We start from the raw sequence: 56,482 nt of genomic DNA on the forward strand, positions 1-56,482 counted from the left end.
GGATCATCGAGGAGCTGGAGACCGCACCGCGCGGGCCCTACTGCGGAGGCATCGGCTGGGTCGACGCCGACCGCCGCACCGCCTCGCTGGCCGTCGGCATACGCACCTTCTGGATCGACCGGACCGGTCCCGCCCCGGTCCTCCGCTTCGGCACCGGGGCCGGCATCACCTGGGGCTCCGACCCGGAACGCGAGTGGGACGAGACCGAGCTCAAGGCGTCCCGGCTGCTCGCTGTAGCGTCGGGCGCCCACGACACAACCGGAAGGACCGCGTGATGAGGATTTGGGTCAACGGCGAACTGCGCGACGCCGAGGACGCCAGGGTGTCCGTGCTCGACCACGGGCTCACCGTGGGGGACGGCATATTCGAGACGGTCAAGACCGTCGACGGCAGGCCCTTCGCCCTCACCCGCCACCTCGACCGGCTGACCCGCTCGGCCCGTGGCCTCGGACTCCCCGACCCCGACCTCGACGAGGTACGGCGAGCCTGCGCCGAAGTCGTCGACGCCAACCCGATGGCCCTCGGCAGGCTCCGCATCACCTACACCGGCGGGCTCTCCCCGCTCGGCTCCGACCGAGGAGACGCCGGCCCCGGCCTCGTCGTCGCCCTCGGCGAGGCGGCCCGCCGGCCCGACACCACCGCCGTGATCACCGTTCCCTGGACCCGCAACGAGCGCGGTGCGCTCACCGGCCTCAAGACCACGTCGTACGCCGAGAACGTCGTCGCCCTCGCACGCGCCCACGAGCACGGCGCCACGGAGGCGCTCTTCGCCAACACCGCCGGTCAGCTCTGCGAAGGCACCGGGTCCAATGTCTTCGTCGTCCTCGACGGGCAGCTGCACACCCCGCCGGTCGCCTCCGGCTGCCTGGCCGGGATCACCCGCGCGCTGGCCGTGGAGTGGACGGGCGCGCAGGAGACCGAGCTGCCGTTCGACATCCTGGAGCAGGCCGAGGAGATCTTCCTCACCTCCACCCTGCGCGATGTGCAGGCCGTGCACCGGGTGGACGGCCGGGAGCTGCCGGGCGGCCCCGGACCGGTGACCGTCAAGGCCATGCGGATCTTCGACGAGCGGGCCGGGAACGACCTCGACCCGTAGAACCGGGCCACGTCCGAACCGGAAATCGGGTGACGGGCCGGGCCGAAGCGGATAGAACATCTCCGATGACCACCACCCTCCGGCCGACCGGGCCGATCCAGCAAGGCGCCGATGGTGCGCAGTTCCGCGCGTACGACGTGTGCGACAACGGGCGGCCTGTCGGCGCCGTCGAGATCGGCACCGATCCGGGATTCGGCGCGAAGGCGGGCGTGCTGCGCTCACTGCGCATCGACGAGTCCCGCCGCAGGCGAGGCCGCGGCACCATCGCGGCGCTGGCCGCCGAAGAGGTGCTGCGCGGCTGGGGCTGCACCCGGATGGAGCTGTCGGTCCCGGCGGACGACACGGCGGGGCAGGGGCTGGCCACCGCGCTGGGCTACACCGAGCGCAGCAGGAACATGGTCAAGGAACTGGCACCGACCCCGCCCGTCCTGCCCGGCGCCGTCACCGCCCGGCCGATGACGGACGAGGAGTTCGCGCAGTGGGAGCGCCACGCGATCACCGGCTACGCGCAGACCTGGATCGAACGCGGCGTCCCCGCGGACCAGGCCATGAGGAAGGCCGAGACCGGCCGCGCCCAGAACCTGCCGCACGGCCTCGCCACCGAGGGAACGCATCTGCACGTCCTCACGCACGAGGACGAAGTCGTGGGGCACGTCTGGGTGGCGCGGCACGAGATGCATCCGGGGATGCTGGTGGGCTACGTGTTCGACGTGGAGGTGCGCGCGGAGTTCCGGGGGCTGGGGTACGGCCGGGCGCTGATGCTCCAGGCGGAACGCATCGCGCTCGACGCGGGCGACGGCAGGCTGGGCCTGCATGTGTTCACATCCAATACGCCCGCCCTGCGGCTGTACGAGTCGCTCGGGTACCGGACGACTCAGTACAACCTGGGCAAGAACCTCTGAGGGCGGGCACGCTCAGCGCGCTCAGTCCCGCTCGGCGAGCAGCCGGTCGGCGATCTCCTCGATCCGTTCGCGCAGCCCGTCCTGGCTCTTGCCGCCGTCCAGCCGCTCGTCGCCGATCACATACGTCGGGGTGCCGGTGACCCCGATCGCCTTGCCCTCGGCCTGGTCGGCGTCGACGATCAGCATGTGGCGTCCGTCGATCAGAGCGGTGTCCATCTCCTCGGCGTCCAGGCCGAGTTCCCGTGCCACCTCGACGAGCAGCGGCTCGCCGGTGCGGGAGAGATCGGCGGTACGGGCGAGCACCGCCTCGATGTAGGGCCAGTCCTTGCCCTGCGCCGTCGCCTCCTCGGCGGCCTGCGCGGCGGCGTAGGCGTGCTTGTGCTTCTCCAGCGGGAAGTGCCGCAGCCGTACCTCCAGCCGGTCGCCGTACTTGGCCCGCAGGGCGTGCACATCGGTGAGGGCCTGGTGACAGTCGGGGCACTGGAGCTCGCACCAGACGTCGAGGACGACGGGGGCCGCAGGGGTGGAATCGCTCATGCGGCCAGTCTCCCAGGGCTCGCGCGAGCCTCCCAATCGGCACCCGGTCCCGCCGGGGCTCCGTACGCCCGGCGCGCCGCCGATCGGCACCTGGGGAGGATCCCGGCCCTGAAATGTCCCTGATGCGGTCCCGGATCGTGGCCGCCGGGCCGGTCACCGGTGCAGGATGGAAGGGACGTTTCCCCGTGCGCCTGGAGGCCCCGATGCTTGCCGAGACCATCTGCTCCGCGGTGTCCGCTGCGGGCCTGGGCATCGCCGCCGTCACCGCCTGGCGGAAGCGCTTCCTCGCCGCGACCCGGATCGCCGCCTACTCCCTGGTCCCGATCGCCCTGGTCCTGACCGGGATCGTGGACTGGGTCGCCGGGATCGCCTTCAAGCCGAGCGTCTGGCTCGGTTTCGGGCTGCTCGCGGTGGCCTGGCTGCTGTTCACGACGACCCGGGCGGTCGAGCGCCGCGGCGGCGGCACCCGCAAGGAGCGCCGGGCCGCCGCGCGGGCGGCGCAGGGCGAAGCGGTCGCCCCCGCGGCCTCGGCCCCGTCCCTGGGGGCGGGGCTCCCGGGGACCCTGGCGCAGCAGCCGAAGACAAAGTCCCGGCAGCAGTCAGCCTCGCCGGGCGAGGACTTCAGCGACATCGAGGCCATCCTGAAGAAGCACGGCATCTGACCCCGGCCCCCCGCCCCCGGCCCGGAGGGCCGTGCCCGGGCGCCGTCCGTACGATGGGGACACGCCGCGGTCCGGCGCGGCCGAAGGCATCAGTGGGGCAGGACAAGTGGCGCGTGTGGCAGGGATCAAGGATGTGGCCCGGCAGGCCGGCGTCTCCGTGGGCACCGTGTCCAACGTGATCAACCGGCCCGAGGCCGTGCTGCCGCAGACCCGTGCCCGGGTGCTCGCCGCCATCGAGGAACTCGGCTACGTACGCAGCGAGTCGGCGCGCCAGCTCCGGGCGGGCCGCAGCCGGATCATGGCCCTGCTCGTCCTCGACATGGGCAATCCGTTCTTCGTGGACGTGGCCCGCGGTGCCGAGCGCGCCGCCCGGGAGGCCGGTCTCGGCGTCATGGTGTGCAACAGCGACCAGAGCCCGGCGGAGGAGGCCGAGTACCTCGGGCTCTTCGCCGAACAGCGGGTCTGCGGCGTCCTGGTCACCCCGGCCGACGCGACCGGCCGGAACCTGGAGGCGTTCGGCCGGCACGGGATTCCCTACGTGCTGGTGGACCGGGTGGCGTCCTCCATGGACACCTGCGCGGTCTCCGTCGACGACGTCCGCGGCGGCGCCCTCGCCGTCGGCCATCTGGTCTCGGCCGGTCACCGCTCGGTGGCGTACGTCAGCGGCCCCGGAGACCTCCATCAGATCCGTGACCGGCGCGAAGGCGCCCTCGCGGCCCTCGCGGACGCCGGGCTGCCGCCCGAGGCGCTCGTCGAGATCCCTTCCGGCCGGCTGGACGTGGCGGCGGGCCGCGACGCCGGCGCCCGGCTGCTAGGCCTGGTGCCGCGGCCGACCGCGGTGTTCTGCGCCAACGACCTGCTCGCCCTGGGGGTGCTCCAGGCGCTGTACGCGGCGGGCGTCAGGGTGCCGCAGGACATCTCCATGGTCGGTTACGACGACATCGAGTTCGCCGCCGCCGCCGCCGTACCGCTCACCTCGGTCCGCCAGCCCGCGGTCGTGATGGGCCGGATGGCCGCGGAGCTCCTGCTGGAGGAGTCGGACGACGAGGACGGCACCCACGAACACCGCAGTGTGGTGCTCCAGCCGGAGCTCGTGGTGCGGGCCTCCAGCTCGATGCCGGGCTGATATCGCGGAACGCGGACCGCTGGGGAATGCGCGGTCGCACCACGAATTCGCCGCGTACGAGGCGGTGTTGACCGGACGGGCGGGCCGTCGGCCGGTGCTTTGGGGTTCCGTTCGGGGGAGTTGGGGGGCGGGGCGCTCGGGGCGCGGCACCGAATGTGTGGCGGGTGGTCGGACGCCAGAGCGAATCCAGGCCGCTCCGGGGGTGGGTGAACTCCCGGTACGAAAAGGCGTGTTGATCGCCAACGAGGGCCGGTCTGAGTCATGATCGTCTCGCGATGGTCGACACCTCCCGGGGCGATGTCCCCGCAAGCCCTGCCGAAGAGCCGCGCGGCTGCCTCTTCGCGCTTTCCCAGCCCCCTTTGATGATCTTCCTCGCGGTGGTCGGCAGTCTGTTGCTGATGGCCGCGGTGCACGATCTCTTCATGCTGTGAACGGTCAGCCGGCCGCTTCCTTGCGGCGTGCCCGGTACGCGGCCACATGCAGACGGTTGCCGCAGGTGCGGCTGGAGCAGTAGCGGCGGGAACGGTTGCGGGACAGGTCGACGAAGGCGTGCCGGCAGTCCGGCGCCTCGCACCGTCGCAGCCGTTCCTGCTCGCCCGCCACCACGATGAAGGCCAGTGCCATGCCGCAGTCGGCCGCGAGGTGGTCGGCGATCGACGCGTCCGGGGCGAAGTAGTGCACATGCCAGTCGTAGCCGTCGTGATTGCTGAGCTGCGGCGTGGTGCCGGCTGCGGCGACGAGCGCGTTGACGAGCGAGGCGGCGGTCTGTGCGTCGTCCGTCGCGAAGATCTCGGCGAAGCGCGCCCGTACGTCCCGTACGGCCCGCAGGTCCTTCTCGTGGAGCTCGCCCACGCCGCTGATGCGATGGCGCCGCGCGAAGTCGTAGAGCGCCGCGATGTCGGCGAGGCCGTCGCCCGGCTCGTCCTCGGGTTGCCCGCTCCCCGGCGGTTCGCTCTCCGGTGCGGTGTTCATCAATTCGATCACCGTGTCGAGGGCGATCCGGGTGTCGTGGGGGATCAGCACGCTTTCGCTCCCTGCCTCCGGCGGGCGGGTGTCCGCCGATGCGGGCTGACTCTACTGGCTCGGCCGCGGCGCACAGCGGCCCGAGAGCGCCCGTGGCAGGTCCGGAGAGCGGATACCGGCCATGGGCGGGTATTCCTGGCCGGTGAGTGTCCGTCCGGGGCTGAGGGGGGCGCCGCGAGTCCCTCGGGCGCGCACCGGCGCCGTCACCACGGTGGATTCCGTGATGACGGCGCAGGTGTCATCCCTATGAGGTTTTCCGCGCGGCGCCGTCTCCCCGAGTCGGACGGCGCCGCGCAGCTCTCGGCCTGGCTCAGCTCTCGGCCAGGATGTGTGAGAGCTCCGTATCGAGGTCGAAGTGACGATGCTCGGTGCCTGGCGGAACCGCGGCGTCGGTCCGCTTCAGGAACGACTCCAGGGCTCTCGCCGGGGCTTCGAGCAGGGCTTCGCCCTCTGGGGAGCTCAGCGCGATGCAGACGACGCCCTGGCCGTGACTACGGGATGGCCAGACGCGGACGTCTCCGGTGCCGGTGGGCCGGTGCAGCCCCTCGGCAAGGAGGTCGCGGGCGAATACCCATTCGACCGTCTCCTCCGCTCCGGTATGGAAGGTGGCGTGCACGGCATACGGATCGGCCGTGTCATACCGCAGGCCCGCGGGTACAGGCAGTGAGGACTCGCTCGACACAACGAGGCGCAGGTGCAGCTCGCAGCTGACCGTGGTGTTCATAAGCGCCAGGGCCTTTCGCTCAGTGTGCGCTCGGGGATTCGCACGTCGGCGAAATCGACATGCCACCTACGGTGGCGTTGTAAACCCCTCTGACCTTTTTGTGTTCCTTCAGGTAGCTCGTACGGCGGTGTGTAACTTTCGGTTATGCGGCCATTCCGGTGACGAAGGCCGTTCCGGTAGGTTGGCTGTCATGAATGCGGAGCGTGACGTGCGGAACGGGGACGCCGCACCGGCGACACCGGTGTCCGGCGCGGGGGACAGGACGGACGGCGTGACGGGTGAGGTCACCGAGGGTGTGACCAAGGAACGGGAGCTCGGTTCCCGGGCGCCCGGGTTCATCAAGGCGTCCAGGACGCTGCACCTGAGCTGGCAGGTCGGCGTCTTCGTCGTCGGCTTCGCCGTGGTCGTGGCGGGCATCATCATGCTTCCGCTGCCCGGACCCGGCTGGCTGGTGATCTTCGGCGGCATGGCGATCTGGGCGACCGAGTTCGTCTGGGCGCAGCTGGTGCTCCGCTGGACCAGGCGGAAGGTGACCGAGGCCGCCCAGCGGGCGCTCGACCCCAAGGTCCGGCGGCGCAACATCATCCTCACGTCGATCGGCCTGGTGATCATCGCGGTGCTGGTGGGGATCTACGTCTGGAAGTTCGGCATCACCATGCCGTGGAAGATTCACGAGTGACCCGGTGGTGGTCATGGGGCGCCGCTGACATGGGGTAATGTTTGGCCTGCGCCCGGGCGATTAGCTCAGTGGGAGAGCGCTTCGTTCACACCGAAGAGGTCACTGGTTCGAACCCAGTATCGCCCACCCCGGACAGAGGGCCCGTGAGACCGCAGAGTCTCACGGGCCCTCTGCGTTTTCCGTTCCCGGCCGGCCGCGGGTCGTCGCCGGGTCCTTCGCGGCGATTCACAAGCGCTTTCGTGAACGATTCAATCCATGCGGTGGCGGACGGTCCGGGTCCGCAAATCGAGGAGTGGTATCCGGATATCGCGGTCGGCACGATCGGGCGGCCACGGGAATTCCCGGAAAGAGTTCGGTCCCCGGCGTCCGTGAGCAATGCCACGGACGATTCGAGAACCACGCCGGGAATTCCCGCAGAGGCGACGCCGGGGCGCGAACTGCTCGATTTCACGGGCGAGTTCGCGCGAGCGCCTGCCATGCGACGTTGCGTCAGCGCATCCGGCCCACGGTCTCCTTCAGCCTCCGCGCATCGCGCAGCCGCTGCTCGTACGTCGCACCGACCACCAGCAACAGCAGCCCGGCCAGGGCGGGCGGCAGCCAGCGCGGCAGCGCGCCGACCACCTGGACCACGTACGGCGCCAGTTCGTGCACGGCGTCCAGGGCCAGCACCGCGCCACCGACCAGCAGCAGTGCCTGGAGCCCCAGCCGCGCGCCCGCCAGGGTGATCACCAGGGCCGCCACCCCGAGCAGCAGCGGCCGCAGCCAGTGCGGATCGACCCAGGCCGCGAAGAGGCTCGGGACCAGCGTCGCCGAGAGACCCGCCCCGTACGCCGTCCACGACGACGCCTCCGGGTCGCGACGCCGGCGCAGCACACCGACCGCCAGGGCGGGGACCGTCACCGGCAGCGTGTACGCCTCCGGGGCCGAAACCCCCGAGGCCGTCAGCCGCACCCAGGTCGCCAGGACGAACAGCGCCACCGCCAGGTACCCGGCCACCGGCCGACGCTCGGCCCGTACGGCAGTGCCCGCCGCCAGCACCCCGCACAGCGCCAGCACCAGCGCCAGGAAGGGCCCGTCGGGCACCGCCATGATCGTCGCCACCACGGCCGACAGGGCCCCGGTCAGCTCGACGGGAAGAGCCTGCGGGCGGTTCCGCAGCCGGGCACCGAGCAGTACCGTCACCACGGGGACGGCAAGCATCAGCGGCGCCGCCCGGTAACCGGCGAGTTCCAGTGACGCGCCGGCCGCACGGGCGAGCACCATCGCGCACAGCACGGCCCCGCACGCCGGCACCGCCTGCGCGATCCGCAGTGCCCCTGCAGCACGCGCCGCCCGGGCGTCCGGCAGCTCCCGTTCCAAAATCGCGGCACCGTCGAGCAGCACCGCGGCGGCCCCGAGCACCAGCAGCAGCACCGAGAACACCGCGTACGTCGCGGCCTGGGCCGCGAGCGAGAGGAGCCCCGCGCTCACCGCGCCGGCCAGGCCGCACACCAGCGCGGTCGTCCCCACGGGGCCCGTCCCGCGGCGCAGAGCCCGTACCGCCACCGCGAACACCGCGGCGACCAGCACCGACTGCACCGACACGGACGCCGCGTACGAGAGCCCCAGCACCGCGGGCAGCGCGGTGAGCCCCGCCCAGCAGAGGGCCGTCGCCGCGGCCCCCGCCGCACTCCGCCAGGCCGGACCCGGCGAGACCACCGCCCCGGCGACCCGCACCAGCCGGGGCCAGGCCCGGTGCGCCAGCCCGAACAGACCGGCCACCACCAGCAACACCACCGGGGACGCGGCCGACCGGGACCACGCCAGGCCCTCCGTGCCCAGCGCACCCCGCACACCGCCGTCGGGAGCGCCGGTCCACACGCGGGCCAGCTGCGACGCCGTACCCAGCAGCGACATGCCTACCGGCGGCACCGCGGCCAGCACCGCCGCCGCGGTCACCGCCGACGAGGCCCACACCAGACCCTGGCCGACCGGACGGGGCAGCGGTGCGCGCACGGCCGCCAACAGCGCCACACCGCACAGCAGATACACCGGCACCGACCAGTGCCAGTCCACTCCGGCACGCAGCACACCACCCACCGCCGCCACACCGGACAGCCCGGCCAGCACACCGCCGGCCACCGCGAGACCCTGGGGGCCTCTCGTTTGGATCACGCCGGGCTCGCGTGCCCCGGTGCCTGATCCGGCCTGATCCAAACGAAAGCCCCGGGGCGCGCGCCACGCTCCGAACAGCGCGAGCGCTGCGCCCGCGAGCAGGAGCGCGGCCGGCGCCACCGCACCCGACGCCGCCTCGGCGGACACCGACTGTCCCAGGGCCACCAGCAGTCCCAGCAGGCCCGTCGTCCAGCAGCCGACACAGGCCGTCACCCGGACCGCGACGCCCGGCCCCCGCAGCGCGATCGCGCAGTCCAGCGCCGCCGTCAGCAGCAGTGCCCAGCCGAACACCAAGGCACCCGCGCCGGCCGACCAGGCCCACAGCAGCAGCGGCAGCTGAGCACTCACCACCGCCAGGGGCAGCGGCAGCCGCAGCCGGCCGAGCAGCAGCCCGTACCCGCCCCACAGCACCGCCAGCACCGCCGAGGCGGCCGAGGCGTAACCGGGCCCGTCGGCCTCCGGCACCGCCACCCGGTGCAGCGCGTAGGCGTCGAGGATCATCAGCACGGAGGCCAGAGCACCCAGCGACTCGGCCGTCGCGGACAGCCCGCGACGCAGCAGCACGGCGGGAGCGGCGAGCGCCGCGAGCGTCACCACGGCGAGCACCGCCGAACGGCCGGCGATCCCCATGTGGCCCCAGCTGACCAGGGTGAACGCGGTCGCCGCGATCGTCAGCAGCAGACCGCCCAGGGTGAGCAGCACGTTCTGCGCACTGCGCGGTCCGGTCTGGGCGGCAGGAGGTCCGAACGGGGCCGCGAACGGCGCGGCGGGCCGGGCCGGCGACGGCGGACCGAACGGAGCGGCGAGCTGCGGGGCCGACGGCGCGCCGGGAGGCCCGGCGGGCGGCGTCAGCACGCTCAGCAGCCAGGCACGACGAATCAGCAACTGGGACCGGCGGGCGTCCAGCCGGGCCAGTTCGCGATCGAGGAGCGCCAATTCCTCGGCGGGTGGGGGCACATGTTCCATGGACGCGAGTGTGGCGCGAGCCACAGGTTCGGACATGCGCTCGGATACTCAGTTCCCCGGCTGAGTACGCGCAGACTGGATCCATGGACTGGAGCCACTACCGATTCGTGAGTATCTGGGACCTTCCCGCCCCGCCCGACGCCGTGTACGAGATCCTCGAACGCGCCGATGACTACCCGCGCTGGTGGCCGCAGATCCGCGAGGTCACCCCGGTCGACGGCATCACCGGCACCACCCGCATCCGCTCGCTCCTCCCGTACGACCTCGTCATGACCGTCCGCGAGCGCCGCCGCGACCCCCGGGCCGGGGTCATCGAGGCGACGCTCAGCGGCGATCTGGACGGCTGGGTCCGCTGGACGGTCACCCGGCACGGCGGTGGCAGCCGGGCCGTCTACGAGCAGGAGGTCGAGGTGCACCGGCGGCTGATGCGGCTGCTGGCGGTCCCCGGACGCCCGGTGTTCCGGGTCAATCACGCCCTGATGATGCGTGCCGGGCGGCGGGGTCTCACAGCCAGGCTGGAAGTGGTTTGAACCGGACCCCGGGAGCCCTGTATGGTTCAACCCGTTCCCGGGCGATTAGCTCAGTGGGAGAGCGCTTCGTTCACACCGAAGAGGTCACTGGTTCGAACCCAGTATCGCCCACCCGGAAGAAGCCGGTCCGTCAGCAGAATCGACGGACCGGCTTCTGCGTGTGCAAAAACAGGGGCCGGGCACCCTCTCATGCCGCTGCAGGCAGCTCCGGGCGCAGCGGCCAGGCCGGATCCACCGCCTCTGTCGTGCCGTTCTTCGCGAACCACGCCTGCAGTCCACGCGCTTGTGCCGCATGCCACGCGGCCTGCAGGGTGTGCAGCTCCGGCGGGGTCAGCCGCTCCAGCCGGGACGAGAACCGCCGCCCCACCGCACGCACCAGCTCCAGCGAGGCCGCCGCATCGGCTGCCGCATCATGGGCGCCGTCGAGCACCACTCCGTACAGCTCGCACAGATCGGTGAGGGTCCGCCGCCCCTTGCGGTAGCGGTCCAGATGCTTGTCGAGCACGCGCGGATCCAGCACGCACAGCGGGGAGTTCTGCAGATACTTCCCGAGCGACGAGGCACGGTGGCGCTTCAGCTCGCGGTCCAGCAGCGTCAGGTCGAACGGCGCGTTCATCACGACCAGCGGGCGTCCGGCCGCGCACTGCTCGGCCAGCGCGCGGGCTATCTCCTCCACCACCGGCGCCGGCCAGCGGCCGTTGCGCTGAAGGTGATCGTCGGTCAGACCATGGATCTCGGTCGCCCCCACGGGCACCGGTATCCCCGGATTCACCAGCCAGCGGGTGACGCGCATCCGCCCGCCCGCCGCGTCCTGGACGACCAGGGCGGCCGAGACGATCCGGTCCCCCTCGACGTCGACTCCTGTTGTCTCGGTGTCAAAAGCGGCCAGCGGCCCCTCGTACCAGTGAGTCATCCCCGAACTCCTCGTGCCCGAACGGCAGATGTGTGATTCCTCTGCCCGGTCCGGTGATACCCGCGCCCTTTGCCTCGTACGCCGTTTGCGGGCCGTCCCGTGCGGTGACAACACAGGTGAGGGGAACGGAAGTTGTCCGCTGCCCCCGACCGGAGAACCGATCGGCACAGCCCGGAAGGCACACGCAGCCATGGCGCTCGCGCAGCCCGAACCGAGCGGGCTGCTGTCACAGCGGTCCGAACCGCTGCGCGGCACACTCGCAACCACCGCCTGCATGGAGACGCTCCAGGTGGGCTATCTGCACGCGGTCGCGGCCGCGGCGGGGTGCTCCCTGTCGCAGCCCTTCCCCGACAACGGCATCGACTGGCACGTCAGCCACGGCGCGCCGGGCCATGCCGTGGACGACGAAGTGACCATAAAGGTCCAGCTCAAATGCACGTACCAGGTTGCGCCGAACCCGCCGGGGCCGACGTTCGCCTTCACGCTCGACAACGCCCACCTCGTCAAGCTCGCCCGGACACCGGTGTCGGTGCACAAGATCCTCGTGGTGATGATCGTGCCGCGCAGCCAGGACGACTGGCTGCGCGCCGGGCATGACCGGCTCGACCTGCGGCACTGCTGCTACTGGACCAACCTGGCCGGCCACGCGGTGACGGGCCGGCACCGGACCACCGTGCGGATCCCCACCTCGCGCATCTTCGACGACCGGGCGCTGTGCGAGATCATGACCCGCGTAGGGGCGGGAGGGAGACCTTGATGCACCGGCCGATGGGCACATACGACGACTACGGTGACTGCGCGGACGGAACGATCCCGTCAGCCACCCGCCCGCACCCCGCGGAGTCCGCGGGGCCCTGGTCCGATGCTCCCGGCCTCCAGGGAGGCGTCCCGGACCCGGCGCGGGTCGACCCCGCGGTCCTCGGCGCCCTGCTCGGCCGGCACGGCTGGCGGCGCCGGGGCGGGGCGGCCGGGCGCTACAGCCGGTGGACCCCGCCGGGCCCACCCGCCCCGCCCGGCGGCGGGACGAGCCTGTTGGTCCCCGACACCACCGCCTTCCCCGACAGCGAGGACCTCCTCGCCGAGGCGCTGACCGCGCTCGCCCGCAGCGCCGCACCCTCCGCCCGTGAGGTGCTGGTCTCGCTCGCCGTGCCCAGCGACGAGATCCGCTGGTGGCGAGAGGTCCCCGAGACGGTCGCGGGCGCGGCGGGCTGGACCGGGGCCGAGCGGCTGCACACGGCCGCCCGGCAGATACTGCTCGCCGGGGCCCTAGCCGTACGTGCGAACACCGGCTACCACGGCGCACGCCACCGCCGCAGGGCCAGGGCCGCGCTCGACGGCATCCTCGTCGGGCCCGCGCCCGGCGGCCGGGAGCTCGCCGCGTTCGTGCCGGTCGAACCGGGCCGGGCCGTCGCCGTACGGCTCCACCAGGCGCTGCACGCCGCCCGGGAGGCCGTGGACTACCAGCGGGCCACCGGCGGCTACGAAGCCTTCGACACCGCCGTCGAGGCGGGCGTCAGCCGGGAGCTGACCGAGGCCGTCGTCGCACTCGTCCAGGGCTCGGAAGGGGCCGGGATCGCCCTGGAGTGGGCGCCCGCCGCCGGTACCCCCGAGGGCTGCCCGGCCCGGCCCGAGCCGGTGGAGTTCTCCCCCGGCGATCTGCCGGCCCTGCGCCGGGCGGGCGCCCGCTACCTCCACGACGAGCCCGCCATGACGGTCCGGATCACCGGCGCCGTCGTCCGGATGCGCCGCTCGGCGCCGCGCGGCCCCGGGGTCGTGCGGCTGCGGGTGCTGGCGGGCGCCGAGGTGCCGCACGTACGGCTGGAGCTGGACGAGGAGGCGTACCGGATCGCCGGCCACGCCCATCTGGTGGGGCTGCCGATCCGGGTGGAGGGCAGGCTGGAGAGCCGCGGCGGCTTCCGGCGGCTGACGAGGACCTCGCACGTCGTGCCCGTGCAGGTCGACGAGGCGGAGCGGGACCGGCTGATGAAGTCGCTCCAGGAGAACGTCGACCTTTTCGAGGAGGCGTGCACCGGCGAATAGGGCGCTGGGGGAGGGCCCTGCGGGGGAGCGGTGGGGCCGGCTGCCCGAACCGTTTCGCAGAGGGGGCCCGCTCCTCGGTACGATTCGTATCGCACGCGCATTACGCATGCGTGCGTTCCCCCTGAGTCAGGAGAGACCGGTGTCAGACGTCCGTGTGATCATCCAACGCGATTCCGAGCGGGAAGAGCGCGTGGTGACGACGGGCACTACGGCAGCCGAGCTCTTCCCCGGCGAGCGCACCGTCGTCGCCGCCCGGGTCGCCGGTGAGCTGAAGGACCTCGCGTACGCAGTCGCCGACGGCGAGGTCGTCGAGCCCGTCGAGATCTCGTCCGAGGACGGCCTGAACATCCTGCGGCACTCCACCGCGCACGTCATGGCGCAGGCCGTGCAGCAGCTCTTCCCCGAGGCCAAGCTCGGCATCGGTCCGCCGGTCAAGGACGGCTTCTACTACGACTTCGATGTCGAGAAGCCCTTCACTCCCGAGGACCTCAAGGCCATCGAGAAGAAGATGCAGGAGATCCAGAAGCGGGGCCAGAAGTTCTCCCGCCGGGTCGTGACGGACGAGGCCGCCCGCGAGGAGCTGGCCGACGAGCCGTACAAGCTGGAGCTCATCGGAATCAAGGGCTCCGCGTCCTCGGACGACGGCGCGGACGTCGAGGTGGGTGGCGGCGAGCTGACCATCTACGACAACCTCGACCCGAAGACCGGCGACCTGTGCTGGAAGGACCTCTGCCGGGGCCCGCACCTGCCGACCACCCGGTTCATCCCGGCGTTCAAGCTGATGCGCAACGCCGCGGCGTACTGGCGGGGCAGCGAGAAGAACCCGATGCTCCAGCGCATCTACGGCACCGCCTGGCCCACCAAGGATGAGCTCAAGGCCCACCTGGAGTTCCTGGAGGAGGCCGCCAAGCGCGACCACCGCAAGCTCGGCAACGAGCTCGACCTCTTCTCCTTCCCGGACGAGATCGGCCCCGGTCTCGCGGTCTTCCACCCCAAGGGCGGCATCATCCGCCGCGCCATGGAGGACTACTCGCGCCGTCGGCACGAGGAGGAGGGCTACGAGTTCGTCTACTCCCCGCACGCCACCAAGGGCAAGCTCTTCGAGAAGTCCGGCCACCTGGACTGGTACGCCGACGGCATGTACCCGCCCATGCAGCTCGACGACGGGGTGGACTACTACCTCAAGCCGATGAACTGCCCGATGCACAACCTGATCTTCGACGCGCGCGGACGCTCCTACCGTGAACTGCCGCTGCGCCTCTTCGAGTTCGGCACGGTGTACCGGTACGAGAAGTCCGGCGTGGTGCACGGTCTGACCCGCTCCCGCGGCTTCACGCAGGACGACGCGCACATCTACTGCACCAAGGAGCAGATGGCCGAGGAGCTCGACCGGACGCTCACCTTCGTCCTGAACCTGCTCCGCGACTACGGTCTGACCGACTTCTACCTGGAGCTCTCCACCAAGGACCCGGAGAAGTTCGTCGGCTCCGACGAGATCTGGGAAGAGGCCACCGAGACGCTGCGCCAGGTCGCCGAGAAGCAGGGGCTGCCGCTGGTCCCGGACCCGGGCGGCGCCGCGTTCTACGGCCCGAAGATCTCGGTGCAGTGCAAGGACGCCATCGGCCGTACCTGGCAGATGTCGACCGTGCAGCTCGACTTCAACCTCCCGGAGCGCTTCGACCTGGAGTACACCGGCCCGGACGGCACCAAGCAGCGCCCGGTCATGATCCACCGTGCTCTGTTCGGTTCCATCGAACGCTTCTTCGCGGTGCTCCTGGAGCACTACGCGGGTGCGTTCCCGGTGTGGCTTGCCCCGGTCCAGGCGGTCGGCATCCCGATCGGCGACGCGCACATCCCGTACCTCCAGGAGTTCGCGGCCAAGGCACGGAAGAAGGGGCTGCGGGTCGACGTGGACGCCTCCTCCGACCGGATGCAGAAGAAGATCCGCAACCAGCAGAAGGCCAAGGTGCCCTTCATGATCATCGCGGGCGACGAGGACATGGCCAACGGCGCCGTCTCCTTCCGCTACCGCGACGGATCGCAGGAGAACGGCATCCCGGTCGAGGAAGCCATCGCCAAGATCCAGAAGGCCGTCGAGGACCGCGTCCAGGTCTGACCGACACATCGAAGGTGACAGGCCTCCGGAGAGCTACCCGCCCTCCGGGGGCCTCTTCTCGTCCTCCCGCCTGAAGACCTGGAGCAGCCACGACGAGAACGAACCCGTCACCGCCCCCAGCAGCGCCAGCCCGCACATCATCAGGCCCGCGGCGACGACCCGGCCGCCCGGAGTGATGGGCACCGCGTCCCCGTACCCCACCGTCGTGAGCGTCTCGCACGCCCACCACACCGCGTCGCCGAAGGTATGGATCGTGGAATCCGGGACCTTGTGCTCCTGGTGGTAGACCGCGAGCGACGCGGAGAAACCGAGCAGCAGGGAGGACGCGCCCGCGTAGCTGATCACACGGGCGTACAGGCTCAGCCGAGGCTGCTCCCGGCGCTGCTGGACCGCGGTGTAGACCCGGATCAGGCGCAGCGGCCGCAGCAGCGGAAGCAGCAGCACCAGCGTGTCCAGCCAGTGGATCCGGAAGAAGCGGTGGCGAAGGCCGCTGAGCCGGAACCGTACGACGTAGTCCGCCACGAAGACCAGCCAGGTGGCACCGACCAGGACCAGGGCGACGTCCCGCCAGGGCTCGGTGTCCTCGGGGACGAGGACGCGGACCGCGTAGCCGAGCAGGAAGAGCAGGGAGACGCCGAGGAGCGGCACCTCGGTGCGCTGCTCCCAGCGCCGGAGGCGTTCAGGGGTGGAGTCGGCGGCCCGGTCGCTCATCGCCTCAGCATCTCCGTACGCCGACGGGGGTGGCCCCGGCGACACGCACGCCGGGAGTGAAGCAATATGCTGATCGCCATGACGAGTGAGCCGGAGCAGCAGATCGGAGTGGGAACGCCCGACGCGTTCCAGCGCCTGTGGACGCCCCACCGGATGGCGTACATCCAGGGCGAGAACAAGCCGACCGGCCCGGAGGCCGGCGACGGCTGTCCGTTCTGCGGGATCCCGTCGAGTTCGGACGAGGACGGGCTCGTCGTCGCCCGGGGCAAGCACGTGTACGCCGTGCTGAACCTGTATCCGTACAACGGCGGCCATCTCATGGTGGTGCCGTACCGGCATGTCGCGGACTACACGGAGCTGGACGGTCCGGAGACCATGGAGCTGGCCGATTTCACCAAGCGGGCGATGGTGGCCCTGCGGACGGCCTCGGGGGCGCACGGATTCAACATCGGCATGAACCAGGGTTCGGTGGCGGGTGCCGGTATCGCGGCCCATCTGCACCAGCATCTGGTGCCGCGCTGGGGTGGTGACACCAACTTCATGCCGGTGGTCGGCCACACGAAGGTGCTGCCGCAGCTGCTCGCCGACACCCGCAAGATGCTGGCCGATGCCTGGCCGGAGGGCTGATCCCGTCAGTGGTTCGCGCGAGGGCCGCCCCGGCCGATCTCCGGCCGGGGCGGCCCTCGCGTCTGTCCGGCCCTGATCAGGGCAGGCCCCGTCGCGTCGGGGTGCCCGGTCCTGATCCGCCGGGCAGGCCCTCGCGTCGGGGTGACCGGCTACGCGTCGTACAGATCGGCCTTGCGCGGGGTCGGGTCCTGCACCGCGCCGCTCAGTATCATCGAGCGATTGTCGAAGCGCTCGGTGTCGACGCCGTTCTCGTCGAGGACGCGCAGGGCGGCGCTGTGGACGGCACGCAGTACCGGCGTCGCGGCCCGCATCGCGTCGTCCGCCATGAAGCGGTGGCGCCACGGCTTCTCGGCCCAGGCGTGGCGCAGGCCGAACGGCTCCGGCAGGGCGATCTTGCCGCCCAGGTAGTCCAGCAGCGGCGGGTACCAGGTGAACGGGGCGCGCAGGGCGAGCCGGACGACCTCGCTGGATTCGACCAGCGGAAGCGTGATGTCGCGGGTCTCCCAGAACCGGACGGTCTTGTTGACCGTCTTGGTCTTGGCCGCGGGCTTGCTGGTGAAGAGCGAGTGGACCGGGCCCAGCGCATGCCCGGTGACCTCGATGCGCAGGGTTTCGTAGAGCACCGTGACCGTGATCATCATCGTGATGACCAACTGGCCGTCCCAGAGGGTGAACTGGACCCCCAGATAGTGCCGGTCACCGCCGCCGAACTGCTGGTGATTGCAGATCCGCTGTATCTCGTGCGGCTTGACCTGGAAGGTGGCGACGTCCTCGCCGGCGGGGCGGGAGACCGAGTCGGCGTTCTCCCCGACGGGGGACACGATCCAGTGGGTGACCGACGGAGTGGGGAACCCGCCGGTGTTCAGCGGGCCGCGCTCCAGCACCTTGAGCTGGTCGTGGATGGCCCGGATCAGGTCCCAGCTGCGGAACTGGTGGAATTCCTTGCCGGGTTCCTTGGAGACGAGCTCCTCGGCCAGCTGCCAGCTGCCCCAGCGGGTGCCCATGCCGAGGATTCCCTTGGGGCCCGCGTAGAAGACCGAGTTGGACTGCTGCTCGGCGGTGAGCTTCTCCAGGCCCTGGCGGAGCGCCTCGCGGGAGGTCTCGTTGGGATTCTTCGGCACGGCTTCGGGGATCTTGGCGCTGACGCCGCCGCCGGAGAGCAGCCCTTCCCAACGGGCACGCATGTCCTTGGCGGAGGACTCGGCGATCCGTTTGGCGATGAACCAGCCGATGACGGGGGCCACGATCATCAGGCGGACGTAGAGCGCCAGGAATCCGGTGAGCGGCAGGCCCACCAGGAAGACCAGCGCCACGATGCCGATGATCGGGAGCAGCGCGCCGCCCAGGGCGGAGAGCGCCTTGTCCTTGGTGTTGCCGAGGTAGTCACGCAGCCGGAACGCGAGGACCCACAGGATCATGCCGGGCAGGAAGAGGAATCCGAACAGGGCGGTGACGGCGGTGAGTTTGGTGTCGCGGCTCTTGCGGAGGCGGGTCGCCGACAGGCAGTGCTCGACGACGGTCTGCGGGTCCGTACCGAAGGACTGGATGAGGGCCTTGCGGGCGCCGCCCAGCATGCGTTCCTGGACGGCGCGGGAGAACGCCTCGCCGAGATTGGGCTTGAAATAGTCGGACTTGAAGAGCTTGGAACGGCCCACCTTGACTTCGGACTTGTGCCACTCGCTGTTGGCGTCAAGGATCTTCTCCACCGGGCTGTCGCGGTACGCGGCGGAGGCGAGGGCGTTCGTCGCCACCGCCTGTCCGCCCGAACCCTGGAGCGGGATCTGCGCTCCGGGAGAGAAATCGAATCCGTCGCTGGCCACTGTCGCCCCCACTCGCCGCCGAGGAACTGCTCCTGCGGCTGTTTCCCAACTGCCGTGCCTGGCACACCTTCTGAGCTGGGACCAAAGCGTATCGTCCGGATCGCTGCGCCGCCCGCCCCTGTGGACAAAGACGGGCGGCATGGCCGGTCACGAGTCGATCGGGTTGTTCTCCTGCTGTCCCCGGAGGCGTTCGGCGAGCTGCGGGGGCATCGCTTCGTGCCGGGCGTACGCCCGGTCGAACCGGCCGGCGCCATGGGAGAGGGAGCGCAGGTCGACCGCGTACCTGCCGATCTCCAGCTCGGGCACCTCGGCCCGTACGAGGGTGCGGCCGGCGCCGGACTGCTCGGTTCCGATCACTCTGCCGCGCCGCCCGGACAGATCGCTCATCACCGGCCCGACATAGTCGTCGGGGACCAGGACCCGGATCTCGGCGACGGGTTCGAGCAGCTGGATGCGGGTGTCCGCGGCGGCCTCGCGCAGGGCCAGCGCGCCCGCGGTCTGGAACGCCGCGTCGGAGGAGTCGACCGAATGCGACTTGCCGTCCCGCAGCGTGATGCGCACGTCGACGAGCGGATGGCCGGCCGCGACGCCGCGGGCGGCCTGGGCGCGCACGCCCTTCTCGACGGACGGGATGAACTGACGGGGCACCGCTCCGCCGACCACCTTGTCGACGAATTGGATGCCCGACCCCGCGGGCAGCGGCTCCACGTCGATCTCGCAGATGGCGTACTGGCCGTGGCCGCCGGACTGCTTCACATGCCGGCCGCGCCCGGTCGACGGGGCGGCGAAGGTCTCGCGGAGCGACACCTTGTGCGGTACGGCGTCTACCTGGACGCCGTACCGGCTGCGCAACCGGTCCAGCGCCACGTCCTGGTGGACCTCGCCCAGGCACCACAGCACCACCTGGTGGGTGTCCTGGTTCTGTTCCAGACGCATGGTCGGATCCTCGGCGACCAGCCGGGCGAGCCCCTGGGAGAGCTTGTCCTCGTCCGCCTTGCTGTGCGCCTCGATCGCGAGCGGAAGCAGCGGGTCCGGCGTAGTCCAGGGCTCCAGCAGCAGCGGCAGCTCCGGGGCGGAGAGGGTGTCCCCGGTCTCGGCGCCGCCCAGCTTGGCGACGCTGACCAGATCCCCCGCGCCGCACGCGGTGACCGGGCGTTGCTGCTTGCCGAACAGGGAGGAGAGCGAGCCCACGCGGACCTCGGCCTCGTGGAAGGGGCGGGGCTCGTGGCCGGGGTCGGTGAGGCCGTGGCCGAAGATGTGGACGGTCTCGTCGGGACGCAGGGTGCCGGAGAAGACACGTACCAGCGAGACCCGGCCGACGTACGGGTCGGAGGCCGTCTTGACGACCTCGGCGAGGAGCGGGCCGTCGGGGTCGCAGGTCAGGTCCGGCCGTGACGCCCCGTGCAGGGGGGTGATGTCGGGGAGTGGGTGCTCCAGCGGGGTCGGGAAGCCGCCGGTGATCAGGTCCAGCAGCTCGACGGTGCCGATGCCCTGGCGGCCATCCGGGGCGGCGGGGGCCGCGGTGAGGACGGGATGGAAGGAGCCCCGGGCCACGGCGCGCTCCAGATCGTCGACGAGTGTCTTGATGTCGACCTCGGCCCCGTCGAGGTAGCGGTCCATCAGGGTCTCGTCCTCGCTCTCGGCGATGATCCCCTCGACCAGCCGGTTGCGGGCCTCCTGGAGCGCCGGCCGCTGGCCGTCGGCGGGCGGGTTCTCCCGGCGCTCGCCCGAGGAGTAGTCGAAGATCCGCTGGCTGAGGAGGCCGGTGAGCCCGGTGAGCGGGGCGTGCCCGTCGGCGCCCTCGGCGCCGTGGACGGGCAGATAGAGCGGGAGCACCGCGTCGGGGTCGTCGCCGCCGAACAGCTTGCCGCAGATCCTGGTCATCTCGTCGAACGGGGTGCGTGCCGTGTCCAAGTGGGTGACGACGATGGCGCGCGGCATGCCGACGGCCGCGCACTCCTCCCAGACGGCCCGGGTCGCGCCCGCCACCGCGTCGGCCTCCTGGGCGGCGGACACGATGAAAAGGGCCGCGTCCGCCGCCCGCAGACCGGCCCTGAGTTCCCCGACGAAATCGGCGTAGCCGGGGGTGTCCAGAAGATTGATCCGGTACCCGCCCCAGTCGACGGGGACCACGGAGAGCTGTACGGAGCGCTGCTGGCGGTGTTCGATCTCGTCGTAGTCGGAGACGGTGGCGCCGTCCTCGACCCGGCCGGCCCGGTTGACCGCGCCCGCGGTCTGCGCGAGGGCCTCGACGAGGGTGGTCTTTCCGGAGCCGCTGTGGCCGACCAGCACCACATTCCGTACGGATGAGGGCCGGCCGGCCGTCGCTGCCCTGCCGGCGGCCCCGGTGTGTGCGTGTGCCTTGTCGCCCATGATGCGTGCCTCCCAGGTATTGGTGCGAAGCGGAGGAAATACCGACGCGATGTGGGGAGTGGGAAGAGCTGTACGGGCACTGGGGAGCCGCCGCGGCGGCTGCGCGCGACGCCCGCGGTAATTCGAGCTTTCCACCAGGGCCGGGCCGCGTCCATACATGGCACTGCGCGGCGCGACGCCGGGTGCCCGGACGGTGGACTCCGGCGGGCGTGACTACGATGGGCCAGCCGGTGGCCGTAGGGGCCGCTCGGCCCACCGACCCTCGGGAAGGCCATGCTGAACAAGTACGCGCGTGCATTTTTTACGCGTGTCCTCACACCGTTCGCCGCACTGCTGCTCCGCCTCGGCGTGAGCCCTGACGCGGTCACTCTGATCGGTACGGCCGGGGTGATGGCAGGTGCGCTGGTCTTCTTCCCGATGGGGGAGTTCTTCTGGGGCACGATCGTCATCACGATCTTCGTCTTCTCCGACCTCGTCGACGGGAACATGGCCCGGCAGGCCGGTATCTCCAGCCGCTGGGGCGCGTTCCTGGATTCGACCCTGGACCGGGTCGCCGACGGGGCGATCTTCGGTGGATTCGCGCTCTGGTACGCGGGCAACGGCGACGACAACGCGCTCTGCGCGGTCGCGATCTTCTGTCTGGCCAGCGGCCAGGTGGTCTCGTACACGAAGGCGCGCGGCGAGTCGATCGGACTGCCGGTGGCGGTCAACGGTCTCGTGGAGCGCGCCGAGCGGCTGGTGATCTCGCTGGTCGCGGCCGGCGTCGCGGGCCTGCACAAGTTCGGCGTCCCCGGTATCCAGGTCGTGCTGCCGATCGCGCTGTGGATCGTCGCCGTGGGCAGCCTGGTGACGCTGGTGCAGCGGGTCGTGACCGTGCGCCGCGAGTCCGCCGAGGCCGATGCGGCCGAGGCCGCCGCCGCGGGGCCGGGGAGCGGGACCGACCGGTGAGCGACGACCCGGCACAGCCGCGCGAGGGCCTGCGGGACCGTCTGACCGACGGGCTGTACGGGCTCGGCTGGAGCGCCGTCAAGAAGCTCCCCGAGCCGGTCGCCCGGACACTCTTCCGCACCATCGCCGACCAGGTGTGGAAGCGGCGCGGCAAGAGTGTGCTGCGGCTGGAGTCGAATCTGGCACGGGTCGTGCCCGAGGCGTCACCGGCCCGGCTGGCCGAGCTCTCCAAGGCCGGGATGCGCTCGTACATGCGCTACTGGATGGAGTCGTTCCGGCTGCCCACCTGGAGTCCGGCACGGATCAAGGCGTCCATAGACGTGACAGACGCGCACCGGCTGACCGACGGCCTCGACGCCGGCAGCGGCGTCATCCTCGCCCTGCCGCACCTGGCGAACTGGGACCTGGCGGGAGCCTGGGTCACCACCGATCTCGAGGTGCCCTTCACCACGGTCGCCGAGCGCCTCAAGCCCGAGACCCTGTACGACCGGTTCGTGGCCTACCGCGAGGGGCTCGGCATGGAGGTCCTGCCGCACAGCGGCGGGGCGGCCTTCGGCACCCTGGCGAGGCGGCTGCGGGCAGGCGGTCTTGTCTGCCTGGTCGCCGACCGCGATCTGTCCGCCTCAGGCGTCGAGGTGACGTTCTTCGGCGACACCGCGCGGATGCCCGCCGGGCCCGCGCTGCTGGCCCAGCAGACCGGTGCGCTGCTGCTGCCGGTGACGCTGAGCTATGACGACACGCCCGTGATGAAGGCGCGGATCCATCCGCCGGTCGCGGAACCCGAGTCAGGTGACCGCACGGAGAAGACATCCTCGATGACACAGGCGCTGGCCGATGCCTTCGCCGTCGGAATCGCCGATCATCCGGAGGACTGGCACATGCTGCAACGGCTCTGGCTCGCCGATCTGGAGCCCCGGGAGGACCGGACGTGAAGATCGGCATCGTCTGCCCGTACTCCTGGGACGTACCGGGCGGTGTGCAGTTCCACATCCGGGACCTGGCCGAGCACCTGATCCGGCTGGGCCACCAGGTGTCCGTGCTGGCGCCCGCCGACGACGAGACGCCGCTGCCGCCGTATGTGGTGTCGGCGGGCCGGGCCGTGCCCGTCCCGTACAACGGCTCCGTCGCCAGGCTGAACTTCGGCTTCCTCTCGGCCGCCCGGGTGCGCCGCTGGCTCCACGACGGCACCTTCGACGTGATCCACATCCACGAGCCGACCTCGCCGTCGCTGGGGCTGCTCGCCTGCTGGGCAGCGCAGGGCCCGATCGTCGCCACGTTCCACACGTCCAACCCCCGCTCCCGGGCCATGATCGCGGCGTACCCGATCCTCCAGCCCGCACTGGAGAAGATCAGTGCGCGCATCGCGGTGAGCGAGTACGCGCGCCGCACCCTGGTCGAGCACCTGGGGGGCGACGCGGTCGTCATCCCGAACGGGGTCGATGTCGGCTTCTTCGCCGCCGCCGAGCCCAAGGCCGAGTGGCAGGGCGGGACGATCGGCTTCATCGGGCGCATCGACGAGCCCCGCAAGGGCCTGCCGGTCCTGATGCGGGCACTGCCCGCGATCCTCGACGCCCGCCCGGACACCCGGCTGCTGGTGGCCGGCCGGGGCGACGAGGAGGAGGCCGTCGCCTCGCTGCCCGGGGCGATGCGTGAGCGGGTCGAATTCCTCGGCATGGTGAGCGACGAGGACAAGGCGCGGCTGCTGCGCAGCGTCGATGTGTACGTGGCGCCCAACACCGGGGGCGAGAGTTTCGGGATCATCCTGGTCGAGGCCATGTCGGCCGGTGCGCCGGTCCTCGCCAGCGACCTGGACGCGTTCGCGCAGGTGCTGGACCTGGGCGCGGCGGGCGAACTCTTCGCCAACGAGGACGCGGACGCGCTGGCCGCGGCGGCGATCCGGCTGCTCGGGGACCCGGAGCGGCGCGCGGAGCTGCGCGAGCGGGGCACCGCGCATGTGCGCCGGTTCGACTGGTCGACGGTCGGGGCGGACATCCTCGCGGTGTACGAGACGGTGACGGACGGCGCGGCCTCGGTGGCGGCCGACGAACGCACTGGGCTGCGCGCACGGTTCGGTCTGGCGCGGGAGTAGCGGACCGGGGGCCGAGGTCCCGGCCCGTACCCGGACCGCCACGCCGTCCGCGCCCCGACGGTAGCCTTGCCGCCCGTGATCGAAACCCTCATCTGGATCGCCGTCGCGATCGTCGCGATCGGTATGTACCTCAGCTGGACCGCCGGACGGCTGGACCGGCTGCACACCCGCATCGACGCCGCACGGGCCGCCCTCGACGCCCAACTCCTGCGCCGTGCGTCGGTCACCCAGGAACTGGCCACCTCGGGTGTGCTCGATCCGGCCGCCTCCATCGTCCTGTACGAGGCGGCGCACGCCGCCCGCCAGGCGGAGGAGGAGCACCGCGAGGTCGCGGAGAGCGAACTGAGCGCCGCGCTGCGGGCGGTCTTCGGCGAGACGGCGCAGGTGGAGGCCGTGAAGGAGATCCCCGGCGGTGAGGAGGCGGCGCTCGAACTCGCCGCCGCCGTGCGCCGTGTCCCGATGGCCCGGCGGTTCCACAACGACGCGGTGCGCGCGGCGCGCGCGCTGCGCCGGCACCGCAAGGTGCGGTGGTTCCGGCTGGCCGGACACGCCCCCTTCCCGCTGGCCTTCGAGATGGACGACGAACCCCCGGTGGCCCTGGCGGACCGCCCCGTCAGCTGACCGGAACGCCGCATTCGCACGTGACGGGGGCCACATGTCATCCCGTACGGGTTCAAAACGATCCACCGGCCTGCCATTGGCCCTTGCAGTGGACTGTTCCCGGAGAGTTTGCTCAGCACTGCGCCAAGCAGCGCTTCTCAGCAACTTTTTCTCCGAGTGAGGTCGATCGATGTCCACGCTTCCCACCACCCCGCAGTCCGCAGACTCCCCGGCCACCGGCACCGCGCGCGTCAAGCGCGGCATGGCCGAGCAGCTCAAGGGCGGCGTGATCATGGACGTCGTCAACGCCGAGCAGGCGAAGATCGCCGAGGACGCGGGCGCCGTGGCCGTCATGGCCCTGGAGCGGGTTCCGGCCGACATCCGCAAGGACGGTGGCGTGGCCCGGATGTCGGACCCGAACATGATCGAGGAGATCATCGAGGCCGTCTCCATCCCGGTGATGGCGAAGTCGCGTATCGGCCACTTCGTCGAGGCCCAGGTCCTTCAGTCCCTCGGCGTCGACTACATCGACGAGTCCGAGGTCCTGACCCCGGCCGACGAGGTCAACCACAGCGACAAGTTCGCCTTCACCACCCCGTTCGTCTGCGGCGCCACCAACCTGGGCGAGGCGCTGCGCCGGATCGCCGAGGGGGCGGCCATGATCCGCTCGAAGGGCGAGGCCGGCACCGGCAACGTCGTCGAGGCCGTCCGCCACCTGCGCCAGATCAAGAACGAGATCGCCCGCCTGCGCGGCTACGACAACAACGAGCTGTACGCCGCCGCCAAGGAGCTCCGCGCCCCGTACGAGCTGGTCAAGGAGGTCTCGGAGCTCGGCAAGCTGCCCGTCGTGCTGTTCTCCGCGGGCGGTGTCGCCACCCCCGCCGACGCCGCGCTGATGCGCCAGCTCGGCGCCGAGGGCGTCTTCGTCGGCTCCGGCATCTTCAAGTCCGGCGACCCGGCCAAGCGCGCCGCCGCGATCGTGAAGGCCACCACCTTCTACGACGACCCGAAGATCATCGCGGACGCCTCCCGGAACCTGGGCGAGGCCATGGTCGGCATCAACTGCGACACCCTGCCCGAGGCCGAGCGCTACGCCAACCGCGGCTGGTAGTCACTGATGAGCGACACCCCTGTGATCGGAGTCCTGGCTCTCCAGGGCGACGTACGGGAACACCTGATCGCCCTGGCCTCGGCTGATGCCCTGGCCAGGCCGGTCCGGCGTCCCGAGGAACTCGCCGAGGTGGACGGCCTGGTCATCCCCGGTGGCGAGTCCACCACGATGTCCAAGCTCGCGTCCCTGTTCGGCATGCTGGAACCGCTGCGCGAGCGGGTACGGGCCGGAATGCCGGTCTACGGCACCTGCGCCGGAATGATTCTGCTCGCCGACAAGATCCTCGACCCGCGTTCGGACCAGGAGACGGTCGGCGGGATCGACATGATCGTGCGCCGTAACGCCTTCGGACGGCAGAACGAGTCCTTCGAGGCGGCTGTCGAGGTCGCCGGCATCGAGGGCGGACCCGTGGAGGGCGTGTTCATCCGCGCCCCCTGGGTGGAGTCGGTCGGCGCCCAGGCCAAGGTGGTGGCGGAGCACGATGGTCATATCGTCGCCGTACGTCAGGGAAACGCCCTGGCCACGTCGTTCCACCCGGAATTGACCGGAGACCATCGCGTTCACGCGTTGTTCGTGGAGATGGTGCGCGCAGTCGGCTGACTCGATCCCGGTAGGATCTCTCGGGTTCGAATCGTTTTTGGTGACGCGAAGGAGAAGGCAGATGTCCGGCCACTCTAAATGGGCTACGACGAAGCACAAGAAGGCCGTGATTGACGCCAAGCGCGGCAAGCTCTTCGCGAAGCTGATCAAGAACATCGAGGTCGCTGCCCGCACCGGCGGTGTGGACCCCGAGGGAAACCCCACCCTTGTGGACGCGATCCAGAAGGCGAAGAAGAGCTCTGTACCGAACAAGAACATCGACTCCGCGGTCAAGCGTGGTGGCGGTCTCGAAGCGGGCGGCGTCGATTACCAGACGATCATGTACGAGGGTTACGGCCCGAACGGTGTCGCGGTGCTCATCGAGTGCCTCACCGACAACCGCAACCGTGCCGCGTCCGACGTGCGTGTGGCGATGACCCGCAACGGCGGCTCGATGGCCGACCCGGGTTCGGTCTCGTACCTCTTCAACCGCAAGGGCGTCGTCATCGTCCCCAAGGGCGAACTGACCGAGGACGACGTCCTGGGGGCCGTGCTCGACGCGGGCGCCGAGGAGGTCAACGACCTCGGGGACACGTACGAGGTCGTCAGCGAGGCCACCGACATGGTCGCGGTCCGTACCGCGCTCCAGGAGGCCGGCATCGACTACGACTCCGCCGAGGCCAACTTCCTGCCCACCATGCAGGTCGAGCTGGACGAAGAGGGCGCGCGCAAGATCTTCAAGCTGATCGACGCGCTGGAGGACAGCGACGACGTGCAGAACGTCTTCGCCAACTTCGACGTCTCGGACGAGGTCATGGAGAAGGTCGACGCCTGAGCCGCGCTCTGCGCAGCCTTCAGAGACGGGCCGACGGGGACACACCCCGTCGGCCCGTCGCATTGTCAGTGCGAGCCGATAGCCTGCGGGAACAGTTGACCGATCGGTACGGAGGGGGCGTCCCATGCGGGTGCTGGGTGTGGACCCGGGGCTGACCCGATGCGGTGTCGGCGTCGTCGAAGGCGTCGTCGGCCGCCCCCTGACGATGCTCGGCGTCGGCGTCGTACGTACCCCGGCCGACGCGGAGCTGGGCCACCGGCTGGTCGCCATCGAGCGCGGCATCGAGGAATGGCTCGACGAGCACCGGCCCGAATTCGTCGCCGTGGAGCGGGTGTTCAGCCAGCACAACGTCCGTACGGTCATGGGCACCGCCCAGGCCAGCGCCGTCGCCATGCTCTGCGCGTCGCGCCGCGGCATACCCGTCGCCCTGCACACCCCCAGCGAGGTCAAGGCGGCCGTCACCGGCAGCGGCCGCGCCGACAAGGCACAGGTCGGCGCGATGGTGACCCGGCTGCTGCGGCTCGACGCCCCGCCGAAGCCGGCCGACGCGGCCGACGCCCTGGCCCTCGCCGTCTGCCACATCTGGCGTGCCCCCGCGGTCAACCGCCTCCAGCAGGCCCACGCGGCAGCAGCCGCATCCCGCACCGCGCGCGTTCCCCGTACATCCGCAGTTCCCGTCCGGAAGGTTCCCCGATGATCGCCTTCGTCAGCGGCCCCGTCGCCGCACTCGCACCGACCACGGCCGTGATCGAGGTCGGCGGCATCGGCATGGCCGTCCAGTGCGCGCCCAACACCCTCGCCGCCCTCCGGGTCGGCAAGGAGGCCCGGCTCGCCACCTCCCTCGTCGTGCGGGAGGACTCGCTCACCCTCTACGGCTTCGCCGACGACGACGAGCGGCAGGTCTTCGAACTGCTCCAGACCGCCAGCGGGGTCGGACCCCGGCTCGCCCAGGCGATGCTCGCCACCCACAGCCCGGACGCCCTGCGCACCGCGGTCGCCACCGGCGACGAGAAGGCGCTCACCGCCGTCTCCGGAATCGGCAAGAAGGGCGCGCAGAAACTCCTCCTCGAACTGAAGGACAGGCTCGGCGAGCCCGTCGGCGCCCACATCGGCCGCCAGGGCATCGGCACCGCCGTCACCTCCTCCTGGCGCGATCAGCTCCAGGCCGCCCTGATCGGCCTCGGCTACGCCACCCGCGAGGCCGACGAAGCGGTCACCGCCGTCGCCCCCCAGGCCGAGGCGGCCATCGCCGAGGGCGGACAGGCCCCCGTGCCGCAGCTGCTTCGTGCCGCACTCCAGACCCTCAACCGCGCGCGCTGACCGGAGCGCCGCACCACGGGACCACCCCCGACGCCGGGCCGGGCACCGCACGGCACCGAAACACCCGAGGCGGGACAGACTGAATGAACTGGGACGAGACCGGACCCGACACCGACGAGCGGCTCGACGAGCGCCTCGTCCACGCCGACGCGGACGGCGAGGACACCGCGGTCGAAGCGGCCCTGCGACCGAAGGACCTGGACGAATTCGTCGGCCAGGAGAAGGTGCGCGAACAGCTCGACCTGGTCCTCAAGGCGGCTCGCGCCCGAGGCGCCACCGCCGACCACGTCCTGCTCTCCGGCGCGCCCGGCCTCGGCAAGACCACCCTCTCCATGATCATCGCGGCCGAGATGGACGCCCCGATCCGGATCACCTCCGGCCCCGCCATCCAGCACGCGGGCGACCTCGCCGCGATCCTCTCCTCCCTCCAGGAGGGCGAGGTCCTCTTCCTCGACGAGATCCACCGCATGTCCCGGCCGGCCGAGGAGATGCTCTACATGGCGATGGAGGACTTCCGGGTCGACGTCATCGTCGGCAAGGGCCCCGGCGCCACCGCCATCCCGCTGGAACTGCCGCCCTTCACCCTGGTCGGCGCGACCACCCGGGCCGGACTGCTGCCGCCGCCGCTGCGCGACCGCTTCGGCTTCACCGGCCACATGGAGTTCTACGCACCCACCGAGCTGGAGCGCGTCATCCACCGCTCCGCCCGCCTCCTCGACGTGGAGATAGACGCGGACGGCGCCGCCGAGATCGCCGGCCGCTCCCGGGGCACCCCCCGCATCGCCAACCGGCTGCTGCGCCGTGTCCGGGACTACGCCCAGGTCAAGGCCGACGGCCGGATCGACCGCCCGGTCGCCGCCACCGCCCTCGGGGTGTACGAGGTCGATGCCCGCGGCCTGGACCGGCTCGACCGCGCGGTGCTCGGCGCCCTGCTGAAGCTCTTCGGCGGCGGACCCGTCGGGCTGTCCACCCTCGCGGTCGCCGTGGGGGAGGAGCGCGAGACCGTCGAGGAGGTCGCGGAGCCCTTCCTGGTCCGGGAAGGACTGCTGGCCAGGACGCCACGCGGGCGGGTCGCTACGCCCGCCGCCTGGGCCCATCTGGGTATCGTGCCTCCGCAGCAAGGCGGAAAAGGACAACAGGGCCTGTTCGGGGCGTGATCTGTCACAGCTTGGCCGGAGCAGGAACCACCGGGCGAGTCCGGGCGTTGTTCCATCGATGCGGACTCGCTTAGACTCCGCCGATGCCGCCCTTACAGGTCGGTGTACCCACCCCCGTAGATACAGGCCGCCTTCCAGCGCGGTCGTGCGAAGGAAACTCGTCCCGTGAATCCCGTGACTCTCCTCCCCTTCATCGTGCTCATCGGGGCCATGTTCCTGATGACGCGGTCCGCCAAGAAGAAGCAGGCGGCCGCCGCCCAGATGCGCAACGAGATGCAGCCCGGCACCGGCGTCCGGACGATCGGGGGCATGTACGCCACAGTCAAGGAGCTGCACGACGACACGGTTCTCCTTGAGATCGCGCCCGGCGTCCACGCCATCTACGCCAAGAACGCCATCGGCGCCGTCCTCGACGACGCGGAGTACAACCGCATCGTCCACGGCGACGACGAGAGCGGTCTCGACCTCGACGGTGCCGTCGTCCCCGACGACGCCTCCTCGCTGACCGAGACCGACGCCGACAAGGACGTCTCGGACGACGCCCGGATCGACCTCGGCAAGAAGGCCGACGACGCCGAGCCGAAGGACGAAGAGTCCGGCAAGAAGTCCGAGGGCAAGGACGACGGCGAGGCCGACGCGAAGTAACCCACGCCCGGGGATGCCGTGAGCCCACCGGCGTCCGGCATACCCCGGACCGTGCGGTCTTCTGCGGGGGCGGGTCCCCACTACACTTCGTGGCCGCTCGGGCGCGTACCCGGCGCGGGGCGGTTGGACAGGGAGAAACGAGAAGGTGGCAGCACCGAAGAAGAGCCGAGGGGCGGCCGGCGGTCAGGGCAGGCCGGGGCGTTCCCTGGCCCTGATCCTGATCGCCATGGTCGCGCTCACCGGCGGGATGTTCCTGGCCCATCAGCCGACCCCACGACTGGGCATCGACCTGGCGGGCGGCACCTCGATCACGCTTGAGGCGAAGAGCGAGCCGGGCCAGGAATCGGCGATCAACAAGACCAACATGGACACCGCGGTCGAGATCATGGAACGCCGTGTCAATGGTCTTGGCGTCTCCGAGGCCGAGGTCCAGACGCAGGGCAAGAGCAACATCATCGTCAACATCCCCAAGGGCACGAACTCCGCCCAGGCCCGGGAGCAGGTCGGCACCACGGCCAAGCTCTACTTCCGGCCGGTGCTGACCGTCGCCCAGGGCACGCCCACCCCGACGCCCAGCGCCTCGTCGTCCGGCAAGCCCACCCCGTCCGGCAGCCCCGGCGCCCCCACCGCCGACAAGGGCAAGTCGTCGTCGGCGCCGAGCGCGAGCGCCACCACCCAGGGCCGCGCGGTCACCGGCGCTCTCAAGACCGACACCACGCCCACCCCCAAGGCGAGCACCACGCCGAAGGCCGACGCCACGCCGTCGGCATCCGCCGCCGACGAGGCCGCCGCCGCCAAGCTGCAGAAGCAGTTCGCGGAGCTCGACTGCTCCAGCAAGGCGTCCCGCGCCGAGGCCGCACGGGGTGCCAGGCCCACCGACACGGTCGTCGCATGCAGCTCCGAGGGTGACGCGAAGTACGTCCTCGGCCCGTCCGAGGTGTCCGGCACCGAGGTCGACAACGCCAAGGCCGGCTTCGACCAGCAGCGCGGCATGTGGATCGTCAACATGGAGTTCACCAAGAAGGGCTCCAAGCAGTTCCAGACGATCACCAAGAAGCTCTCCGCGCAGCAGTCCCCGCAGAACCAGTTCGCCATCGCCCTGGACGGTGAGGTCGTCTCCGCGCCCCAGGTGAACACCACGCTCAGCGGCAGCGCCGAGATCTCCGGCAGCTTCACCCAGCAGTCCGCCGAGGACCTGGCCAACGTGCTCTCCTACGGTGCGCTCCCGCTCTCCTTCCAGGAGCAGAGCGTCACCACGGTCACCGCCGCACTCGGCGGTGAGCAGCTCCAGGCCGGTCTGATCGCCGGTGCCATCGGCCTGGCCCTGGTGGTCATCTACCTGGTGGCCTACTACCGGGGCCTCGCGTTCATCGCGCTCCTGAGCCTCCTGGTCTCCGGCATCCTGACCTACACGCTCATGTCGCTGCTCGGCCCGGCCATCGGCTTCGCGCTGAACCTCCCGGCGGTCTGCGGCGCCATCGTGGCCATCGGTATCACCGCCGACTCCTTCATCGTGTACTTCGAACGGGTCCGCGACGAGATCCGCGAGGGCCGCACGCTCCGCCCGGCCGTCGAGCGGGCCTGGCCGCGCGCCCGGCGCACCATCCTGGTCTCCGACTTCGTGTCGTTCCTCGCCGCCGCGGTGCTCTTCGTCGTCACCGTCGGCAAGGTCCAGGGCTTCGCGTTCACGCTGGGCCTCACCACTCTGCTCGACGTGGTCGTGGTGTTCCTCTTCACCAAGCCCCTCATGACGCTGATGGCCCGTACGAAGTTCTTCTCCGGCGGTCACCCGTGGTCCGGCCTGGACCCGAAGCGGCTCGGCGCCAAGCCGCCGCTGCGCCGCTCGCGCCGTGTCAACGCCCCCACTGAACCGAAGGAGGCGTGAGATGTCGCGACTCGGCACTCTCGGCGCCCGTCTCTACCGAGGCGAGGTCGGCTACGACTTCATCGGCAAGCGCAAGATCTGGTACGGGATCTCGATCCTGATCACCATCACGGCCATCGTCGGCCTGGCGGTCAGCGGCCTGAACATGGGCATCGAGTTCAAGGGCGGCGCGGTCTTCACCACCCCGAAGACCAGCGTCACCGTCGCCAAGGCCGAGGACCTGGCCACGGAGGCCTCCGGCCACCAGGCGATCGTCCAGAAGCTCGGCAACGGCGGTCTGCGCATCCAGATCACCGAGGTCGACACCGCGAAGTCCGACGAGATCAAGACCAAGCTCTCCGAGGACCTCGACGTCCCGGCCGAGAAGATCGCCGCCGACCTGGTCGGCCCCAGCTGGGGTGAGCAGATCGCCAACAAGGCCTGGACCGGCCTCGGCATCTTCATGGTCCTGGTCGTGATCTACCTGGCCATCGCGTTCGAATGGCGCATGGCCATCGCGGCCCTGGTCGCGCTGATCCACGACATCACCATCACGGTCGGTGTCTACGCCCTGGTCGGCTTCGAGGTCACCCCGGGCACCGTGATCGGTCTGCTGACCATCCTCGGTTACTCCCTCTACGACACGGTCGTCGTCTTCGACAGCCTCAAGGAGGGGACCCACGGGATCACCAAGCAGACCCGGTGGACGTACAGCGAGATCGCCAACCGCTCCATCAACGGCACGCTGGTCCGCTCCATCAACACCACCGTGGTGGCTCTGCTGCCGGTCGCCGGTCTGCTCTTCATCGGTGGCGGCGTTCTCGGTGCGGGCATGCTGAACGACATCTCCCTGGCGCTCTTCGTCGGCCTCGCCGCCGGTGCGTACTCCTCGATCTTCATCGCCACGCCGCTCGTCGCCGACCTCAAGGAACGCGAGCCGCAGATGAAGGCCCTGAAGAAGCGGATCCTCGCCAAGCGCGCGGCGGCCGCCGCCAAGGGCGAGTCCGCCGAGGACGAGCAGTCGGACGACGACCACCCGCAGGACGCCGCACCCGCCGCCGCGGTCGTCGGCCAGCGCCAGCAGCCCCCCAGGGGCCACGGCCGGACCCCGGGGAATCGTCGATGACCAGCACCACCGAGGGCACCCGCGAGCTCCTGCTCAGCCGTATCCGCGACGTCCAGGACTACCCGAAGCCGGGCGTGCTGTTCAAGGACATCACCCCGCTGCTCGCGGACCCGAAGGCGTTCGCGGCCCTCACCGACATGCTCGCGGAGCTGTGCGTACGGCACGGCGCCACGAAGGTCGTCGGCCTGGAGGCGCGCGGCTTCATCCTGGCCGCCCCGGTCGCGGTCCGGGCCGGGCTCGGCTTCGTGCCCGTCCGCAAGGCGGGGAAGCTGCCCGGAGCCACGCTCAGCCAGGCGTACGAGCTGGAGTACGGCACCGCCGAGATCGAGATCCACGCGGAGGACCTGTCCGCCGATGACCGGATCATGGTCATCGACGACGTCCTCGCCACGGGTGGCACCGCCGAGGCCTCGCTGGAACTGATCCGGCGGGCCGGCGCCGAGGTCGCGGGCGTCGCGGTCCTCATGGAGCTCGGCTTCCTCCCCGGACGGGCCCGGCTGGAGCAGGGCCTGCGGGGCGCGCCGCTGGAGGTTCTGATCACGGTCTGAGCAGCACCGACCGTGAGCGGCGACGCATCGTGAGAGCAGGACGGGCACCCGGGAACAACCGGGTGCCCGTTCGGCGTTGTCAGGAGTCTCCACGGTCCCCGGGGGAGGACCGGCCACAGGGTGGATACGATGGCCTCTCCGGGTACCCGGATCCGCACGAGGAGCGCTCTTGCCAGACGAGGCCCAGCCAGTCGCCGCCCCGCAGCCCGACAAGCCCGCGGCGGCCTCAGCCACGCCCGGGAAGAAGCAGCCCGCGGACAAGCCGAAGCCCCCGGCCCCCGAGCCCGGTCAGGGCCCGGACCGGGCTGGCACCCCGGCACCCGGGGCCGCGCCCTCTTCCCCCGCGCAGCCGGCCGCCCCCGTCTCCCCGGCCACGTCCGCCCCGAAGCCCCCCGCGAAGCCCGTGGGCAGGCCGGTCCCGGCGAGCGCCCCAACCACCCGCTCCGGCGGTTCGTCCAACCGGGTGCGGGCCAGGCTGGCCCGTCTCGGCGTGCAGCGCTCCAGCCCGTACAACCCGGTTCTCGAACCGCTGCTGCGCATCGTCCGGAGCAACGACACCAAGACCGAGACGGCCACGCTGCGCCAGATCGAGCGCGCCTACCAGGTCGCCGAGCGCTGGCACCGCGGCCAGAAGCGCAAGAGCGGCGACCCGTACATCACGCATCCGCTCGCCGTCACGACGATCCTCGCCGAGCTGGGCATGGACCCGGCGACGCTGATGGCCGGGCTGCTGCACGACACGGTCGAGGACACCGAGTACGGCCTGGACACCCTGCGCCGCGACTTCGGCGACCAGGTCGCCCTGCTCGTCGACGGCGTCACCAAGCTGGACAAGGTCAAGTTCGGCGAGGCCGCCCAGGCCGAGACCGTACGCAAGATGGTCGTCGCCATGGCCAAGGACCCGCGGGTCCTGGTCATCAAGCTTGCCGACCGGCTGCACAACATGCGCACCATGCGCTACCTCAAGCGGGAGAAGCAGGAGAAGAAGGCCCGCGAGACGCTTGAGATCTACGCCCCGCTGGCGCACCGCCTGGGCATGAACACCATCAAGTGGGAGCTGGAGGACCTCGCCTTCGCGATCCTCTACCCCAAGATGTACGACGAGATCGTCCGTCTCGTGGCCGAGCGGGCCCCCAAGCGCGACGAATACCTCGCCATAGTGACCGACGAGGTCCAGGCCGACCTGCGTGCCGCCCGGATCAAGGCCACCGTCACGGGGCGGCCGAAGCACTACTACAGCGTCTACCAGAAGATGATCGTGCGGGGCAGGGACTTCGCCGAGATCTACGACCTGGTGGGAATTCGGGTACTCGTCGACACGGTCCGCGACTGCTACGCGGCGCTGGGCACCGTCCACGCGCGATGGAATCCGGTCCCCGGCCGGTTCAAGGACTACATCGCGATGCCCAAGTTCAACATGTACCAGTCGCTGCACACCACGGTGATCGGCCCCAGCGGCAAGCCCGTCGAACTCCAGATCCGCACCTTCGACATGCACCGCCGCGCCGAGTACGGCATCGCCGCGCACTGGAAGTACAAGCAGGAGGCCGTCGCGGGCGCCTCCAAGGTCCGTACCGACGTCCCCAAGAACACGGGCGGCGGCCGGAGCCAGGACACCGTCAACGACATGGCGTGGCTGCGCCAGCTCCTGGACTGGCAGAAGGAGACCGAGGACCCCAGCGAGTTCCTGGAGTCGCTGCGCTTCGACCTCTCCCGCAACGAGGTCTTCGTCTTCACGCCCAAGGGCGACGTCATAGCGCTGCCCGCGGGTGCGACCCCGGTCGACTTCGCGTACGCGGTGCACACGGAGGTCGGCCACCGGACGATAGGAGCACGGGTCAACGGGCGGCTCGTACCGCTCGAGTCGACGCTCGACAACGGCGACTTGGTGGAGGTCTTCACCTCCAAAGCGGCCGGCGCCGGACCCTCCCGGGACTGGCTGGGCTTCGTCAAGTCGCCCCGCGCCCGCAACAAGATCCGGGCCTGGTTCTCCAAGGAGCGCCGCGACGAGGCGATCGAGCAGGGCAAGGACGCCATCGCGCGTGCCATGCGCAAGCAGAACCTGCCGATCCAGCGCATCCTGACCGGCGACTCCCTGGTCACCCTCGCCCACGAGATGCGCTACCCCGACATCTCGTCGCTGTACGCGGCGATCGGCGAGGGACATGTCGCGGCCGCCGGCGTCGTGCAGAAGCTGGTACAGGCGCTCGGCGGCGAGGACGAGGCCAACGAGGACATCGCCGAGAGCTCGCCGCCCTCGCGCAGCCGCGGCAAGCGCCGCTCCAACGCCGATCCGGGCGTGGTCGTCAAGGGCGTCGAGGACGTCTGGGTCAAACTGGCCCGCTGCTGCACGCCCGTTCCCGGCGACCCGATCATCGGCTTCGTCACCCGGGGCAGCGGCGTCTCCGTGCACCGCGCCGACTGCGTCAACGTCGACTCGCTCTCGCAGCAGCCGGAACGGATCCTGGAGGTCGAGTGGGCGCCGACCCAGTCCTCGGTCTTCCTGGTCGCCATCCAGGTCGAGGCCCTGGACCGGTCCCGGCTGCTCTCGGACGTCACCCGCGTCCTGTCCGACCAGCACGTCAACATCCTGTCGGCGGCCGTGCAGACCTCCCGGGACCGGGTGGCCACCTCGCGCTTCACCTTCGAGATGGGCGACCCGAAGCACCTCGGCCACGTACTGAAGGCGGTACGGGGCGTGGAGGGTGTCTACGACGTCTACCGCGTGACCTCGGCCCGCAGGCCGTAGAACGGGCCCGGCACCCGTCGGCGGCCGGGCTCAGGCCCTGCGCCGCCGGGGGGACGGCGCCCGGCTACGCGTCGACCTCGTACTGCCCGTACTCCAGGAAGTACCGCATCTCCTCCGGCGTGCCGTCGATCGCCTCGCCGACCGCCGCGCGCATCGCTCGCTGATGTCCGTGCGGGCCAGGATACGGAAGAGGGCGACGCGGTCGTCCTCGGCCTGGGCGAGGCGGTAACCGGTCTCCAGCCACTGCCGGATGTCCTGCGGGGTGCCGCTGTCGAGGAGCTGGTTGATTTCCTTGGTGACGCGCTTGCCCGAGTCCGGGTCGGCGAGGATGCGGAAGAGGGCGACCTGGTCGTCCTCGGCCTGGGCCAGGGGGTAGCCGGTCTCCAGGAAGTACCGCATGGCTTCCGTGGTGCCGATGTCCAGGGCTTCGTTGGCCTCCCGGACGACCCTCTTGCCGCTGTCCTCGTCCGCCAGGATGCGCAGGATCGCGATCCGGAGGTCGTCGTCGGACATCTCGTCCACCGGGGTGCCGGAGCCGTCGGCCGCCGGTGCCGTGGCCGCGGCACCGGCCGGGGAGGCCTCCCCTAAGGCGAAGGCCGGGCCGGTCAGCAACAGCGCCGGGGCCAGAGCGGTGGCTGCGACGGTCAGGGCGGCGCGGGTCATTCTCATCGGTGGACCTGCCTCAAGGACGTAGTGATCTCGGCGGATCCGGCAGCCGCACGAAGCGCGCCGGTGCGGAGATCATCGCTCCTGTCCCGGCCCGGGTCACTGCCCGGTTCCGGCAGTCGTCACGACCCTTCGCTGCCGACTGCGCGCAGCGGGTCGCCGCTGCAGCAGTTCACCGTGACCACATCACTGCGAGACGGCGAGCGCCACGTACGCACTGGCACGCGAGAGGGGCTTCCCCGCGCGAACGCGGAGAAGCCCCTCGGGCGAAGTCAGGAGGCGTCAGCCGCCGAACTCCTCCAGGCCCTTGAGCGCCTGGTCCAGCAGCGCCTGCCGGCCCTCCAGCTCCTTGGCGAGCTTGTCGGCGCGGGCGTTGTTGCCAGAGGCGCGGGCCGTGTCGATCTGCGAACGCAGCTTGTCCACGGCCGCCTGCAGCTGACCGGTCAGACCCGCGGCGCGCGCACGCGCCTCCGGGTTCGTCCGCCGCCACTCCGACTCCTCGGCCTCCTGGAGCGCCCGCTCCACCGCGTGCATCCGCCCCTCGACCTTCGGGCGGGCGTCACGCGGTACGTGGCCGATGGCCTCCCAGCGCTCGTTGATGGCCCGGAACGCGGCCCTGGCCGCCTTCAGGTCCTTCACCGGCACCAGCCGCTCGGCCTCGACCGCGAGCTCCTCCTTCAGCTTGAGGTTCTCGCCCTGCTCCGCGTCCCGCTCGGCGAAGACCTCGCTGCGGGCGGCGAAGAAGACGTCCTGAGCACCGCGGAAGCGGTTCCACAGCTCGTCCTCGGCCTCGCGCTGGGCGCGGCCCGCCGCCTTCCACTCCGTCATCAGGTCGCGGTAGCGGGCGGCCGTGGCGGCCCAGTCGGTGGAACCGGAGAGCGACTCCGCCTCGACGACCAGCTTCTCCTTGGCCTTGCGGGCCTCCTCGCGCTGGGCGTCCAGCGATGCGAAGTGGGCCTTGCGGCGCTTGGAGAACGCCGAGCGGGCATGCGAGAACCGGTGCCAGAGCTCGTCGTCGGACTTGCGGTCGAGCCGCGGCAGGCCCTTCCACGTGTCGACGAGCGCACGGAGCCGCTCGCCCGCGGAGCGCCACTGCTCGCTCTGCGCCAGCTCCTCGGCCTCGGCGACCAGAGCCTCCTTGGCCTGCTTCGCCTCGTCGGTCTGCTTCGCCTTCTGGGCCTTGCGCTCCTCGCGCCGCGAGTCGACCGTCGCGACGAGCGCGTCGAGACGCTTGCGCAGAGCGTCGAGGTCACCGACGGCGTGATGCTCGTCCACCTGCAGACGCAGATGCTCGATGGCGGTCGTCGCGTCCTTCGCCGACAGGTCGGTGGTCTTCACCCGCCGTTCGAGGAGGCCGATCTCGACCACAATGCCCTCGTACTTGCGCTCGAAGTAGGCCAGAGCCTCCTCGGGGGAACCCGCCTGCCACGATCCGACGACCTGCTCGCCGTCGGCTGTCCGCACGTACACGGTGCCGGTCTCATCGACACGGCCCCACGGGTCGCTGCTCACAGCGCCTCCTCCACCTGATGCCCGCGAGGGGGTTCGCCCCCCTGGCATCGTCCACAGTTTCCTGGGGCGGGCAGCGCCCGCCCTGCACAACGCCAATCTAGGCGACCGGCCGCCCGGCTGTCCGCACTCAGCGCGGCCGAAAAAAATCCGTCCCGCGCCAGGACCTGTCAGGGCCGGGCCGGCCGCCCCGGGCCGGTCACGACTTGTCGACAGCGGCCTTCGTGATCTCCACGGCCTTCTTCGGCGCACCGTCGGGGGCGCCGCCCTCCGCACCCGCCGCACCGATCTCCTTGACGACCTTCAGCGAGGCGTCGTCCATCGTGCCGAACGGTGTGTAGTTGGGCGGCAGCTTGCTGTCCTTGTACACCAGGAAGAACTGGCTGCCGCCGGTCTGGGGGCCGGCGTTGGCCATCGCCACCACACCCGCCGGGTAGGTCACCGTGCCGTCGGCGCCCGCCTTGCCCAGCCCCGTCAGGTTCTCGTCCGGGATCGTGTAGCCGGGGCCGCCGGTGCCGTCGCCCTTGGGGTCGCCGCACTGGAGGACGAAGATGTTCTGCGTGGTCAGTCGGTGGCACTTGGTGCCGTCGAAGAAGCCCTTGTCGGCCAGCGACTTGAAGGAGTTCGTGGTGTGCGGGGTCTTCGCCGCGTCCATCGTGAACTTGATGTCGCCCTGGCTCGTCTTGAGCGACATCGCGTACTCGGCCTTCTTGTCGATCTTCATCGCCGGCTCGGGCGCCTTGCTCTCGCTGGGCGAGGGCGACGCGTCGGCCGACGGGTCCGCGCTCGCGGCGGCGTCCGCCTTGTCCTTTTTGCCGTCGTCGTCGAGGGCCAGATAGGAGCCCACACCGATGACCGCCACCACGGCCACCCCGGACGCGATGACGGCCGTCAGCCGCCTCGTCCTGCGGCGGGCCTCCTCCCGGCGCTGCTGCTGCCGCTCGAACTTCTCCCTGGCGAGCTGCCGCCGCCGCTGATCGCTGCTGACCACCGGGTGATCTCCTTGTAGGTCGTGTGATGGGCCTTGGCTGCCCCGTACCGTATATGGGTTAGCTGTGGAATGAGGAGCGCCGGTAGGCTCTGAACTGCCGCGACCTTCTCAGTCGCAATCCGCCGTCGGACGACCATTAAGGACGATCGTGCTCATTGCCGGGTTCCCCGCAGGGGCCTGGGGGACCAACTGTTATCTGGTCGCCCCGGCCGCAGGCGAGGAGTGCGTGATCATCGACCCGGGCCACCAGGCCGCGGCCGGAGTCGAGGAAGCACTGAAGAAGCATCGGCTGAAGCCCGTCGCCGTCGTACTGACCCACGGCCACATCGACCATGTCGCCTCGGTCGTCCCCGTGTGCGGCGCGCACGACGTCCCCGCCTGGATCCACCCCGAGGACCGCTACATGATGAGTGACCCGGAGAAGGCCCTCGGCCGCTCCATCGGGATGCCGCTCATGGGCGAGCTGACGATCGGGGAGCCGGACGACGTCAAGGAGCTGAGCGACGGCGCTCTGCTGAAGCTGGCCGGTCTGGAGTTCGGTGTCGCGCATGCGCCCGGCCATACCAAGGGGTCGGTGACGTTCAGGATGCCCGAGGCCGCGGATGTTCCGCAGATCCTCTTCTCGGGCGACCTGCTCTTCGCCGGCTCCGTCGGACGCACCGACCTGCCCGGCGGCGACCACGCCGAGCTGCTCGAGTCGCTGGCCCGTGTGTGCCTGCCGCTCGACGACTCGACCGTGGTGCTGTCCGGCCACGGACCCCAGACGACCATCGGCCGTGAGCGCGCCTCGAATCCGTTCCTGAACGGCATGGACGCGCCCCGACGAGGAATGTGACGAGAGAAATCCCGTGAGCACTTTCAAGGCCCCCAAGGGCACGTACGACCTGACCCCGCCGGACTCCGCCAAGTACCTCGCGGTGCGCGAGGCCATCGCCGCACCCCTGAAGAACTCCGGCTACGGCTACATCGAGACCCCCGGCTTCGAGGACGTCGCGCTCTTCTCGCGCGGTGTCGGTGAGTCCACCGACATCGTGACCAAGGAGATGTACACCCTCACCACCAAGGGCGGCTCCCAGCTGGCCCTGCGCCCCGAGGGCACCGCTTCGGTGCTCCGTGCCGCGCTGGAGGCCAACCTCCACAAGCTCGGCAACCTGCCCGTGAAGCTCTGGTACTCCGGCTCCTACTACCGCTACGAGCGCCCGCAGAAGGGCCGCTACCGCCACTTCTCGCAGGTCGGTGCCGAGGCGATCGGTGCCGAGGACCCTGCGCTGGACGCCGAGCTGATCATCCTGGCCGACCAGGCGTACCGCGCGCTGGGCCTGCGGAACTTCCGCATTCTGCTCAACTCGCTGGGCGACAAGGAATGCCGTCCCGTCTACCGGGACGCGCTCCAGGGCTTCCTGCGCGAGCTCGACCTGGACGAGGAGACCCGCCGCCGCATCGAGATCAACCCGCTCCGGGTCCTCGACGACAAGCGGCCCGAGGTGCAGAAGCAGCTGACCGGTGCCCCGGTGCTGCGCGACTACCTCTGCGACGCCTGCAAGGCGTACCACGAGGAGGTGCGCGACCTGCTCTCGGCGGCGGGCGTGGTGTACGAGGACGACGAGAAGCTCGTCCGCGGCCTCGACTACTACACCCGCACCACCTTCGAGTTCGTCCACGACGGGCTCGGCTCGCAGTCCGCGGTGGGCGGCGGCGGCCGCTACGACGGTCTGTCCGAGATGATCGGCGGACCGGCGCTCCCGTCGGTCGGCTGGGCGCTCGGCGTTGACCGTACGGTGCTCGCACTGGAGGCGGAGGGCATCGAGCTCGAACTGCCCGCCGCCACCAGCGTCTTCGCGGTCCCGCTCGGCGAGGAGGCCCGGCGGGTGCTCTTCGGCGTCGTCACGCAGCTGCGCCGCGAGGGCGTGGCGGCGGACTTCGCGTACGGGAACCGCGGCCTCAAGGGCGCGATGAAGAGCGCGAACCGGTCGGGGGCCCGCCTCACGGTCGTCGCGGGCGAGCGCGACCTGGCCGACGGTGTCGTCCAGCTCAAGGACATGGAGTCCGGCGAGCAGACGGCCGTGCCGCTGTCCGGCGTGGTCGAGGCGGTCCGCGAACGCCTGGCCTGAGGCGTCGTCGTCGGGGTGGCCGACGGGATCTTCCCGTCGGCCACCCCGAAGTCACGTCCGGCCCCGGCCTTCTCCGGCAGCGGGCGGAGTGCGCCACCGCCTCCCGTACCGTCAACTCGGCGCGTCCGGATTCATCCCGACAGGCGCGGCCGAACCGGGAGCGCCAACGGCGGCCGGATCGACGCCGGGCACCGTGACCGACCTTTCGGCACGGCCGCGACGACCCTGCGGGTTCTCCACGCCCGCGCTCTTCCCGGCCGGTTCGGCCCGGGGGTCCCGAACACCTCGCCCCGCCGGATCCCCAGGTCCGGGCCGTTCACGCAGGCCATTTCGCCGTGGTGCTTCCCCGGTACGCGTGCTGCCATCGCGAGTTCGGCCATGGCGCGGAGCCTCACGCGGCCCTTGAGCTCCGCGCCGGTCGCGCGCAGACCTTTGGGTACACCTTTATGTCCATCGAACAGAAGAGCTGCGCCGTGGTACGGCACAATGACCGTGCCAGCAGGCCACTCACTGATGGAACGGCGATATGACGACTGCAGCGGTTGACCATCCCTCCTCCGAACAGGACGAGGACGGCGGGAAGAGGACCATCGGCGGCAGTCGGGCGTTCGCACTGCTGTTGGTGATCACGGGTGCCGCCGGGCTCCTCGCCGCCTGGGTCATCACCATCGACAAGTTCAAGTTGCTGGAGGACCCCAACTTCACACCGGGCTGCAGCCTCAACCCGGTCGTCGCGTGCGGCAACATCATGAAGAGCGAGCAGGCGGCCGCGTTCGGCTTCCCGAACCCGATGCTCGGCATGGCCACCTACCCCGTGATCATCGGAATCGGGCTGGCACTGCTCGCCGGCGCCCGCTTCCGCAGCTGGTACTGGCTCGGGATGAACGCCGGCACGCTGTTCGGCGTCGGCTTCTGCACCTGGCTCCAGTACCAGTCGCTCTACAACATCAACTCGCTCTGCCTCTGGTGCTGCCTGGCCTGGGTCGCCACGATCTTCATGTTCTGCTACGTCACCACGCACAACATCAAGCACCGGATCATTCCCGCGCCGAGCTGGCTGCGCAACGGTCTGACGGAGTTCCACTGGGTGCTGCCGGCCCTGTGGATCGGCATCATCGGCATGCTGGTCCTGACCCGCTGGTGGGACTTCTGGACCAGCTGACAGGCCCGTCCCTCCCGGGCGCCCGGCCCGGGAGGGATGTCAGTGCCGTGGCATAGGCTTCAAAACGTGGAGCCCGACCTTTTTACCGCAGCAGCCGAAGACCGCCAGGAGAAGGACCCGTCCAGCAGCCCACTGGCTGTCCGGATGCGCCCCCGCACCCTTGACGAGGTCGTCGGCCAGCAGCATCTGCTCAAGCCGGGCTCGCCGCTGCGCCGCCTGGTCGGCGAGGGCAACGGCGGGCCGGCGGGGCCGTCGTCGGTGATCCTCTGGGGCCCGCCCGGCATCGGGAAGACGACTCTGGCGTACGTGGTCAGCAAGGCCACCAACAAGCGCTTCGTCGAACTCTCCGCGATCACCGCGGGCGTCAAGGAGGTGCGCGCGGTCATCGAGGGCGCCCGCCGCGCCACCGGTGGTTACGGCAAGGAGACCGTCCTCTTCCTCGACGAGATCCACCGCTTCTCCAAGGCGCAGCAGGACTCGCTGCTGCCGGCCGTGGAGAACCGCTGGGTGACGCTGATCGCGGCGACCACCGAGAATCCGTACTTCTCGATCATCTCGCCGCTGCTGTCCCGTTCGCTGCTGCTCACCCTGGAATCGCTCACCGACGACGATCTGCGCGGACTGCTCGGGCGCGCGCTCACCGACGAGCGGGGGCTCGGCGGCGCGGTGACGCTGCCGGAGGAGGCCGAGGCGCATCTGCTGCGGATCGCGGGCGGCGACGCCCGCCGGGCGCTGACCGCGCTGGAGGCCGCGGCCGGTGCCGCGCTGGCCAAGCAGGAGAAGGAGATCAGCCTCCTGACCCTGGAGGAGACCGTCGACCGTGCGGCCGTCAAGTACGACCGGGACGGCGACCAGCACTACGACGTGGCGAGCGCGCTCATCAAGTCGATCCGCGGTTCGGACGTGGATGCGGCGCTGCACTATCTGGCCCGGATGATCGAGGCGGGGGAGGACCCCCGGTTCATCGCCCGGCGGCTGATGATCTCGGCCAGCGAGGATATCGGCCTCGCCGACCCCACGGCGCTGCCCACCGCCGTCGCGGCCGCCCAGGCGGTCGCCATGATCGGTTTCCCGGAGGCGGCGCTGACCCTGAGCCATGCCACGATCGCCCTGGCCCTCGCCCCCAAGTCCAACGCGGCGACCCTGGCGATCTTCGCCGCCCAGGAGGACGTACGGAAGGGGCTCGCGGGCCCCGTTCCTGCCCATCTGCGCGACGGCCACTACAAGGGCGCCGCCAAGCTGGGCCACGCCCAGGGCTATGTGTATCCGCACGACGTCCCCGGCGGCATCGCCGCCCAGCAGTACGCACCGGACGCGGTGCGCGACAAGCACTACTACCAGCCCACGCGCTACGGCGCGGAGGCGCGCTACGCGGATGTGGTGGAACGGGTCCGCGAGCGGCTCGGCCGCACGGCCGGCGACGGCACCGGCACGTCCGCGGGCTGAGGCCGCGCGGGGTCGCGCCACCCCTTCAGTGCGCCGCGGCCTCGAAGAGCGCGTACATCGCCTCGCGCAGTTCGTCGACGTCCCGCACCGGAGCGGGGAATTCGAAGCGGGCGTCGTAGCTTTGCCCCCGGTCCTCGCACAGCCTCAGCCGCAGCCCGTACCGGTCCAGCGCGAGCGGCACGACGGAAGGCAGGTGGGCCGGGCAGCGGCCCTCCGTCCGGTCGCCCAGCAGCCCGCACAGCGTCGCCAGCTGCTCGCCGTGCGCCGCGTGCAGATGCTGCAGCAGCTCCGCCTCATGCTCGATCAGCGGATCGGGCGTCGCGTCCCGGAATGCCTCCGGCTGAACCTCCTCGGCGCCCCACAGATCGTCGACGTACGCCTCGCCCGTCTCCAGCCTGAGCGTCATCCGGCCGGGCCCCGACAGGCCGGGTACGGTGGTGAGCCGGCCCGAGACCCATGCGCGGCCGCGGATGCGGTGCGGGACGGATACCGGCGCTACGTCCGTGAGCTCCAGCCCAGCCGACAGTTCGTCGTCCTCGGCGTGTGTCGCGGTCCGTACCACCGGGGAATCGGCGGGGAGTTCCAGGAACAGATCCCCGTCGGGACCGACGCTTCGGGTGAGCGGCATCAGCTGGTCCCAGGCCGCTGCGTCCACCCCGGGGATGAGCAGCACCGACGAGCAGGTACTCTGTACGAGAGTTCGTGTGCGCTCGGCTGCTGACGGCATCCGAGTGTTTTCAAGCCCGCCGGGACGCGGCTGACCACGATCTGATCGGTCCTCCGTCGTATCGGCACCCCGAGGGGTGTCGACGCTGTCAGTGCTGTCCGTGATGTGACTGGTGTTCCCCGGGCGAGACATGCGATCTCCTTAAGTAAGGTGAGCCTAACCTAACCTACAACGGAGGTCTGGAGAACGTGCCTAACCAGTCGCGTCCCAAGGTCAAGAAGAGCCGCGCGCTCGGCATCGCGCTGACGCCGAAGGCCGTCAAGTACTTCGAGGCCCGCCCCTACCCGCCGGGCGAGCACGGCCGTGGCCGCAAGCAGAACTCGGACTACAAGGTCCGTCTGCTGGAGAAGCAGCGTCTGCGTGCGCAGTACGACATCAGCGAGCGCCAGATGGCGCGCGCGTACGACCGCGCCAAGAAGGCCGAGGGCAAGACGGGCGAGGCGCTGGTCGTCGAGCTCGAGCGCCGTCTCGACGCGCTGGTTCTGCGTTCGGGCATCGCCCGCACCATCTACCAGGCCCGTCAGATGGTCGTGCACGGTCACATCGAGGTCAACGGTGGCAAGGTCGACAAGCCGTCGTTCCGCGTCCGTCCCGACGACATCGTGATGGTCCGCGAGCGCAGCCGCGACAAGCACCCCTTCCAGGTGGCCCGCGAGGGTGGCTACGCCCCCGACGGCGAGACCCCGCGCTACCTGCAGGTGAACCTGAAGGCCCTGGCCTTCCGCCTTGACCGGGACCCGAACCGCAAGGAAATCCCCGTGATCTGCGACGAGCAGCTCGTCGTCGAGTACTACGCCCGCTGATCCAGGCGTAGTCGCTCTCACCAGCGCTCAGGCCCGCCCCTCCCGGATGTACGGGAGGCGGCGGGCCTCCGCGTTCTCCCGGGGCGGCAGGGTTCCGGGCAGCCGCCCAGGAGTCTCCCGGCAGCCCGCCGGGCCGCTCGCCAGGGCCCTGGCCACCGCCGCGTCCGGATCCAGCTGCCCGCCCGCGCGCAGCCCGGCATCGTACCGGCTGTCGCCCAGCGCCCGGCGGGCCGGCTCCTCGCAGTGCATCCGAGGCTGCCCGTAGTGCACCGGAACAGAGCGCTGGGGGCGTCGCATGAGTCACGCAGAGTACTGGCGTGAAAGCTCTCCGTGCAATCTCCTTATGGCAACGCCCGCCTTTTCCGCGGGTAATGCGGTACGGGGTGTGACCACCGGCGCGATAGGCTCGGGGGACGACGACCGGCCGCTGCGACGGCCGTCGCCGGAGAGACAGACAGAGACAGCGACAAGCTAGAGAGCGGTGCACTGTGTCCGGTGGAGAGGTAGCCGGGATCCTGGTGGCCGTCTTCTGGGCGATCCTGGTTTCGTTCCTCGCCGTCGTGCTGGTGAGGCTCGCCCAGACGCTCAGGGCGACCACCAAGCTCGTGGCGGACGTGACCGAACAGGCGGTCCCGCTGCTCGCCGACGCCTCCGAGACCGTGCGTTCCGCGCAGACCCAGCTCGACAAGGTCGACGCGATCGCCACGGACGTCCAGGAAGTCACCTCGAACGCCTCCGCGCTCTCCACCACCGTCGCCTCGACCTTCGGCGGCCCGCTCGTCAAGGTCGCCGCGTTCGGCTACGGGGTACGGCGGGCGATCGGCCGGAAGGCCGACCCCTCACCGGAACCCGCCCGCCGGGCCGTGGTCGTCGGCCGTACCGTGCCGTCGGCACGCGGCAGGAAGCGCAACGGCAGAAACTCCCGCGGATCGAAGGACTGACGCAGCCATGTTCCGCCGTACGTTCTGGTTCACCGCAGGCGCCGCCGCCGGCGTCTGGGCCACCGCCAAGGTCAACCGGAAACTCAAGCAGCTGACCCCCGAGAGCCTCGCGGCGCAGGCCGCGGACCGGGCGATCGAGACGGGGCACAAGCTCAAGGACTTCGCGCTGGACGTCCGTGAGTCCATGGCGCGACGCGAAGCCGAACTGGGCGAGGCGCTGGGCCTTCAGGCGCCGGTCGATCCGGACCTCCCCGTGCGGCGGCACTACGTCGTCGAGGCGTCCGAGCCCCTCGGACCCGAAAGGCCCCTCGGGGCCACCGAATACCGCAAGCTCCCCTACACGTCGTACAACCGGAATGAGGACCACTGATGGAGTCGGCTGAAATTCGTCGCCGCTGGCTGAGCTTCTTCGAGGAGCGCGGTCACACCGTCGTCCCTTCGGCGTCGCTCATCGCGGACGACCCGACTCTGCTGCTGGTCCCCGCGGGCATGGTGCCCTTCAAGCCGTACTTCCTCGGCGAGGTCAAGCCGCCCGCCCCGCGCGTCACCAGCGTGCAGAAGTGCGTCCGTACGCCGGACATCGAAGAGGTCGGCAAGACCACCCGGCACGGCACGTTCTTCCAGATGTGCGGCAACTTCTCCTTCGGCGACTACTTCAAGGAAGGCGCCATCGGTTACGCCTGGGAGGCTCTGACGAGCTCCGTGGCGGACGGCGGCTTCGGTCTCGATCCCGAGCGGCTGTGGATCACGGTCTACCTCGACGACGACGAGGCCGAGGCCATCTGGCGCGACAAGATCGGTGTGCCGGCCGAGCGTATCCAGCGGCTGGGCAAGAAGGACAACTTCTGGTCCATGGGCGTCCCCGGCCCCTGCGGCCCCTGCTCCGAGATCAACTACGACCGCGGTCCCGAGTTCGGCGTCGAGGGCGGCCCGGCCGTCAACGACGAGCGGTACGTGGAGATCTGGAACCTCGTCTTCATGCAGTACGAGCGAGGCGCCGGTGACGGCAAGGAGGACTTCCCGATCCTCGGCGACCTGCCGTCGAAGAACATCGACACGGGTCTGGGCCTGGAACGCCTCGCCATGATCCTGCAGGACGTACAGAACATGTACGAGACCGACACCCTGCGCGTCGTCATGGACCGGGCCACCGAGCTGACCGGTGTCCGCTACGGCGCCGACCACGGTTCGGACGTCTCGCTCCGTGTGGTCGCCGACCACATCCGCACCTCCGTGATGCTCATCGGCGACGGCGTCACGCCGGGCAACGAGGGCCGCGGCTACGTGCTGCGCCGGATCATGCGCCGCGCCATCCGCAACATGCGGCTGCTGGGTGCCACCGGACCGGTCGTCAAGGCCCTGGTCGACGTCGTGATCGAGACGATGGGGCAGCAGTACCCGGAGCTGATCACCGACCGCAAGCGCATCGAGACCGTCGCCCACGCCGAGGAGGCCGCCTTCCTCAAGGCCCTCAAGGGCGGCACCAACATCCTCGACACCGCCGTCACCGAGACCAAGGCCACCGGCGGCAAGGTCCTCGCCGGCGACAAGGCGTTCCTGCTCCACGACACCTGGGGCTTCCCGATCGACCTCACCCTGGAGATGGCCGCCGAACAGGGCCTCTCGGTGGACGAGGAGGGCTTCCGCCGCCTGATGAAGGAGCAGCGGGACCGCGCCAAGGCGGACGCCCGCGCCAAGAAGACCGGTCACGCCGACCTGTCCGCCTACCGCGAGGTCGCCGACAGCTCCGGCGCCACCGACTTCACCGGCTACACCGCCACCGAGGGCGAGTCGACCATCGTCGGCCTCCTCGTCGACGGCGTGTCCTCCCCGGCCGCCTCCGAGGGCGACGAGGTCGAGGTCGTCCTCGACCGCACCCCGTTCTACGCCGAGGGTGGTGGCCAGATCGCCGACCAGGGCCGGCTCAGGCTCGACACCGGCGCCGTCATCGAGGTCCGCGACGTCCAGAAGCCGGTCCCCGGCGTCCACGTCCACAAGGGTGTCGTCCAGGTCGGCGAGGTCACCGTCGGCGCTCCGGTCTTCGCCTCCATCGACGTCAAGCGCCGCCGTGCCATCGCCCGCGCCCACTCCGCCACGCACCTCACGCACCAGGCCCTGCGCGACGCTCTCGGCCCGACGGCCGCCCAGGCCGGTTCCGAGAACCAGCCCGGCCGTTTCCGCTTCGACTTCGGCTCGCCGAACGCCGTTCCCGGCTCGGTCATGACCGACGTCGAGCAGAAGATCAACGACGTGCTCTCGCGTGAACTCGACGTGCAGGCCGAGGTCATGTCGATCGACGAGGCCAAGAAGCAGGGCGCCATCGCCGAGTTCGGCGAGAAGTACGGGGAGCGGGTCCGGGTCGTCACCATCGGCGACTTCTCCAAGGAGCTCTGCGGCGGTACGCATGTCCACAACACCGCCCAGCTGGGCCTGGTGAAGCTGCTCGGAGAGTCGTCCATCGGCTCCGGCGTGCGTCGCATCGAGGCCCTCGTCGGCGTCGACGCGTACAACTTCCTCGCCAAGGAGCACACGGTCGTCGCTCAGCTCCAGGAGCTGGTCAAGGGGCGCCCCGAGGAGCTCCCGGAGAAGATCGCCGGAATGCTCGGCAAGCTGAAGGACGCCGAGAAGGAGATCGAGAAGTTCCGCGCGGAGAAGGTCCTCCAGGCCGCCGCCGGACTGGCCGGGTCCGCCAAGGACGTACGCGGCGTAGCCCTGGTCACCGGCCAGGTCCCCGACGGCACGTCCGCCGACGACCTGCGCAAGCTCGTACTCGACGTCCGTGGCCGCATCCAGGGCGGCCGCCCGGCCGTCGTGGCCCTGTTCACCACGGCCAACGGCCGCCCGCTGACCGTCATCGCCACCAACGAGGCCGCCCGCGAGCGCGGTCTCAAGGCCGGTGACCTGGTCCGTACCGCGGCCAAGACCCTCGGCGGCGGCGGTGGCGGCAAGCCGGACGTCGCCCAGGGCGGCGGTCAGGACCCCGAGGCCATCGGTGCCGCGGTGTCCGCCGTCGAACGCCTCGTCACCGAGACGGCGTGACGACGGGAATGACGCAGATGCGCCGCGGTCGTCGTCTCGCGATCGATGTCGGGGACGCCCGGATCGGGGTCGCCTCGTGCGACCCCGACGGGATCCTCGCCACGCCGGTGGAGACCGTTCCGGGACGCGATGTCCCGGCGGCCCACCGGCGGCTCGGGCAGATCGTCGAGGAGTACGAGCCGATCGAGATCATCATCGGTCTGCCGCGGTCCCTCGGCGGCGGTGAGGGACCCGCCGCCGCCAAGATCCGGGTCTTCGCCCAGGAGGTCGCCCGCGCGGTCGCGCCCATTCCGGTGCGACTCGTGGACGAGAGGATGACCACAGTTACGGCCAGTCAGGGGCTGCGCGCTTCGGGCGTGAAGTCCAAGAAAGGCCGATCCGTCATCGATCAAGCTGCCGCTGTGGTGATCCTTCAGAACGCTCTGGAGTCCGAACGGGCGTCGGGCCGGGCCCCGGGCGAAGCCGTCGAAGTGGTTGTCTGATCGCGATACGGTAACGTTCCGCGCGATGCGGCGGTGCTTCGAACAAACACCGCACAGCAAAGAGGCGGAATGTCGTCTCGCGGCTCTAGGGGATCGATGACTGAGTATGGCCGGGGCCCCGGCTCCGAACCGTGGCATCCCGAGGACCCCTTGTACGGGGACCAGGGATGGGGAGGACAGCAGCCCGCCCACGGCCAGAACCAGTACGGCGGCGAGCAGCAGCAGCCCTACCCGCACGATCCGTACGCGCAGCAGCAGCCGCCGCAGGCGCAGGACCCGTACGCACAGCAGCAGTATCAGCAGCAGCCCGGCTACGGGGTCCAGCCGGACCCGTACGCGCAGCAGCCCCAGCAGCCGCAGTACGACACCGGCGGCTGGGGCACCGGTCAGCAGCCCGCCGCGATGCCGTACGACGCCCAGTCGGCTGCCGACCCGTACGGCGGGGGACAGGGCGGTTACGGCGAGACGCAGGACCACTACGGCACGCCGGAGGCCTACCCGCCGCCGCAGCCCCCGGGCCGTCGTGAGGCCGCTCCCCAGCAGGCCCCGACGCAGACTCCCGACTGGGACCCGGAGGTCCAGCCGGAGGAGACCCACCCGTTCTTCACGGGCGCCGACGACCGTGACGACAATGGCGACGAGCGTGACGACGACCCGCGTGAGTCACGCCGCGGCGGCCGGGGCGGCAATGAGCGTCGCGGCAAGGGCAAGAAGAAGAGCCGCAGCGGCAGCGCCTGCCTGGTCGTCTCGCTGGTCCTGGTCGGCGGCCTCGGCGGGGTGAGCTACTTCGGCTACACGTACTGGCAGGACAAGTTCGGCGCGGCGCCCGACTATGCGGGCAGCGGCTCAGGGTCGGTCGAGGTGGAGATCCCCAAGGGCGCGTTCGGGACCGACATCGGCAACATCCTCAAGAAGCAGGGTGTGGTCAAGAGCGTCGACGCGTTCGTCGCCGCGCAGGGCGAGAACCCCAAGGGGAAGTCGATCCAGGCGGGGGTGTACCTCCTCCACGAGAAGATGTCCGCGGCCGAGGCCGTGAAGATGATGGTCGACCCGAACAGCCAGAACCTTCTCGTGATTCCCGAGGGACGCCGCAACGTCCAGATCTACGAGCTGATCGACAAGAAGCTGGACCTCAAGGCGGGCACGACCAAGGGCATCGCCAAGTCCGATGCGTCCGACCTCGGTCTGCCGGACTGGGCGAGCGACAACAAGGACATCAAGGATCCGCTGGAAGGATTCCTTTACCCGGCCGCGTATCCGGTGACGAAGGAAACCAAGCCCGAGGCCATTCTCAAGAAGATGGTCGAGCGGTCCAACCAGGAATACGAGAAACTCGACCTCGAAGGCGCAGCCAAGAAGTACAAGCTGGACGGCCCGTGGCAGGTGCTCACCGTCGCCAGCCTGGTGCAGGCGGAGGGGCTCACGCACGACGACTTCCGCAAGATGGCCGAAGTCGTCTACAACCGCTTGAAGCCCGACAACATCGCCACGAACCGCAAGCTCCAATTCGACTCCGCTTTCAATTACCTCAATAAGCAGAGCAAGATCAAGATCAGTTCGAATGAGATCCTGACCAACCCGGATCCCTACAACACCTATTACCATGCGGGACTTCCGCCGGGCCCGATCAGCAATCCGGGCGACGAAGCCTTGCGGGCCACGCTCAGCCCCACCGGTGACGGGTGGATGTACTTCATCTCGCTCGATGGCAAGAAGACCCAGTTCACCAAGACGGCCGCCGAACACGAGAAACTCAACAAAAAGTTCAAGGAAAAGCATGGCCTCGGCTGATCGGCGCCACCGCGCCGCCGTCCTCGGTTCGCCCATCGCGCACTCGCTCTCGCCGGTGCTGCACCGGGCCGCGTACGCCGAACTCGGCCTCGACGGCTGGACGTACGACCGGTTCGAGATCGACGAGCAGGCGCTGCCCGGTTTCGTCGAGGGCCTGGACCGTACGTGGGCCGGGCTCTCGCTGACCATGCCGCTCAAACGGGCGATCATCCCGCTGCTGGACTCCATCAGTGAGACCGCGTCGTCGGTGGAGGCCGTCAACACGGTCGTCCTCACCGAGGACGGCCGACGGACCGGCGACAACACCGACATCCCAGGGATGATCGCCGCACTGCGCGAGCGCGGGGTCGAGAAGGCCGAGTCCGCCGCCGTCCTCGGCGCCGGCGCCACCGCCTCGTCCGCGCTCGCCGCGCTCTCGCGGATCTGCACCGGACCGGTCACGGCCTACGTCCGCAGCCGCGAGCGCGGTGACGAGATGCGCGGCTGGGGCGAGCGGCTCGGCATTGAGGTGCGGATCGCCGACTGGGCGGAGGCCGCGCAGGCGCTGCGTGCCCCGCTGATCGTCGCGACGACCCCGGCCGGGGCCACGGACGGGCTGATGGCTGACGTACCGGAGCGTCCCGGCACGCTCTTCGACGTGCTGTACGAGCCCTGGCCCACCGGACTCGCGTCCGCCTGGGCGGCTCGCGGCGGTTCAGTCATCGGAGGTCTTGACCTCCTGGTGCACCAGGCCGTCCTCCAGGTCGAGCAGATGACGGGCCGCTCGCCGGCCCCGCTGGCCGCCATGCGCCGAGCCGGCGAGCAGGCGCTGGCCGCCCGCTGACCGTGGATCCGGCCCGCCGATCCGTCCGTCTGATGGACCGGCGGCGGGCCGGGGCCCCCGGCCGTGGGAGGATCGAAGGCGGCGGGCCAGGGCCGCGCACCCGGTCGCGCCGTTGCAGTTCCAGGCGCGAGCATGAGGAGCACCGTTGAGCAGGTTGCGCTGGCTGACCGCGGGGGAGTCGCACGGCCCCGCACTCGTGGCGACGCTGGAGGGTCTTCCGGCCGGCGTCCCGATCACCACGGAGATGGTGGCGGACGCACTCGCCCGGCGACGGCTCGGATATGGCCGCGGTGCGCGGATGAAGTTCGAGAAGGACGAGGTCACCTTCCTCGGCGGGGTGCGCCACGGTCTCACCATGGGCTCCCCGGTCGCCGTCATGGTGGGCAACACCGAGTGGCCCAAGTGGGAGCAGGTCATGTCGGCCGACCCGGTTGACCCGGACGAGCTGGCCGCGCTGGCCCGCAACGCCCCGCTGACCCGCCCGAGGCCCGGCCACGCCGACCTCGCCGGCATGCAGAAGTACGGCTTCGACGAGGCCCGGCCGATTCTGGAGCGCGCCAGCGCCCGGGAGACGGCGGCCCGCGTCGCGCTCGGCGCCGTCGCCCGGTCGTACCTCAAGGAGACCGCCGGCATCGAGATCGTCAGTCATGTCGTCGAGCTGGCCGCGGCCAAGGCGCCCTACGGCGTCTACCCGACCCCCGCCGACGTGGAGAAGCTCGACGCCGACCCGGTGCGGTGTCTGGACGCCGACGCGAGCAAGGAAATGGTCGCCGAGATCGACCAGGCCCACAAGGACGGCGACACCCTCGGCGGCGTCGTCGAGGTACTGGCGTACGGCGTGCCCGTCGGCCTCGGCTCGCACGTCCACTGGGACCGCCGGCTCGACGCCCGCCTCGCCGCCGCCCTCATGGGCATCCAGGCCATCAAGGGGGTCGAGGTCGGCGACGGCTTCGACCTGGCCCGGGTCCCCGGCTCCAAGGCGCACGACGAGATCCTGGTCACCGAGGACGGCATCAAGCGCGCCTCCGGCCGTTCCGGCGGCACCGAGGGCGGTCTGACCACCGGCGAACTGCTGCGCGTCCGGGCCGCGATGAAGCCCATCGCGACCGTGCCGCGCGCGCTCGCCACCGTCGACGTCGTCACCGGCGAGCCCGCCAAGGCCCACCACCAGCGCTCCGACGTCTGTGCCGTTCCGGCTGCGGGAATCGTCGCCGAGGCGATGGTCGCCCTGGTCCTGGCCGACGCCGTCGCGGAGAAGTTCGGCGGCGACAGCGTCACCGAGACCCACCGCAATGTGCAGTCGTACCTCGACCACCTCCAGATCCGATGAGCGGCCCGCTGATCGTCCTCGTCGGCCCGATGGGCGTCGGCAAGTCCACCGTCGGTGAGCTGCTCGCCGACCGCCTCGGCACCGGCTACCGCGACACCGACGCGGACGTCGTGGCCACGGCGGGCAAGCCGATCCCGGAGATCTTCTACGACGAGGGCGAGGAGCACTTCCGCGAGCTGGAGCGGCGCGCGGTGCACACCGCCGTCGCCGAGCACACCGGCGTCCTCTCCCTCGGCGGCGGCGCCGTGCTCGACGCGACGACCCGCGAGCTGCTCGCCGGCCGCCCCGTCGTCTACCTCTCGATGGAGGTGGAGGAGGCCGTCAAGCGGGTCGGCCTGAACACCGCCCGCCCGCTGCTCGCCGTCAACCCGCGCCGGCAGTGGCGCGAGCTGATGGATGCCCGCCGCCACCTGTACACCGACGTGGCCCGGGTGACCGTCGCCACCGACGAGCGCACCCCCGAAGAGGTCGCCCAGGCGGTCCTCGACGCACTGGAACTGCCGGAGCGCACGGACGACCCCGTCGCGCCCGGCCGGGAGAACACACGCATGACCGAGCAGGGCCTCATCCGTATCCCGATCGCAGGCAGCGCGGGCACCGACCCGTACGAGGTGCTGGTCGGCCGGCAGCTGCTGGGCGAGCTGCCCAATCTCATCGGCGACCGTGCCAAGCGGGTCGCGGTGCTGCATCCGGAGGCGCTCGCCGAGACCGGTGAGGCGGTCCGCCAGGACCTCGCCGAGCAGGGCTACGAAGCCATCGCCATCCAGCTGCCCAACGCCGAGGAGGCGAAGACCGCCGAGGTCGCGGCGTACTGCTGGAAGGCGCTCGGCCAGACCGGCTTCACCCGCACCGACGTCATCGTCGGCGTCGGCGGCGGCGCCACCACCGATGTGGCCGGATTCGTCGCGGCGACCTGGCTGCGCGGGGTGCGCTGGCTCGCCGTGCCCACGACCGTGCTCGCCATGGTCGACGCGGCCGTCGGCGGCAAGACCGGCATCAACACCGCCGAGGGCAAGAACCTTGTAGGCGCCTTCCACCCGCCGGCCGGGGTGCTCTGCGACCTGGCCGCGCTGGACTCGCTGCCTGTGAACGACTACGTCAGCGGCATGGCCGAGGTCATCAAGGCCGGCTTCATCGCCGACCCGGCCATCCTCGACCTGGTCGAGGCGGACCCGGAGGGCGCCCGCAGGCCCACCGGACCGCACACCGCCGAGCTGATCGAACGCGCCATCAGGGTCAAGGCCGAGGTCGTCTCCAGCGACCTGAAGGAATCCGGACTGCGCGAGATCCTCAACTACGGCCACACCCTGGCCCATGCCATCGAGAAGAACGAGCGCTACAAATGGCGTCACGGCGCCGCGGTCTCGGTGGGCATGGTCTTCGCCGCCGAGCTGGGCCGGCTGGCCGGACGGCTCGACGACGCCACCGCCGACCGGCACCGCGCCGTCCTGGAGTCCGTCGGACTGCCGCTCACCTACCGCGGCGACCAGTGGCCCAAGCTGCTGGAGAACATGAAGGTCGACAAGAAGTCCCGCGGCGACCTGCTGCGCTTCATCGTCCTGGACGGCCTGGGCAAGCCCACCGTCCTGGAGGGCCCCGACCCTGCCGTGCTGCTGGCCGCCTACGGGGAGGTGTCGGCGTGACCCGCCGGGTGCTCGTCCTCAACGGTCCGAACCTCGGCCGGCTCGGCTCCCGCGAGCCGGACGTGTACGGCGCCACGTCCTACGCCGGACTCGTCGAGACCTGCCAGGCGCTCGGCAAGGAGCTCGGCTTCGACGTCGACGTCCGAGAGACCAACGACGAGGGCGAGCTGATCCGCTGGCTCCACGAGGCCGCGGACGGTTCAATTCCGGTCGTTCTCAACCCGGGTGCCTTCACCCACTACTCGTACGGGATGCGGGACGCGGCGGCCCAGCGCACCGCCCCGCTGATCGAGGTGCACATCTCGAACCCGTACGCGCGGGAGGAATTCCGCCACAACTCCGTGGTCGCGCCGGTCGCCACGGGGACCGTGGCCGGATTCGGCATCGGCTCCTACCGCCTCGCCCTGCGCGCCCTCGCGGACGAGCTGACCGGCTGACGGACCGGCTT

At 70.6% G+C, this 56,482-nt stretch carries 53 protein-coding genes, 2 tRNA genes and 1 pseudogene (1 of these 56 cut by a window edge); 43 read left to right on the forward strand and 13 right to left on the reverse strand.

The features are described 5' to 3' along the window. The 3 genes from ACIRJP_RS13055 to ACIRJP_RS13065 form a co-directional block, all read left to right on the forward strand. A protein-coding gene (locus ACIRJP_RS13055) for a chorismate-binding protein (protein WP_404172301.1) crosses the window boundary here: on the forward strand, nucleotides 1–275 show its 3' portion. Its footprint begins 760 nt before the window's first position; only the last 275 of its 1,035 coding nucleotides appear in the window; its start codon lies off the left edge, out of view; its stop codon occupies nucleotides 273–275. Next, a complete protein-coding gene (locus tag ACIRJP_RS13060; protein WP_404172086.1) occupies nucleotides 275–1,096 on the forward strand; it encodes an aminotransferase class IV in 822 nt (273 codons plus the stop codon). Before ACIRJP_RS13055 ends, ACIRJP_RS13060 begins: the two co-directional genes overlap by 1 nt. Nucleotides 1,097–1,161: 65 nt before the next feature. Continuing rightward, entirely contained in the window at nucleotides 1,162–1,998 is an 837-nt protein-coding gene (locus tag ACIRJP_RS13065; protein ID WP_404172089.1) for a GNAT family N-acetyltransferase, read from the forward strand. Nucleotides 1,999–2,019: 21 nt separating this feature from the next. Here ACIRJP_RS13065 and ACIRJP_RS13070 read toward each other — a convergent pair whose 3' ends face one another. Beyond that, the gene (locus ACIRJP_RS13070) at nucleotides 2,020–2,535 is read right to left on the reverse strand and encodes a DsbA family protein (protein ID WP_404172091.1); all 516 of its coding nucleotides are present in this window, start codon (nucleotides 2,533–2,535) and stop codon (nucleotides 2,020–2,022) included. A 203-nt stretch (nucleotides 2,536–2,738) separates the two neighbouring features. Here ACIRJP_RS13070 and ACIRJP_RS13075 point away from each other — a divergent pair, with 203 nt between their 5' ends. The 3 genes from ACIRJP_RS13075 to ACIRJP_RS13085 all read left to right on the forward strand — a co-directional run bounded on the left by ACIRJP_RS13075 (nucleotide 2,739) and on the right by ACIRJP_RS13085 (nucleotide 4,754). Next, complete coding sequence (locus ACIRJP_RS13075) at nucleotides 2,739–3,197, forward strand: hypothetical protein (RefSeq protein WP_404172304.1); 459 nt, start codon at nucleotides 2,739–2,741, stop codon at nucleotides 3,195–3,197. A gap of 106 nt (nucleotides 3,198–3,303) precedes the next feature. Further along, nucleotides 3,304–4,323, forward strand: coding sequence for a LacI family DNA-binding transcriptional regulator (locus ACIRJP_RS13080; RefSeq protein ID WP_404172094.1), 1,020 nt, complete (start codon nucleotides 3,304–3,306; stop codon nucleotides 4,321–4,323). Between the two features lie 275 nt (nucleotides 4,324–4,598). Further along, nucleotides 4,599–4,754 carry a hypothetical protein gene (locus tag ACIRJP_RS13085; RefSeq protein WP_266735940.1) on the forward strand — a complete coding sequence of 52 codons (156 nt, stop codon included), beginning with the start codon at nucleotides 4,599–4,601 and terminating at the stop codon, nucleotides 4,752–4,754. Between the two features lie 4 nt (nucleotides 4,755–4,758). Here ACIRJP_RS13085 and ACIRJP_RS13090 read toward each other — a convergent pair whose 3' ends face one another. Both ACIRJP_RS13090 and ACIRJP_RS13095 read right to left on the reverse strand, forming a co-directional pair. Then, nucleotides 4,759–5,346: a CGNR zinc finger domain-containing protein gene (locus tag ACIRJP_RS13090; RefSeq protein ID WP_382925730.1), complete on the reverse strand. Its 588-nt coding sequence runs from the start codon at nucleotides 5,344–5,346 to the stop codon at nucleotides 4,759–4,761. Nucleotides 5,347–5,656: 310 nt separating this feature from the next. Then, nucleotides 5,657–6,070 carry an SsgA family sporulation/cell division regulator gene (locus tag ACIRJP_RS13095; protein ID WP_003959770.1) on the reverse strand — a complete coding sequence of 138 codons (414 nt, stop codon included), beginning with the start codon at nucleotides 6,068–6,070 and terminating at the stop codon, nucleotides 5,657–5,659. Between the two features lie 190 nt (nucleotides 6,071–6,260). Here ACIRJP_RS13095 and ACIRJP_RS13100 point away from each other — a divergent pair, with 190 nt between their 5' ends. Together ACIRJP_RS13100 and ACIRJP_RS13105 are read left to right on the forward strand one after the other, a co-directional pair. Further along, complete coding sequence (locus tag ACIRJP_RS13100) at nucleotides 6,261–6,749, forward strand: TIGR02611 family protein (protein WP_404172098.1); 489 nt, start codon at nucleotides 6,261–6,263, stop codon at nucleotides 6,747–6,749. Between the two features lie 54 nt (nucleotides 6,750–6,803). Then, nucleotides 6,804–6,875: transfer RNA gene (locus ACIRJP_RS13105), tRNA-Val, on the forward strand. A 363-nt stretch (nucleotides 6,876–7,238) separates the two neighbouring features. Here ACIRJP_RS13105 and ACIRJP_RS13110 read toward each other — a convergent pair. After that, entirely contained in the window at nucleotides 7,239–9,869 is a 2,631-nt protein-coding gene (locus ACIRJP_RS13110; protein WP_404172101.1) for an SCO7613 C-terminal domain-containing membrane protein, read from the reverse strand. Between the two features lie 83 nt (nucleotides 9,870–9,952). On the opposite strand from ACIRJP_RS13110, the gene ACIRJP_RS13115 reads away from it, so the two are divergent. Next, nucleotides 9,953–10,399, forward strand: coding sequence for an SRPBCC family protein (locus ACIRJP_RS13115; RefSeq protein ID WP_404172104.1), 447 nt, complete (start codon nucleotides 9,953–9,955; stop codon nucleotides 10,397–10,399). 39 nt (nucleotides 10,400–10,438) lie between these two features. After that, nucleotides 10,439–10,510: transfer RNA gene (locus tag ACIRJP_RS13120), tRNA-Val, on the forward strand. Nucleotides 10,511–10,586: 76 nt separating this feature from the next. Here the strand turns inward: ACIRJP_RS13120 and ACIRJP_RS13125 are convergent. Then, nucleotides 10,587–11,312, reverse strand: a complete 726-nt coding sequence (locus ACIRJP_RS13125; RefSeq protein ID WP_404172107.1) for a 3'-5' exonuclease — start codon at nucleotides 11,310–11,312, stop codon at nucleotides 10,587–10,589. Between the two features lie 190 nt (nucleotides 11,313–11,502). Between ACIRJP_RS13125 and ACIRJP_RS13130 the strand changes: the two genes are divergently transcribed. The 3 genes from ACIRJP_RS13130 (at nucleotide 11,503) to thrS (ending at nucleotide 15,468) form a co-directional block, all read left to right on the forward strand. Further along, nucleotides 11,503–12,069, forward strand: coding sequence for a DUF4365 domain-containing protein (locus tag ACIRJP_RS13130; RefSeq protein ID WP_404172110.1), 567 nt, complete (start codon nucleotides 11,503–11,505; stop codon nucleotides 12,067–12,069). Further along, entirely contained in the window at nucleotides 12,069–13,352 is a 1,284-nt protein-coding gene (locus tag ACIRJP_RS13135) for a hypothetical protein (protein WP_404172113.1), read from the forward strand. The genes ACIRJP_RS13130 and ACIRJP_RS13135 overlap by 1 nt, the downstream gene beginning before the upstream one ends. Before the next feature lie 139 nt (nucleotides 13,353–13,491). Beyond that, entirely contained in the window at nucleotides 13,492–15,468 is a 1,977-nt protein-coding gene (gene thrS / locus ACIRJP_RS13140; protein ID WP_404172116.1) for a threonine--tRNA ligase, read from the forward strand. 33 nt (nucleotides 15,469–15,501) lie between these two features. Here thrS and ACIRJP_RS13145 read toward each other — a convergent pair whose 3' ends face one another. Continuing rightward, entirely contained in the window at nucleotides 15,502–16,179 is a 678-nt protein-coding gene (locus ACIRJP_RS13145) for a potassium channel family protein (RefSeq protein WP_404172119.1), read from the reverse strand. Nucleotides 16,180–16,245: 66 nt separating this feature from the next. Between ACIRJP_RS13145 and ACIRJP_RS13150 the strand changes: the two genes are divergently transcribed. Further along, on the forward strand, nucleotides 16,246–16,806 hold the full coding sequence (locus tag ACIRJP_RS13150; protein WP_266735925.1) for an HIT domain-containing protein: 561 nt from the start codon (nucleotides 16,246–16,248) through the stop codon (nucleotides 16,804–16,806). Between the two features lie 149 nt (nucleotides 16,807–16,955). Here the strand turns inward: ACIRJP_RS13150 and ACIRJP_RS13155 are convergent, their stop codons facing one another. Both ACIRJP_RS13155 and ACIRJP_RS13160 read right to left on the reverse strand, forming a co-directional pair. Next, entirely contained in the window at nucleotides 16,956–18,626 is a 1,671-nt protein-coding gene (locus tag ACIRJP_RS13155; protein ID WP_404172122.1) for a hypothetical protein, read from the reverse strand. Nucleotides 18,627–18,773: 147 nt separating this feature from the next. Beyond that, complete coding sequence (locus ACIRJP_RS13160) at nucleotides 18,774–20,999, reverse strand: elongation factor G-like protein EF-G2 (protein ID WP_404172125.1); 2,226 nt, start codon at nucleotides 20,997–20,999, stop codon at nucleotides 18,774–18,776. Nucleotides 21,000–21,272: 273 nt separating this feature from the next. Between ACIRJP_RS13160 and pgsA the strand changes: the two genes are divergently transcribed. The 15 genes from pgsA (at nucleotide 21,273) to ACIRJP_RS13235 (ending at nucleotide 36,570) form a co-directional block, all read left to right on the forward strand. Then, on the forward strand, nucleotides 21,273–21,947 hold the full coding sequence (gene pgsA / locus ACIRJP_RS13165) for a phosphatidylinositol phosphate synthase (protein ID WP_404172128.1): 675 nt from the start codon (nucleotides 21,273–21,275) through the stop codon (nucleotides 21,945–21,947). Beyond that, the gene (locus ACIRJP_RS13170) at nucleotides 21,944–22,879 is read left to right on the forward strand and encodes a phosphatidylinositol mannoside acyltransferase (RefSeq protein ID WP_404172131.1); all 936 of its coding nucleotides are present in this window, start codon (nucleotides 21,944–21,946) and stop codon (nucleotides 22,877–22,879) included. The genes pgsA and ACIRJP_RS13170 overlap by 4 nt, the downstream gene beginning before the upstream one ends. Further along, on the forward strand, nucleotides 22,876–24,036 hold the full coding sequence (locus tag ACIRJP_RS13175; RefSeq protein WP_383713951.1) for a glycosyltransferase family 4 protein: 1,161 nt from the start codon (nucleotides 22,876–22,878) through the stop codon (nucleotides 24,034–24,036). The genes ACIRJP_RS13170 and ACIRJP_RS13175 overlap by 4 nt, the downstream gene beginning before the upstream one ends. Before the next feature lie 75 nt (nucleotides 24,037–24,111). Continuing rightward, nucleotides 24,112–24,657 carry a hypothetical protein gene (locus ACIRJP_RS13180; protein WP_266735915.1) on the forward strand — a complete coding sequence of 182 codons (546 nt, stop codon included), beginning with the start codon at nucleotides 24,112–24,114 and terminating at the stop codon, nucleotides 24,655–24,657. Nucleotides 24,658–24,826: 169 nt separating this feature from the next. After that, a complete protein-coding gene (gene pdxS / locus ACIRJP_RS13185; RefSeq protein ID WP_266735913.1) occupies nucleotides 24,827–25,747 on the forward strand; it encodes a pyridoxal 5'-phosphate synthase lyase subunit PdxS in 921 nt (306 codons plus the stop codon). A 6-nt stretch (nucleotides 25,748–25,753) separates the two neighbouring features. Next, a complete protein-coding gene (gene pdxT / locus ACIRJP_RS13190; protein ID WP_404172136.1) occupies nucleotides 25,754–26,347 on the forward strand; it encodes a pyridoxal 5'-phosphate synthase glutaminase subunit PdxT in 594 nt (197 codons plus the stop codon). Between the two features lie 61 nt (nucleotides 26,348–26,408). After that, nucleotides 26,409–27,161 (forward strand): YebC/PmpR family DNA-binding transcriptional regulator, encoded by a 753-nt coding sequence (locus tag ACIRJP_RS13195; protein WP_072484508.1) that lies wholly within the window; start codon nucleotides 26,409–26,411, stop codon nucleotides 27,159–27,161. 124 nt (nucleotides 27,162–27,285) lie between these two features. Continuing rightward, a complete protein-coding gene (gene ruvC, locus ACIRJP_RS13200) occupies nucleotides 27,286–27,858 on the forward strand; it encodes a crossover junction endodeoxyribonuclease RuvC (RefSeq protein ID WP_404172140.1) in 573 nt (190 codons plus the stop codon). Then, nucleotides 27,855–28,481, forward strand: coding sequence for a Holliday junction branch migration protein RuvA (gene ruvA / locus ACIRJP_RS13205; protein ID WP_266735907.1), 627 nt, complete (start codon nucleotides 27,855–27,857; stop codon nucleotides 28,479–28,481). The genes ruvC and ruvA overlap by 4 nt, the downstream gene beginning before the upstream one ends. Nucleotides 28,482–28,564: 83 nt before the next feature. Further along, nucleotides 28,565–29,638, forward strand: a complete 1,074-nt coding sequence (ruvB, locus tag ACIRJP_RS13210) for a Holliday junction branch migration DNA helicase RuvB (RefSeq protein ID WP_356081303.1) — start codon at nucleotides 28,565–28,567, stop codon at nucleotides 29,636–29,638. Between the two features lie 165 nt (nucleotides 29,639–29,803). Beyond that, entirely contained in the window at nucleotides 29,804–30,283 is a 480-nt protein-coding gene (yajC, locus tag ACIRJP_RS13215; RefSeq protein WP_404172144.1) for a preprotein translocase subunit YajC, read from the forward strand. Between the two features lie 145 nt (nucleotides 30,284–30,428). Beyond that, nucleotides 30,429–32,168 carry a protein translocase subunit SecD gene (secD, locus tag ACIRJP_RS13220; protein ID WP_404172147.1) on the forward strand — a complete coding sequence of 580 codons (1,740 nt, stop codon included), beginning with the start codon at nucleotides 30,429–30,431 and terminating at the stop codon, nucleotides 32,166–32,168. 1 nt (nucleotide 32,169) lies between these two features. After that, entirely contained in the window at nucleotides 32,170–33,273 is a 1,104-nt protein-coding gene (secF, locus tag ACIRJP_RS13225; protein WP_404172150.1) for a protein translocase subunit SecF, read from the forward strand. Beyond that, on the forward strand, nucleotides 33,270–33,821 hold the full coding sequence (locus ACIRJP_RS13230) for an adenine phosphoribosyltransferase (protein WP_404172153.1): 552 nt from the start codon (nucleotides 33,270–33,272) through the stop codon (nucleotides 33,819–33,821). Before secF ends, ACIRJP_RS13230 begins: the two co-directional genes overlap by 4 nt. 169 nt (nucleotides 33,822–33,990) lie before the next feature. Further along, entirely contained in the window at nucleotides 33,991–36,570 is a 2,580-nt protein-coding gene (locus tag ACIRJP_RS13235) for a RelA/SpoT family protein (protein WP_404172156.1), read from the forward strand. A gap of 64 nt (nucleotides 36,571–36,634) precedes the next feature. Here the strand turns inward: ACIRJP_RS13235 and ACIRJP_RS13240 are convergent. From ACIRJP_RS13240 to ACIRJP_RS13250, 3 genes and pseudogenes are all read right to left on the reverse strand, one after another. After that, nucleotides 36,635–37,239: pseudogene (locus ACIRJP_RS13240) on the reverse strand (ALF repeat-containing protein). Nucleotides 37,240–37,518: 279 nt separating this feature from the next. Next, nucleotides 37,519–38,748 (reverse strand): DUF349 domain-containing protein, encoded by a 1,230-nt coding sequence (locus tag ACIRJP_RS13245; protein WP_266735896.1) that lies wholly within the window; start codon nucleotides 38,746–38,748, stop codon nucleotides 37,519–37,521. A gap of 196 nt (nucleotides 38,749–38,944) precedes the next feature. After that, entirely contained in the window at nucleotides 38,945–39,736 is a 792-nt protein-coding gene (locus ACIRJP_RS13250; protein ID WP_404172159.1) for a peptidylprolyl isomerase, read from the reverse strand. A 148-nt stretch (nucleotides 39,737–39,884) separates the two neighbouring features. On the opposite strand from ACIRJP_RS13250, the gene ACIRJP_RS13255 reads away from it, so the two are divergent. From ACIRJP_RS13255 to ACIRJP_RS13270, 4 genes are all read left to right on the forward strand, one after another. After that, the gene (locus tag ACIRJP_RS13255; RefSeq protein WP_266917225.1) at nucleotides 39,885–40,571 is read left to right on the forward strand and encodes an MBL fold metallo-hydrolase; all 687 of its coding nucleotides are present in this window, start codon (nucleotides 39,885–39,887) and stop codon (nucleotides 40,569–40,571) included. A gap of 13 nt (nucleotides 40,572–40,584) precedes the next feature. Beyond that, nucleotides 40,585–41,847 carry a histidine--tRNA ligase gene (gene hisS, locus ACIRJP_RS13260; RefSeq protein WP_404172162.1) on the forward strand — a complete coding sequence of 421 codons (1,263 nt, stop codon included), beginning with the start codon at nucleotides 40,585–40,587 and terminating at the stop codon, nucleotides 41,845–41,847. 526 nt (nucleotides 41,848–42,373) lie between these two features. After that, nucleotides 42,374–43,009: a vitamin K epoxide reductase family protein gene (locus ACIRJP_RS13265; RefSeq protein WP_404172165.1), complete on the forward strand. Its 636-nt coding sequence runs from the start codon at nucleotides 42,374–42,376 to the stop codon at nucleotides 43,007–43,009. Between the two features lie 66 nt (nucleotides 43,010–43,075). Further along, complete coding sequence (locus ACIRJP_RS13270) at nucleotides 43,076–44,455, forward strand: replication-associated recombination protein A (RefSeq protein WP_404172168.1); 1,380 nt, start codon at nucleotides 43,076–43,078, stop codon at nucleotides 44,453–44,455. Nucleotides 44,456–44,480: 25 nt separating this feature from the next. Here the strand turns inward: ACIRJP_RS13270 and ACIRJP_RS13275 are convergent, their stop codons facing one another. Then, nucleotides 44,481–45,182, reverse strand: a complete 702-nt coding sequence (locus tag ACIRJP_RS13275) for a DUF2470 domain-containing protein (protein WP_404172171.1) — start codon at nucleotides 45,180–45,182, stop codon at nucleotides 44,481–44,483. A gap of 188 nt (nucleotides 45,183–45,370) precedes the next feature. On the opposite strand from ACIRJP_RS13275, the gene rpsD reads away from it, so the two are divergent. Next, nucleotides 45,371–45,985: a 30S ribosomal protein S4 gene (gene rpsD, locus ACIRJP_RS13280; protein ID WP_072484525.1), complete on the forward strand. Its 615-nt coding sequence runs from the start codon at nucleotides 45,371–45,373 to the stop codon at nucleotides 45,983–45,985. 27 nt (nucleotides 45,986–46,012) lie between these two features. On the opposite strand, the gene ACIRJP_RS13285 is transcribed toward rpsD, so the two are convergent. After that, the gene (locus tag ACIRJP_RS13285; RefSeq protein ID WP_404172175.1) at nucleotides 46,013–46,282 is read right to left on the reverse strand and encodes a hypothetical protein; all 270 of its coding nucleotides are present in this window, start codon (nucleotides 46,280–46,282) and stop codon (nucleotides 46,013–46,015) included. A 191-nt stretch (nucleotides 46,283–46,473) separates the two neighbouring features. Here ACIRJP_RS13285 and ACIRJP_RS13290 point away from each other — a divergent pair, with 191 nt between their 5' ends. From ACIRJP_RS13290 to aroQ, 9 genes are all read left to right on the forward strand, one after another. Then, on the forward strand, nucleotides 46,474–46,926 hold the full coding sequence (locus ACIRJP_RS13290) for a DUF948 domain-containing protein (RefSeq protein ID WP_404172178.1): 453 nt from the start codon (nucleotides 46,474–46,476) through the stop codon (nucleotides 46,924–46,926). A gap of 7 nt (nucleotides 46,927–46,933) precedes the next feature. Next, nucleotides 46,934–47,296: a DUF6167 family protein gene (locus ACIRJP_RS13295; RefSeq protein WP_404172181.1), complete on the forward strand. Its 363-nt coding sequence runs from the start codon at nucleotides 46,934–46,936 to the stop codon at nucleotides 47,294–47,296. Further along, a complete protein-coding gene (alaS, locus tag ACIRJP_RS13300) occupies nucleotides 47,296–49,965 on the forward strand; it encodes an alanine--tRNA ligase (protein ID WP_404172184.1) in 2,670 nt (889 codons plus the stop codon). Before ACIRJP_RS13295 ends, alaS begins: the two co-directional genes overlap by 1 nt. Then, nucleotides 49,962–50,447 carry a Holliday junction resolvase RuvX gene (gene ruvX, locus ACIRJP_RS13305; RefSeq protein ID WP_266735879.1) on the forward strand — a complete coding sequence of 162 codons (486 nt, stop codon included), beginning with the start codon at nucleotides 49,962–49,964 and terminating at the stop codon, nucleotides 50,445–50,447. Before alaS ends, ruvX begins: the two co-directional genes overlap by 4 nt. Nucleotides 50,448–50,543: 96 nt before the next feature. Next, nucleotides 50,544–52,238, forward strand: coding sequence for an endolytic transglycosylase MltG (mltG, locus tag ACIRJP_RS13310; protein WP_404172187.1), 1,695 nt, complete (start codon nucleotides 50,544–50,546; stop codon nucleotides 52,236–52,238). Further along, nucleotides 52,225–53,061 (forward strand): shikimate dehydrogenase, encoded by an 837-nt coding sequence (locus ACIRJP_RS13315; RefSeq protein WP_404172190.1) that lies wholly within the window; start codon nucleotides 52,225–52,227, stop codon nucleotides 53,059–53,061. Before mltG ends, ACIRJP_RS13315 begins: the two co-directional genes overlap by 14 nt. 145 nt (nucleotides 53,062–53,206) lie before the next feature. Beyond that, nucleotides 53,207–54,391 carry a chorismate synthase gene (gene aroC, locus ACIRJP_RS13320; protein WP_404172193.1) on the forward strand — a complete coding sequence of 395 codons (1,185 nt, stop codon included), beginning with the start codon at nucleotides 53,207–53,209 and terminating at the stop codon, nucleotides 54,389–54,391. After that, complete coding sequence (gene aroB / locus ACIRJP_RS13325; protein WP_404172196.1) at nucleotides 54,388–56,034, forward strand: 3-dehydroquinate synthase; 1,647 nt, start codon at nucleotides 54,388–54,390, stop codon at nucleotides 56,032–56,034. Before aroC ends, aroB begins: the two co-directional genes overlap by 4 nt. Next, a complete protein-coding gene (gene aroQ / locus ACIRJP_RS13330) occupies nucleotides 56,031–56,471 on the forward strand; it encodes a type II 3-dehydroquinate dehydratase (RefSeq protein WP_266735872.1) in 441 nt (146 codons plus the stop codon). Before aroB ends, aroQ begins: the two co-directional genes overlap by 4 nt. Nucleotides 56,472–56,482: the final 11 nt, after the last annotated feature.

It is taken from the genome of Streptomyces sp. NPDC102437, assembly GCF_044765565.1.
GTDB lineage: Bacteria > Actinomycetota > Actinomycetes > Streptomycetales > Streptomycetaceae > Streptomyces.

Coding starts and splice junctions, on each gene's coding strand:
- ACIRJP_RS13060 (WP_404172086.1), top strand. CDS start 275: ATGAGGATTTGGGTCAACGGCGAACTGCGCGACGCCGAGGACGCCAGG.
- ACIRJP_RS13065 (WP_404172089.1), top strand. CDS start 1,162: ATGACCACCACCCTCCGGCCGACCGGGCCGATCCAGCAAGGCGCCGAT.
- ACIRJP_RS13070 (WP_404172091.1), bottom strand. CDS start 2,535: ATGAGCGATTCCACCCCTGCGGCCCCCGTCGTCCTCGACGTCTGGTGC.
- ACIRJP_RS13075 (WP_404172304.1), top strand. CDS start 2,739: ATGCTTGCCGAGACCATCTGCTCCGCGGTGTCCGCTGCGGGCCTGGGC.
- ACIRJP_RS13085 (WP_266735940.1), top strand. CDS start 4,599: ATGGTCGACACCTCCCGGGGCGATGTCCCCGCAAGCCCTGCCGAAGAG.
- ACIRJP_RS13095 (WP_003959770.1), bottom strand. CDS start 6,070: ATGAACACCACGGTCAGCTGCGAGCTGCACCTGCGCCTCGTTGTGTCG.
- ACIRJP_RS13100 (WP_404172098.1), top strand. CDS start 6,261: ATGAATGCGGAGCGTGACGTGCGGAACGGGGACGCCGCACCGGCGACA.
- ACIRJP_RS13110 (WP_404172101.1), bottom strand. CDS start 9,869: ATGGAACATGTGCCCCCACCCGCCGAGGAATTGGCGCTCCTCGATCGC.
- ACIRJP_RS13115 (WP_404172104.1), top strand. CDS start 9,953: ATGGACTGGAGCCACTACCGATTCGTGAGTATCTGGGACCTTCCCGCC.
- ACIRJP_RS13125 (WP_404172107.1), bottom strand. CDS start 11,312: ATGACTCACTGGTACGAGGGGCCGCTGGCCGCTTTTGACACCGAGACA.
- ACIRJP_RS13130 (WP_404172110.1), top strand. CDS start 11,503: ATGGCGCTCGCGCAGCCCGAACCGAGCGGGCTGCTGTCACAGCGGTCC.
- ACIRJP_RS13135 (WP_404172113.1), top strand. CDS start 12,069: ATGCACCGGCCGATGGGCACATACGACGACTACGGTGACTGCGCGGAC.
- ACIRJP_RS13145 (WP_404172119.1), bottom strand. CDS start 16,179: ATGAGCGACCGGGCCGCCGACTCCACCCCTGAACGCCTCCGGCGCTGG.
- ACIRJP_RS13150 (WP_266735925.1), top strand. CDS start 16,246: ATGCTGATCGCCATGACGAGTGAGCCGGAGCAGCAGATCGGAGTGGGA.
- ACIRJP_RS13160 (WP_404172125.1), bottom strand. CDS start 20,999: ATGGGCGACAAGGCACACGCACACACCGGGGCCGCCGGCAGGGCAGCG.
- pgsA (WP_404172128.1), top strand. CDS start 21,273: ATGCTGAACAAGTACGCGCGTGCATTTTTTACGCGTGTCCTCACACCG.
- pdxS (WP_266735913.1), top strand. CDS start 24,827: ATGTCCACGCTTCCCACCACCCCGCAGTCCGCAGACTCCCCGGCCACC.
- pdxT (WP_404172136.1), top strand. CDS start 25,754: ATGAGCGACACCCCTGTGATCGGAGTCCTGGCTCTCCAGGGCGACGTA.
- ACIRJP_RS13195 (WP_072484508.1), top strand. CDS start 26,409: ATGTCCGGCCACTCTAAATGGGCTACGACGAAGCACAAGAAGGCCGTG.
- ruvC (WP_404172140.1), top strand. CDS start 27,286: ATGCGGGTGCTGGGTGTGGACCCGGGGCTGACCCGATGCGGTGTCGGC.
- ruvA (WP_266735907.1), top strand. CDS start 27,855: ATGATCGCCTTCGTCAGCGGCCCCGTCGCCGCACTCGCACCGACCACG.
- ruvB (WP_356081303.1), top strand. CDS start 28,565: ATGAACTGGGACGAGACCGGACCCGACACCGACGAGCGGCTCGACGAG.
- secF (WP_404172150.1), top strand. CDS start 32,170: ATGTCGCGACTCGGCACTCTCGGCGCCCGTCTCTACCGAGGCGAGGTC.
- ACIRJP_RS13230 (WP_404172153.1), top strand. CDS start 33,270: ATGACCAGCACCACCGAGGGCACCCGCGAGCTCCTGCTCAGCCGTATC.
- ACIRJP_RS13265 (WP_404172165.1), top strand. CDS start 42,374: ATGACGACTGCAGCGGTTGACCATCCCTCCTCCGAACAGGACGAGGAC.
- ACIRJP_RS13275 (WP_404172171.1), bottom strand. CDS start 45,182: ATGCCGTCAGCAGCCGAGCGCACACGAACTCTCGTACAGAGTACCTGC.
- ACIRJP_RS13285 (WP_404172175.1), bottom strand. CDS start 46,282: ATGCGACGCCCCCAGCGCTCTGTTCCGGTGCACTACGGGCAGCCTCGG.
- ACIRJP_RS13295 (WP_404172181.1), top strand. CDS start 46,934: ATGTTCCGCCGTACGTTCTGGTTCACCGCAGGCGCCGCCGCCGGCGTC.
- alaS (WP_404172184.1), top strand. CDS start 47,296: ATGGAGTCGGCTGAAATTCGTCGCCGCTGGCTGAGCTTCTTCGAGGAG.
- mltG (WP_404172187.1), top strand. CDS start 50,544: ATGACTGAGTATGGCCGGGGCCCCGGCTCCGAACCGTGGCATCCCGAG.
- ACIRJP_RS13315 (WP_404172190.1), top strand. CDS start 52,225: ATGGCCTCGGCTGATCGGCGCCACCGCGCCGCCGTCCTCGGTTCGCCC.
- aroB (WP_404172196.1), top strand. CDS start 54,388: ATGAGCGGCCCGCTGATCGTCCTCGTCGGCCCGATGGGCGTCGGCAAG.